At 67.7% G+C, this 54,939-nt stretch carries 56 protein-coding genes, 2 tRNA genes and 1 pseudogene (2 of these 59 cut by a window edge); 16 read left to right on the plus strand and 43 right to left on the minus strand.

All coding sequences use genetic code 11. The annotated features are described in order from the left end of the window. A protein-coding gene (locus ACPYIS_RS01135) for a DsbC family protein (protein ID WP_424858703.1) crosses the window boundary here: on the plus strand, positions 1 to 653 show its 3' portion. 106 nt of this gene lie to the left of the window's left edge; only the last 653 of its 759 coding nucleotides appear in the window; its start codon lies off the left edge, out of view; the stop codon is at positions 651 to 653. After that, the gene (locus ACPYIS_RS01140) at positions 650 to 2,557 is read left to right on the plus strand and encodes a M61 family metallopeptidase (RefSeq protein WP_424858702.1); all 1,908 of its coding nucleotides are present in this window, start codon (positions 650 to 652) and stop codon (positions 2,555 to 2,557) included. Before ACPYIS_RS01135 ends, ACPYIS_RS01140 begins: the two co-directional genes overlap by 4 nt. On the opposite strand, the gene ACPYIS_RS01145 is transcribed toward ACPYIS_RS01140, so the two are convergent. Continuing rightward, positions 2,511 to 3,329, minus strand: coding sequence for an enoyl-CoA hydratase-related protein (locus ACPYIS_RS01145; protein ID WP_424858701.1), 819 nt, complete (start codon positions 3,327 to 3,329; stop codon positions 2,511 to 2,513). The two genes, ACPYIS_RS01140 and ACPYIS_RS01145, sit on opposite strands and share 47 nt — an antisense overlap. A 117-nt stretch (positions 3,330 to 3,446) precedes the next feature. On the opposite strand from ACPYIS_RS01145, the gene ACPYIS_RS01150 reads away from it, so the two are divergent. From ACPYIS_RS01150 to groL, 4 genes are all read left to right on the plus strand, one after another. Further along, positions 3,447 to 4,238 (plus strand): enoyl-CoA hydratase, encoded by a 792-nt coding sequence (locus tag ACPYIS_RS01150; RefSeq protein WP_299019551.1) that lies wholly within the window; start codon positions 3,447 to 3,449, stop codon positions 4,236 to 4,238. A gap of 46 nt (positions 4,239 to 4,284) precedes the next feature. Further along, positions 4,285 to 4,361 (plus strand) — tRNA-Met (locus ACPYIS_RS01155). Between the two features lie 179 nt (positions 4,362 to 4,540). Next, a complete protein-coding gene (gene groES / locus ACPYIS_RS01160) occupies positions 4,541 to 4,831 on the plus strand; it encodes a co-chaperone GroES (RefSeq protein ID WP_043702757.1) in 291 nt (96 codons plus the stop codon). A 57-nt stretch (positions 4,832 to 4,888) separates the two neighbouring features. Beyond that, positions 4,889 to 6,523: a chaperonin GroEL gene (gene groL, locus ACPYIS_RS01165; protein ID WP_299019547.1), complete on the plus strand. Its 1,635-nt coding sequence runs from the start codon at positions 4,889 to 4,891 to the stop codon at positions 6,521 to 6,523. Positions 6,524 to 6,626: 103 nt separating this feature from the next. On the opposite strand, the gene ACPYIS_RS01170 is transcribed toward groL, so the two are convergent. The 3 genes and pseudogenes from ACPYIS_RS01170 to ACPYIS_RS01180 all read right to left on the minus strand — a co-directional run bounded on the left by ACPYIS_RS01170 (position 6,627) and on the right by ACPYIS_RS01180 (position 9,468). Then, positions 6,627 to 6,863, minus strand: coding sequence for a hypothetical protein (locus ACPYIS_RS01170; RefSeq protein ID WP_058615685.1), 237 nt, complete (start codon positions 6,861 to 6,863; stop codon positions 6,627 to 6,629). Between the two features lie 243 nt (positions 6,864 to 7,106). Continuing rightward, positions 7,107 to 8,259 (minus strand): annotated as a pseudogene (locus ACPYIS_RS01175) (acyl-CoA dehydrogenase family protein). 12 nt (positions 8,260 to 8,271) lie between these two features. Continuing rightward, positions 8,272 to 9,468 (minus strand): acyl-CoA dehydrogenase family protein, encoded by a 1,197-nt coding sequence (locus tag ACPYIS_RS01180; protein WP_424858699.1) that lies wholly within the window; start codon positions 9,466 to 9,468, stop codon positions 8,272 to 8,274. 167 nt (positions 9,469 to 9,635) lie between these two features. Here ACPYIS_RS01180 and ACPYIS_RS01185 point away from each other — a divergent pair. Continuing rightward, positions 9,636 to 9,711 (plus strand) — tRNA-Asn (locus ACPYIS_RS01185). 45 nt (positions 9,712 to 9,756) lie between these two features. After that, a complete protein-coding gene (locus ACPYIS_RS01190; protein WP_424858698.1) occupies positions 9,757 to 11,310 on the plus strand; it encodes an ATP-binding protein in 1,554 nt (517 codons plus the stop codon). A gap of 31 nt (positions 11,311 to 11,341) precedes the next feature. Here ACPYIS_RS01190 and ACPYIS_RS01195 read toward each other — a convergent pair whose 3' ends face one another. The 12 genes from ACPYIS_RS01195 to flgB are packed head-to-tail and all read right to left on the minus strand — an operon-like array spanning position 11,342 to position 22,503. Next, entirely contained in the window at positions 11,342 to 12,553 is a 1,212-nt protein-coding gene (locus ACPYIS_RS01195; protein WP_424895200.1) for an HDOD domain-containing protein, read from the minus strand. A 44-nt stretch (positions 12,554 to 12,597) separates the two neighbouring features. Further along, a complete protein-coding gene (gene flgL / locus ACPYIS_RS01200) occupies positions 12,598 to 13,575 on the minus strand; it encodes a flagellar hook-associated protein FlgL (RefSeq protein ID WP_299018850.1) in 978 nt (325 codons plus the stop codon). 16 nt (positions 13,576 to 13,591) lie between these two features. Then, the gene (gene flgK, locus ACPYIS_RS01205) at positions 13,592 to 15,274 is read right to left on the minus strand and encodes a flagellar hook-associated protein FlgK (RefSeq protein WP_299018851.1); all 1,683 of its coding nucleotides are present in this window, start codon (positions 15,272 to 15,274) and stop codon (positions 13,592 to 13,594) included. Positions 15,275 to 15,287: 13 nt separating this feature from the next. After that, on the minus strand, positions 15,288 to 16,199 hold the full coding sequence (gene flgJ / locus ACPYIS_RS01210) for a flagellar assembly peptidoglycan hydrolase FlgJ (RefSeq protein WP_058615678.1): 912 nt from the start codon (positions 16,197 to 16,199) through the stop codon (positions 15,288 to 15,290). A 1-nt stretch (position 16,200) separates the two neighbouring features. After that, a complete protein-coding gene (locus ACPYIS_RS01215) occupies positions 16,201 to 17,325 on the minus strand; it encodes a flagellar basal body P-ring protein FlgI (RefSeq protein WP_058615677.1) in 1,125 nt (374 codons plus the stop codon). A 35-nt stretch (positions 17,326 to 17,360) separates the two neighbouring features. After that, complete coding sequence (locus ACPYIS_RS01220; protein ID WP_201022714.1) at positions 17,361 to 18,056, minus strand: flagellar basal body L-ring protein FlgH; 696 nt, start codon at positions 18,054 to 18,056, stop codon at positions 17,361 to 17,363. Positions 18,057 to 18,084: 28 nt separating this feature from the next. Then, positions 18,085 to 18,867, minus strand: coding sequence for a flagellar basal-body rod protein FlgG (gene flgG, locus ACPYIS_RS01225; RefSeq protein WP_058615675.1), 783 nt, complete (start codon positions 18,865 to 18,867; stop codon positions 18,085 to 18,087). A gap of 12 nt (positions 18,868 to 18,879) precedes the next feature. Continuing rightward, entirely contained in the window at positions 18,880 to 19,623 is a 744-nt protein-coding gene (gene flgF, locus ACPYIS_RS01230) for a flagellar basal-body rod protein FlgF (protein ID WP_299018854.1), read from the minus strand. Positions 19,624 to 19,653: 30 nt separating this feature from the next. Then, positions 19,654 to 20,922 carry a flagellar hook protein FlgE gene (flgE, locus tag ACPYIS_RS01235; protein ID WP_299018856.1) on the minus strand — a complete coding sequence of 423 codons (1,269 nt, stop codon included), beginning with the start codon at positions 20,920 to 20,922 and terminating at the stop codon, positions 19,654 to 19,656. A gap of 39 nt (positions 20,923 to 20,961) precedes the next feature. After that, entirely contained in the window at positions 20,962 to 21,615 is a 654-nt protein-coding gene (locus ACPYIS_RS01240; protein ID WP_424858696.1) for a flagellar hook assembly protein FlgD, read from the minus strand. A 21-nt stretch (positions 21,616 to 21,636) separates the two neighbouring features. Further along, a complete protein-coding gene (gene flgC, locus ACPYIS_RS01245) occupies positions 21,637 to 22,041 on the minus strand; it encodes a flagellar basal body rod protein FlgC (RefSeq protein ID WP_058615672.1) in 405 nt (134 codons plus the stop codon). A 12-nt stretch (positions 22,042 to 22,053) separates the two neighbouring features. Next, a complete protein-coding gene (flgB, locus tag ACPYIS_RS01250) occupies positions 22,054 to 22,503 on the minus strand; it encodes a flagellar basal body rod protein FlgB (protein WP_058615671.1) in 450 nt (149 codons plus the stop codon). Positions 22,504 to 22,668: 165 nt separating this feature from the next. Here flgB and flgA point away from each other — a divergent pair, with 165 nt between their 5' ends. The 3 genes from flgA to ACPYIS_RS01265 all read left to right on the plus strand — a co-directional run bounded on the left by flgA (position 22,669) and on the right by ACPYIS_RS01265 (position 24,257). Beyond that, positions 22,669 to 23,436 (plus strand): flagellar basal body P-ring formation chaperone FlgA, encoded by a 768-nt coding sequence (gene flgA, locus ACPYIS_RS01255; RefSeq protein ID WP_424858695.1) that lies wholly within the window; start codon positions 22,669 to 22,671, stop codon positions 23,434 to 23,436. A 93-nt stretch (positions 23,437 to 23,529) separates the two neighbouring features. Then, the gene (flgM, locus tag ACPYIS_RS01260; protein WP_424895199.1) at positions 23,530 to 23,868 is read left to right on the plus strand and encodes a flagellar biosynthesis anti-sigma factor FlgM; all 339 of its coding nucleotides are present in this window, start codon (positions 23,530 to 23,532) and stop codon (positions 23,866 to 23,868) included. 5 nt (positions 23,869 to 23,873) lie between these two features. Further along, positions 23,874 to 24,257: a hypothetical protein gene (locus ACPYIS_RS01265; protein ID WP_424895198.1), complete on the plus strand. Its 384-nt coding sequence runs from the start codon at positions 23,874 to 23,876 to the stop codon at positions 24,255 to 24,257. A gap of 39 nt (positions 24,258 to 24,296) precedes the next feature. On the opposite strand, the gene ACPYIS_RS01270 is transcribed toward ACPYIS_RS01265, so the two are convergent. The 23 genes from ACPYIS_RS01270 to ACPYIS_RS01380 all read right to left on the minus strand — a co-directional run bounded on the left by ACPYIS_RS01270 (position 24,297) and on the right by ACPYIS_RS01380 (position 46,953). Then, the gene (locus tag ACPYIS_RS01270; RefSeq protein ID WP_058615667.1) at positions 24,297 to 25,016 is read right to left on the minus strand and encodes an RNA polymerase sigma factor FliA; all 720 of its coding nucleotides are present in this window, start codon (positions 25,014 to 25,016) and stop codon (positions 24,297 to 24,299) included. Positions 25,017 to 25,066: 50 nt separating this feature from the next. Then, positions 25,067 to 25,705 (minus strand): hypothetical protein, encoded by a 639-nt coding sequence (locus ACPYIS_RS01275; RefSeq protein ID WP_424858692.1) that lies wholly within the window; start codon positions 25,703 to 25,705, stop codon positions 25,067 to 25,069. Further along, complete coding sequence (gene flhF / locus ACPYIS_RS01280; protein ID WP_424858691.1) at positions 25,698 to 27,245, minus strand: flagellar biosynthesis protein FlhF; 1,548 nt, start codon at positions 27,243 to 27,245, stop codon at positions 25,698 to 25,700. Before flhF ends, ACPYIS_RS01275 begins: the two co-directional genes overlap by 8 nt. After that, on the minus strand, positions 27,242 to 29,332 hold the full coding sequence (gene flhA / locus ACPYIS_RS01285) for a flagellar biosynthesis protein FlhA (protein ID WP_424858690.1): 2,091 nt from the start codon (positions 29,330 to 29,332) through the stop codon (positions 27,242 to 27,244). Before flhA ends, flhF begins: the two co-directional genes overlap by 4 nt. A gap of 23 nt (positions 29,333 to 29,355) precedes the next feature. Then, entirely contained in the window at positions 29,356 to 30,495 is a 1,140-nt protein-coding gene (locus ACPYIS_RS01290; protein WP_424858689.1) for an EscU/YscU/HrcU family type III secretion system export apparatus switch protein, read from the minus strand. 119 nt (positions 30,496 to 30,614) lie between these two features. Next, positions 30,615 to 31,262: a protein phosphatase CheZ gene (locus ACPYIS_RS01295; protein ID WP_299022344.1), complete on the minus strand. Its 648-nt coding sequence runs from the start codon at positions 31,260 to 31,262 to the stop codon at positions 30,615 to 30,617. 23 nt (positions 31,263 to 31,285) lie between these two features. Continuing rightward, a complete protein-coding gene (gene cheY / locus ACPYIS_RS01300; protein WP_424895197.1) occupies positions 31,286 to 31,672 on the minus strand; it encodes a chemotaxis response regulator CheY in 387 nt (128 codons plus the stop codon). A gap of 24 nt (positions 31,673 to 31,696) precedes the next feature. Next, entirely contained in the window at positions 31,697 to 32,683 is a 987-nt protein-coding gene (gene motB, locus ACPYIS_RS01305; RefSeq protein ID WP_424895196.1) for a flagellar motor protein MotB, read from the minus strand. 44 nt (positions 32,684 to 32,727) lie between these two features. Further along, positions 32,728 to 33,585 (minus strand): flagellar motor stator protein MotA, encoded by an 858-nt coding sequence (motA, locus tag ACPYIS_RS01310; RefSeq protein WP_424895195.1) that lies wholly within the window; start codon positions 33,583 to 33,585, stop codon positions 32,728 to 32,730. Positions 33,586 to 33,656: 71 nt separating this feature from the next. Continuing rightward, complete coding sequence (locus tag ACPYIS_RS01315) at positions 33,657 to 34,013, minus strand: YqjK family protein (RefSeq protein WP_299022359.1); 357 nt, start codon at positions 34,011 to 34,013, stop codon at positions 33,657 to 33,659. After that, positions 34,000 to 34,425: a phage holin family protein gene (locus ACPYIS_RS01320; RefSeq protein WP_424858688.1), complete on the minus strand. Its 426-nt coding sequence runs from the start codon at positions 34,423 to 34,425 to the stop codon at positions 34,000 to 34,002. The genes ACPYIS_RS01315 and ACPYIS_RS01320 overlap by 14 nt, the downstream gene beginning before the upstream one ends. 19 nt (positions 34,426 to 34,444) lie before the next feature. Then, positions 34,445 to 34,756, minus strand: a complete 312-nt coding sequence (locus ACPYIS_RS01325; RefSeq protein ID WP_424858687.1) for a DUF883 family protein — start codon at positions 34,754 to 34,756, stop codon at positions 34,445 to 34,447. 42 nt (positions 34,757 to 34,798) lie between these two features. Then, positions 34,799 to 36,592, minus strand: coding sequence for an aspartate--tRNA ligase (aspS, locus tag ACPYIS_RS01330; RefSeq protein ID WP_424858686.1), 1,794 nt, complete (start codon positions 36,590 to 36,592; stop codon positions 34,799 to 34,801). 58 nt (positions 36,593 to 36,650) lie between these two features. Then, positions 36,651 to 37,328 (minus strand): DUF502 domain-containing protein, encoded by a 678-nt coding sequence (locus tag ACPYIS_RS01335; protein ID WP_299022369.1) that lies wholly within the window; start codon positions 37,326 to 37,328, stop codon positions 36,651 to 36,653. Continuing rightward, complete coding sequence (locus tag ACPYIS_RS01340; RefSeq protein WP_299022373.1) at positions 37,315 to 37,635, minus strand: FmdB family zinc ribbon protein; 321 nt, start codon at positions 37,633 to 37,635, stop codon at positions 37,315 to 37,317. Before ACPYIS_RS01340 ends, ACPYIS_RS01335 begins: the two co-directional genes overlap by 14 nt. A 94-nt stretch (positions 37,636 to 37,729) precedes the next feature. Continuing rightward, entirely contained in the window at positions 37,730 to 39,283 is a 1,554-nt protein-coding gene (gene ubiB / locus ACPYIS_RS01345; RefSeq protein WP_424895194.1) for a ubiquinone biosynthesis regulatory protein kinase UbiB, read from the minus strand. Beyond that, positions 39,280 to 39,867 (minus strand): ubiquinone biosynthesis accessory factor UbiJ, encoded by a 588-nt coding sequence (locus ACPYIS_RS01350; RefSeq protein WP_424858685.1) that lies wholly within the window; start codon positions 39,865 to 39,867, stop codon positions 39,280 to 39,282. Before ACPYIS_RS01350 ends, ubiB begins: the two co-directional genes overlap by 4 nt. A 33-nt stretch (positions 39,868 to 39,900) precedes the next feature. Continuing rightward, positions 39,901 to 40,890, minus strand: coding sequence for a Tim44 domain-containing protein (locus ACPYIS_RS01355; protein ID WP_299022444.1), 990 nt, complete (start codon positions 40,888 to 40,890; stop codon positions 39,901 to 39,903). Positions 40,891 to 40,933: 43 nt separating this feature from the next. Then, on the minus strand, positions 40,934 to 41,665 hold the full coding sequence (gene ubiE, locus ACPYIS_RS01360) for a bifunctional demethylmenaquinone methyltransferase/2-methoxy-6-polyprenyl-1,4-benzoquinol methylase UbiE (protein WP_299022380.1): 732 nt from the start codon (positions 41,663 to 41,665) through the stop codon (positions 40,934 to 40,936). Positions 41,666 to 41,702: 37 nt separating this feature from the next. Continuing rightward, positions 41,703 to 42,107, minus strand: a complete 405-nt coding sequence (locus tag ACPYIS_RS01365) for a DUF971 domain-containing protein (protein WP_299022385.1) — start codon at positions 42,105 to 42,107, stop codon at positions 41,703 to 41,705. Between the two features lie 37 nt (positions 42,108 to 42,144). Then, positions 42,145 to 42,603: an HIT family protein gene (locus ACPYIS_RS01370; RefSeq protein ID WP_299022388.1), complete on the minus strand. Its 459-nt coding sequence runs from the start codon at positions 42,601 to 42,603 to the stop codon at positions 42,145 to 42,147. After that, on the minus strand, positions 42,600 to 46,508 hold the full coding sequence (locus ACPYIS_RS01375) for a DUF3683 domain-containing protein (RefSeq protein ID WP_424858684.1): 3,909 nt from the start codon (positions 46,506 to 46,508) through the stop codon (positions 42,600 to 42,602). Before ACPYIS_RS01375 ends, ACPYIS_RS01370 begins: the two co-directional genes overlap by 4 nt. 136 nt (positions 46,509 to 46,644) lie before the next feature. Beyond that, positions 46,645 to 46,953 (minus strand): hypothetical protein, encoded by a 309-nt coding sequence (locus ACPYIS_RS01380; protein WP_425973781.1) that lies wholly within the window; start codon positions 46,951 to 46,953, stop codon positions 46,645 to 46,647. Between ACPYIS_RS01380 and hemA the strand changes: the two genes are divergently transcribed. From hemA to ACPYIS_RS01405, 5 genes are all read left to right on the plus strand, one after another. Then, positions 46,952 to 48,274, plus strand: a complete 1,323-nt coding sequence (gene hemA / locus ACPYIS_RS01385; RefSeq protein WP_424858682.1) for a glutamyl-tRNA reductase — start codon at positions 46,952 to 46,954, stop codon at positions 48,272 to 48,274. The two genes, ACPYIS_RS01380 and hemA, sit on opposite strands and share 2 nt — an antisense overlap. Further along, a complete protein-coding gene (gene prfA / locus ACPYIS_RS01390) occupies positions 48,271 to 49,377 on the plus strand; it encodes a peptide chain release factor 1 (RefSeq protein ID WP_424858681.1) in 1,107 nt (368 codons plus the stop codon). The genes hemA and prfA overlap by 4 nt, the downstream gene beginning before the upstream one ends. A 4-nt stretch (positions 49,378 to 49,381) precedes the next feature. Continuing rightward, positions 49,382 to 50,350 carry a peptide chain release factor N(5)-glutamine methyltransferase gene (gene prmC, locus ACPYIS_RS01395; protein WP_424858680.1) on the plus strand — a complete coding sequence of 323 codons (969 nt, stop codon included), beginning with the start codon at positions 49,382 to 49,384 and terminating at the stop codon, positions 50,348 to 50,350. 34 nt (positions 50,351 to 50,384) lie between these two features. Continuing rightward, positions 50,385 to 50,711 (plus strand): Grx4 family monothiol glutaredoxin, encoded by a 327-nt coding sequence (gene grxD / locus ACPYIS_RS01400; protein ID WP_299022404.1) that lies wholly within the window; start codon positions 50,385 to 50,387, stop codon positions 50,709 to 50,711. A gap of 107 nt (positions 50,712 to 50,818) precedes the next feature. Further along, complete coding sequence (locus ACPYIS_RS01405) at positions 50,819 to 51,826, plus strand: AAA family ATPase (RefSeq protein WP_299022406.1); 1,008 nt, start codon at positions 50,819 to 50,821, stop codon at positions 51,824 to 51,826. A gap of 15 nt (positions 51,827 to 51,841) precedes the next feature. On the opposite strand, the gene ACPYIS_RS01410 is transcribed toward ACPYIS_RS01405, so the two are convergent. From ACPYIS_RS01410 to ACPYIS_RS01425, 4 genes are all read right to left on the minus strand, one after another. Beyond that, a complete protein-coding gene (locus ACPYIS_RS01410) occupies positions 51,842 to 52,462 on the minus strand; it encodes an exopolysaccharide biosynthesis protein (protein ID WP_299022409.1) in 621 nt (206 codons plus the stop codon). Further along, a complete protein-coding gene (locus tag ACPYIS_RS01415) occupies positions 52,452 to 52,871 on the minus strand; it encodes a hypothetical protein (RefSeq protein WP_143968348.1) in 420 nt (139 codons plus the stop codon). Before ACPYIS_RS01415 ends, ACPYIS_RS01410 begins: the two co-directional genes overlap by 11 nt. Positions 52,872 to 52,972: 101 nt before the next feature. Continuing rightward, positions 52,973 to 53,653, minus strand: a complete 681-nt coding sequence (locus ACPYIS_RS01420) for a lytic transglycosylase domain-containing protein (RefSeq protein WP_143968349.1) — start codon at positions 53,651 to 53,653, stop codon at positions 52,973 to 52,975. A gap of 2 nt (positions 53,654 to 53,655) precedes the next feature. After that, on the minus strand, positions 53,656 to 54,939 hold the 3' portion of the coding sequence (locus ACPYIS_RS01425) for a proline--tRNA ligase (protein WP_424895193.1). The gene runs 462 nt beyond the window's last position; the window shows 1,284 of its 1,746 coding nt (coding positions 463-1,746); the start codon falls outside the window, past its right edge — the gene reads right to left on this strand; it ends in the stop codon at positions 53,656 to 53,658.

A 54,939-nucleotide genomic window follows, 5' to 3' on the forward strand; every position in this document is an offset into this window, starting at 1 on the left:
AAAACCTGAGCGAGCGTCTGCCCAACCTGCCCCGCATCGACGAAGTGCGCCCCACCCCGATGCGCGGTCTGTTCGAGGTCCGGCTCAACGGCACCGACCTGCTCTACACCGACGCCGAGGGCAACTACCTGATCCAGGGCGTGCTCATCGACACCCGCGCCCGCGTCAACCTGACCGAGGAGCGGCTGGACAAGCTCACCGCCATCGCCTTCGACGACCTGCCGCTCAAGGACGCGTTCACGGTCGTGCGCGGCAACGGCCAGCGCAAACTGGCCGTCTTTGCCGACCCCAACTGCGGCTTCTGCAAGCGCTTCGAGCGCGACCTGGCCAAGCTCGACAACGTCACCATCCACACCTTTCTGTACCCGGTGCTGGGCAAGGATTCCGAGCAAAAGTCGCGTGCCATCTGGTGCGCCAAAGACCGCGCCAAGGCTTGGGACGACTGGATGCAGCGCAGCGTGGTGCCCCCCGAGCCCAAGGCGGACGCCAAGTGTGACACGACGGCCCTGGAACGCAATCTCGCCTTTGGGCAAAAATACCGCATCACCGGCACGCCCACCACCATCCTGGCCAACGGCACGCGCGTGCCCGGCGCGGTGGGGCTGGACCGCCTGGAACCCCTGCTGGCGCAAGCCAGCGCTGCCGGCAAATGAGCCGCGACGCCGCGCGCACGGCAGCCGCCCTCCGCTACACGGTGGAAGTGGCCGACGCCCACGCCCACCTGTGGCGTGTGACGTTGGTAGTCGACCACCCCGCGCCGTGCCAGCGTGTGAGCCTGCCGGTGTGGATCCCGGGCAGCTATTTGGTGCGCGAATTCGCCCAACACCTGCTGTCCCTGCGCGCCACCGCGGACGGTCGGCCCGTTGCCCTGCGCGCTCTGGACAAAAACACCTGGCAGGCCGAGTTGGACGACGGCGCAGCGACGCTGGAGCTGACGGCCGAGGTCTATGCTTTCGACCCCTCGGTGCGCACCGCGTACCTGGACGCGCAGCGCGGCTTCTTCAACCCCACCAGCCTGTGCCTGCGCGTGCATGGCCGCGAAGACGAGCCGCACACGCTGACGCTGCGGCCCAACCGCTGGACACGCGGCTGGCGCGTGGCCACGGCGCTGCGGCCGCTGCCCAGCGGCCGCACCCGGCACGCGGCCTCCGCCCGCTGGCGCTGGGCCGAGGGCGATGGGTTCGGCCCCTACTGGGCCGCCGGCTACGACGAACTGGCCGACAGCCCGGTGGCGATGGGCGACTTCTGGTGCGGCGACTTCACGGTGCGCGGCGTACCGCACCGATTCGTGGTCAGCGGCGCACCCGCCGGGTTCGACGGCGAGCGGCTGCTGCGCGACACCGCCCATATCTGCGAGGCCGCCATGACTTTGTGGCATGGCCCGCGCGGCACTCCGCCCATCGACCGTTACGTTTTCCTGCTGCAGGCCACGCACGACGGCTACGGCGGCCTGGAACACCGCCACAGCACCGCGTTGGTGTGTGCACGCACCGACCTGCCCCTGCAGCCGCTGCCCGATCAGCCTGCCTCGACCGCGCTGCGCGCCAGCGACGGCTACACCACGCTACTGGGACTGATCAGCCACGAATACTTTCACACCTGGAACGTCAAGCGGCTGCGCCCGCGCGAGTTCACCCGCTACGACTACGACCGCGAAAACCACACCGAGCTGCTGTGGTTTTTCGAAGGCTTCACGAGCTACTACGACGACCTGTTGCTGCTGCGCGCGGGCCTCATCGACGCCCCGACCCACCTGCAGCTGCTGGCCAAGACGATCAACCAAGTGCTGCAAACCCCCGGCCGCCACGTGCAAAGCGTGGCGCAGGCCAGTTGGGACGCCTGGATCAAATACTACCGCGTGCAGGAAAACACACCCAACGCCACCGTCAGCTACTACACCAAGGGGGCCCTGGTGGCGCTGTGTCTGGACCTGACGCTGCGCGCCGAGGGCCGCGCCACGTTGGACGACGTGATGCGCGCGCTGTGGCAGCGTTGTGACGGCGGCCCCATGCGCGAAGCTGACCTGCGCACCGTGCTGCGCCAACTGGCCGCACGCCGCCTGGACGCCGAACTGGACGCCTGGGTCCACGGCACCGACGAGCTGCCGCTGCGGCCACTGCTGGAGCGTGGCGGCATACGCTGGCAGGAAGAACCCGCCCCACTCGCCCAGCAACTGGGCGTGCGTGTGGACGAGAGCCAGGGCGTGCGGCTGCGCAACGTGCTGCGTGGCAGTGCCGCCGAAGCGGCGGGCATGGCCGCCGGCGACGAGTGGCTGGCCGTCGAGCGCGCCCGGGAGGTCTGGCGCGTGCGCCGGCTCGACGACGTCGCGCTGCACGCCCGCGGATTGACCGCCGGTGAGCCGCTGACGGCCTGGGTGGTGCGCGATGGCCGCGTGCTGCGCTGCACGCTGAGTTGGCCACCACCGGCCGTGGCGGTGCAGCTGCTGCCCGGCGCCGATAGCCGCCACCCCCTCATGGGGCCGGGCACGCGACCGCCTGCCGCTGCGCGGCCTACTCGCCGCGGAACTGCGGCGCGCGCTTCTGCAAGAAAGCGGTGACACCCTCCACGTAATCGTGCGTGCGACCGAGCGCCGACTGAAGGTCGCGCTCGACCTCGAGCTGCTGCTCGAACGAGCGCTGCAGCGCGCCGCGCAGCAAATGGCGCGTGGCCACCAGCGCGCGCGTGGGCATGGCCGCCAGCCGCTCGGCCAGCGCCAGCGCCGCCGCCAGCGGGTCGTCGGCCACGTCCCAAATCAAACCCCAGTCTTTGGCTTGCTGGGCGGACAACTTGTCCCCCAGCAAGGCCAGACCCATGGCACGCGCCAAGCCCAGGCGCTCCACGGTCAGCCAACTGCCCCCCGCATCCGGAATCAGCCCGATTTTGCTGAACGCCTGTACGAAGCTGGCGTGCGGCGCGGCAATCGTGAGGTCGCAGGTCAGCGCCAGCGACACCCCCGCCCCTGCGGCCACGCCGTTGACCGCGGCCACCGTCGGCACGCGCAGGTTCATCAGCGCGCGCGCGCTGGGATTGAAACATTCGTCGATCACCGGCCCCGGGTTGGCGCGCTCCATCTGTTCGGGGCCAGGCGTGAAGTCCAGCTCCGATAAGTCCAGCCCGGCGCAAAAGCCACGCCCCGCGCCGGTGAGCACCAGCGCGCGCAGGCTGCGGTCGGCCTCGACCTCGGCCAGCGCCTGCTGAAACGCGCGGTGCATGGAACGGGTGAAGCTGTTGAGTGCCTGCGGGCGATTCAGCGTGAGCAGCGCGACCGCGCCGCGGCGCTCGAAGCGGATCTCGTCGGCCGGGGGCGTCTCGGCAAGCGTCGTGGTCATCCATCGTCTCCTCTGGTTAGGGGGCAAGCACGGCGGGCAGCTTGCGCTACAGTCGCTGCGTCACACCCCATCTCGATTTCGTTTTCCATTGTGCCACCCCGTCCCGAGGACTCCCACATGAGCGAGACCACCCCCACCTACGAAACCCTGCTGATCCACACCGAAGGCCCGGTCGGCGTCATCACGCTCAACCGGCCCAAGCAGCTCAACGCGCTCAACGACCAGCTCATGACCGAGTTGGGCCAGGCGCTCAAGGCGTTCGACGCCGACGACGCCATCGGCTGCATCGTGCTGACCGGCAGCGAAAAGGCCTTCGCCGCCGGCGCCGACATTGCCGCCATGGCGCGCTACACCTTCTCGGACGTCTACGGCAGCGAGTACATCACCCGCAACTGGGAGGCGCTGCGCCACGTGCGCAAGCCGGTCATCGCAGCCGTCGCCGGCTTCGCCCTGGGTGGCGGCTGTGAGGTCGCCATGATGTGCGACATCATCATCGCTGCCGACAACGCGCGCTTTGGCCAGCCCGAGGTCAAGATCGGCGTCATCCCGGGCGCCGGCGGCACGCAGCGGCTGCCGCGCGCGATCGGCAAGTCCAAGGCCATGGAGCTGGCGCTGACGGGCCGCATGATGGATGCCGCTGAAGCCGAGCGTGCCGGGCTGGTGAGCCGCGTCGTGCCGCTGGACAAGCTGATGGACGAGGCGATGGCGATGGCGCTGTCGATCGCGGCCATGCCCCGGCTGGCCGTGCTGGCGGCCAAGGAAGCCATCAACCGCGCCTTCGAGGGGTCGCTGGCCGACGGCTTGGCGTTCGAGCGCCGCATGTTCCACGCCATGTTCGCCACCGAAGACCAAAAAGAAGGCATGGCCGCCTTCCTGGAGAAGCGCACGCCGCAGTTCCGCCACCGCTGACGGCCACGGCAGCCGGTTGGTTTTTCGCTATAATGCGGCCCTCGTTGGCGCTTTAGCTCAGCCGGTTAGAGCGACGGAATCATAATCCGCAGGTCCGGGGTTCGAATCCCTGAAGCGCCACCAAGAATGCTCCCAAGCCCGCCCGAGTGCGGGCTTTTTTGTTGCCCCGCGCAGCCCCCCTTGAAAACACGTCGCCAAGGCCCTATCATTAGCACTCGTCAGCGGTGAGTGCTAACACACGGCATCCGCCGCTCGCTCTTCCTCTTCTACTTCCTCTCATCGTCCTTTCGACAGGAGATCGCATGAAACTTCGTCCTCTCGCCGATCGCGTGATCGTCAAGCGTCTAGAAAACGAGACCAAGACCGCCTCGGGCATCGTGATCCCGGACAACGCGGCCGAGAAGCCCGATCAAGGCGAAGTGCTGGCCGTCGGTCCCGGCAAGACCAACGACAAGGGCGAGACCAAGCCCCTGAGCGTCAAGGTCGGTGACCGCGTGCTGTTCGGCAAGTACAGCGGCCAAACCGTCAAGGTCGACGGCGAAGAGCTGCTGGTCATGAAGGAAGACGACCTGTTTGCCGTCATCGAGAAGTGATCCCGACCCCCGTGGTCTGACGTCCATCACTCACTCATTTGCAAAGGAATCTGAACTATGGCAGCCAAAGACGTGGTTTTCGGCGCTGATGCGCGCCATCGCATGGTCGAGGGTGTGAACATCCTGGCCAACGCCGTCAAAGTGACCCTGGGCCCCAAGGGCCGCAACGTGGTGCTCGAGCGCTCGTTCGGCGCCCCCACCGTGACCAAGGACGGTGTGTCGGTCGCCAAGGAAATCGAGCTCAAGGACAAGCTGCAGAACATGGGCGCCCAGATGGTCAAGGAAGTGGCGTCCAAGACCAGCGACAACGCTGGTGACGGCACCACCACCGCGACCGTGCTGGCCCAGGCCATCGTGCGTGAGGGCATGAAGTACGTCGCCGCTGGCATGAACCCGATGGACCTCAAGCGCGGCATCGACAAGGCCGTCGAGGCGCTGGTGGCCGAGCTCAAGAAGATCAGCAAGCCCACCACCACCAGCAAGGAAATCGCCCAGGTCGGCGCCATCTCGGCCAACAGCGACGAGTCGATCGGCCAGATCATCGCCGATGCGATGGACAAGGTCGGCAAGGAAGGCGTGATCACCGTCGAAGACGGCAAGAGCCTGCAAAACGAGCTGGATGTCGTCGAAGGCATGCAGTTCGACCGCGGCTATCTGTCGCCCTACTTCATCAACAACCCGGACAAGCAGGTCTGCGTGCTGGAGAACCCGTACGTCCTGCTGCACGACAAGAAGATCAGCAACATTCGCGACCTGCTGCCCGCGCTGGAGCAAGTGGCCAAGGCCGGCCGTCCGCTGCTGATCATTGCCGAGGACGTCGAAGGCGAGGCGCTGGCCACGCTGGTGGTCAACACCATCCGCGGCATCCTGAAGGTGTGCGCGGTCAAGGCCCCGGGCTTCGGCGATCGCCGCAAGGCCATGCTGGAGGACATCGCCATCCTGACCGGCGGCAAGGTCATCGCCGAAGAAGTTGGCCTCACGCTCGAGAAAGTCACGCTGGCTGACCTGGGTCAGGCCAAGCGCGTCGAAGTGGCCAAGGAAAACACCACCATCATCGACGGCGCGGGCAAGGCCGAGGACATCGAGGCGCGCGTCAAGCAGATCCGCGTGCAGATCGAAGAAGCCACCAGCGATTACGACCGCGAGAAGCTGCAAGAGCGCGTGGCCAAGCTGGCCGGCGGTGTGGCGGTGATCAAGGTGGGGGCGGCCACCGAGGTCGAAATGAAGGAGAAGAAGGCCCGTGTCGAAGACGCGCTGCACGCCACCCGTGCCGCAGTCGAAGAGGGCATCGTGCCCGGCGGTGGCGTGGCGCTGCTGCGCGCCCGTCAGGCCGTGGGTGAGCTCAAGGGCGCCAACCCCGATCAAGACGCGGGTATCAAACTGGTGATGAAGGCCGTCGAAGCGCCCCTGCGCGAGATCGTGGCCAACGCCGGTGGCGAGCCCTCGGTCGTGATCAACAAAGTGCTCGAAGGCAAGGGCAACTTCGGCTTCAACGCCGCCAACGACACCTATGGCGACATGATCGAGATGGGTATTCTGGACCCGACCAAGGTGACCCGCACCGCGCTGCAAAACGCGGCGTCGGTGGCTGGCCTGATGCTGACCACCGAGTGCATGGTTGCCGAAACGCCCAAGGCCGAAACCCCGGCGCCGGCTGGCGGCGGCATGGGCGGCATGGGTATGGACATGTGAGCAGCCGACCACGGCACATCACATCCTGACCACTCGCGGGGGCGATGCCCCCGGCGAGTCGGCAAAAAACCCGCTGGGGACGTTTCCGCCTCAGCGGGTTTTTTCATGGCCGGCTGGCGACACCGATCGCGCGGTCATCGATACCGCGGTCGTTCAACAGGGCCCGGACCTCGCGCTCATACGCCTGCAACCGGGACACGGCGCGGGCGCGTTGCTCGGGTGTGGCCTGCCGCTCGTGCCAATCGGCCAACCAGCGGCACCCTGCACGCCACAGTGCATCCTGGTAGGCGGCGAGTTCGGGATCGGGCGAGCGCCAGGTGCGCGCCCACAGCACGCGCACCAGCGGCGTTGCGCGGCATCCAGCCGGGCATGCCAGTGGCCAGTCCTTGCCATCGTTGCAGCAGTTCCACGATCGCGGGCAGTTGCTCCGCCCGATACCATGCATGCCAGCGACGCCGCCCCCCAAGGGCACAGGCCAACGCCAGCGCCCTCGCGAACGGGTTGACTTCGGGGTCGCGGCGATACGCATGGCAGGTGGATCGTCCCACGACAGCCGGGTTTCCGGCGCTTCGGACCGGTGCGCTCACCCCCGCGCCTCACGCTCGCGGCTGAGGGCCATGAAGCGCGCCAAGTGGTGATCTTCGTCGCCGTATTCGTGGTCGATCATGACCAGGCGTTTGGCGTAGTGCGCCAGCGGCAGCTCCCAGGTCATGCCCATGCCACCGTGGAGTTGGATGCTCTCCTCGGCCAACTGAATCCCGCTGCGCCCGATGGTGACCTTCGCGGCAGCGATGCGTCGGTCGCGTTCATGCGTATCGCCATCATCGAGCGCGGCTGCCGCGTTGATGACGGCCGAGCGCGCTTGCTGCACCGCCATCCACAGATCCACCGCCCGGTGCTGCAGGGCTTGAAAGCTGCCGATGGGGCGCCCGAATTGACGGCGCGTTTGCAAATACTCGCGCGTCATGGCAAAGGCCGCCTCCATGGCACCCAGCCCCTCGGCGCACAAAGCCAGGGTGCCACACGCCAGCCCGTGGGCCAGCACGGGCGCGGCGTGCGCGGGCCCCACCACCCGCGCATCGATGGGCAGCGGCACGGCCGACAGCACCAGATCAGCGGCGGCTCCACCATCGACGCGCCGATAGGCTCGCACCGTCACGCCGGGCGCGCTGCGGGGCACCCAAAACAGTGCCAGCCCCTCGGCGTCCCGCGCCCCACCACCGAGTCGCGCCGAGACCAGCCAACCGCTGGCCTGCCCGCCATGGGGCACCACGGCTTTGTGGCCATCGAGCACCCAGCCGCCGGCATCGCGCTGCGCCGTGGTGGCGATGGCGGTCGGCTCGACGGGCCCATCGGGCTCGTGGTGCGCCAGCGCCACCACCGCGCCCTGGGCGATATCCACCAGCAGCGGGTCTCTGAGCGCTGACGCATCGGCGTGGGCCAGCATCTGCCCCACCACCAGCGAACCCAGCAACGGCTCGACCACCAAGGCTCGCCCGACGCACTCAAAGACCGTCATGATGTCGAAGCCCCCGCCGCCCAGCCCGTCCACCTCAGGTGGCAACAGCGCCGCCACCGCGCCCAGCTCCACCAAGTCGCGCCACACCTGCGCGTCGTACCCCAGCGGCGATGCGGACGCGGCGTGCCGACGTGCCAAAGGATAGATAGCGCTGCGCGAGGTAGCGTTGCAGCGAATCGGCCAGCATACGCTGGTCATCGGTCAGCGAAAAATCCATGTCGCACCCCCGTCAAAGCCCCAGCACCGCCTTGGCGATGATGTTTTTTTGAATCTCGTTGGAGCCGCCGAAGATCGACAGCTTGCGCAGGTTGAAATATTGCGTCGCGGCACTGGCCGCCCCGGGCGGCCCGACCGCCTGATCGGCCCCCTCCAGCGTCAGCGCCTCGTCGATCCAGGGCAGGGCATACACCCCGACGGCGCGGCGCATGAGGCTCTGGATCTCCTGCCGGATCTGCGTACCCAAAATCTTGAGCAACGAACTCTCCGGCCCCGGCGCCCCACCGCCAGCCACTGCGGCCAGCACCCGCAATTGGGTGGTCTGGAGGTTATCCAAGTCGATCTCGACCCGCGCCAGGCGCGCCGCGAACAGCGGGTCTTCGATCAGGGGCCTGCCCCCCTTGTGCACCGCCCGCGCGATGACCTTGAGCCGCTGCAGCGCGGCCAGCGACAACCCCACACCAGCGATGTTGGTGCGCTCGTAGGTCAGCAAGTATTTGGCGATCGTCCAGCCCTGGTTTTCGGCGCCGACCAGCCGATCCAGCGGCACGCGCACGTTGCTCAGAAATACCTCGTTGACCTCGTGCTCGCCGTCCAGCGTCAGGATGGGCCGCACCTCTACGCCCGGGCTGTCCAGATCCAGCAGCAAGAAGCTGATGCCCTCCTGCGGCTTGGCCTGGCGGTCGGTGCGCACCAGACAGAACATGCGGTTCGCGTAGTGCCCGAGCGTGGTCCACGTTTTTTGCCCGTTGACGATGTAATGGTCGCCCTCGCGCGCCGCGGTCGTCTGCAGCGATGCCAAATCCGACCCCGCCCCCGGCTCGGAATAGCCCTGGCACCACCAGTCACTGCCGTCCAGAATGCGCGGCAGCCAGTGGCGCTTCTGGGCCTCGGTCCCGTAGCGGATCAGCACCGGCCCCAGCATGTTGACGCCAAACGGCACGATGCGCGGCGCACCCGCGAGCGCGCATTCGTTTTCGAAGATGAAACGCTGCACCGGACCCCAGCCCGGCCCACCCCACTCGCGCGGCCAGTGGCTGGCCAACCAGCCCCGCGCGTGCAAAATCGCATGCCAGCGCGCCATGTCGTCGCGCGTCAAGCGCAGCCCCTGGCGCACCTTGGTGGCCAGCTCGGGCGGTAAGTTGGCACGCAAAAACGCGCGCACCTCATCGCGAAACGCGACCTCTTCGGGGGTGAATCGCAGATCCATACCTACTCCAGATACGCCGGCGTCCATCGGTGGGACCACTCGCGGCAGGCGATGCGCCATTGTGCGAGGCCACGCACGTCTGTGCCATGCCTGGCTGTCGTGCCGGTGACGTGCGCGGCACGCGTCAGAGCCACGCGAATTTCTCGATATAATCCCGGCTTTGCCGATCCCCGATAGCTCAGTCGGTAGAGCGCCGGACTGTTAATCCGTAGGTCCCTGGTTCGAGCCCAGGTCGGGGAGCCAGCCATGCCACCTGCCCCTGCCGCTCAGGCCAGCATAATTGGGGCCATGAAGCGCAAGAAGCTGCCCATCGGCATCCAGACCTTCGCCAAGATTCGCGGCGACGATTACTACTACGTCGACAAAACACCGCTGGCGCTGCGGCTGATCGAATCCGGCTCGCATTACTTCCTCTCCCGCCCGCGGCGCTTTGGCAAGTCGTTGTTTTTGGACACGCTGGCTGAACTCTTCGCGGGCAACGAGCCCCTCTTTCGGGGGCTGTACTGCCACGACAAGTGGGATTGGGGGAAGAAACATCCCGTCATTCGGATCAGCTTCGGTGGGGGGCGGCTCGCCAGCCGCGAAGGGTTGGAAGCCCACATCGCCGACGAGCTCGACGCCAACGCCCAACGCTTGGGGCTAGACATACTCGCAGCCGCTGACAACCACCTGCGCTTTCGCCACCTGATTCAACAGGCCGTCAAGCGCCACGGCCAGCGCGCCGTCGTCTTGGTCGATGAATACGACAAACCGATCCTGGACAACCTGACCGAGCCCGACGTCGCCCGCGCCATGCGCGAGGGCTTGCGCAACCTGTACTCCGTCATCAAGGATCAGGACGCCCACATCCAGTTCGCGTTCCTGACCGGGGTTTCCAAGTTCAGCAAGGTCTCGATCTTCTCGGGCCTGAACAACCTCAACGACATCACGGTCGATGCGGCCTACTCGGCCATCTGTGGCTACACGGAAGCGGACGTCGATACCGTCTTCGCCCCGGAGCTCGAGGGGCTCGATCGCGACGATATCCGCCGCTGGTACAACGGCTACAACTGGCTGGGTGAGTCGGTCTACAACCCTTTCGATTTGTTGCTGCTGTTTGACAAGCGCGACTTTCGTCCCTACTGGTTCGAGACGGGCACACCGACGTTTCTGATCCACGTGTTGACGCGGCGGGGTTACTTTTCCCCCGCACTGTCGCGCCAGCACACGAGCCTGGAGCTGCTCTCGGCTTTCGATGTCGATGTCATGGAGCCGACGGCCCTGTTGTTTCAGACGGGCTACCTGACGATTCATGGCGTGCAGGAATACCTGCCGGGCCAGCACCTGTACGAGCTGGGCTACCCCAACCGCGAGGTGATGACCAGCCTCAACAGCGCGTTGCTGCCCGGCTTGGGGCTCGACGCGCAGCGCGCGTTTACCCACCGCTTGAACCTGCTGGCCCTGTTGCGCGCGGCCGATGTATCGGCCCTCAAGGCCCATGTCGAGGCGCTCTTTGCCGCCATCCCGCACGACTGGTACCGCAACAACCCCATCGCGCAGTACGAGGGCTACTGGGCCAGCGTCTTCTACAGCCACATCGCAGCGCTCGGGCTGGATTTGATCGCCGAAGACGTCACGAGCCAGGGCCGCATCGATCTGACGGTGAAGCTCCCGGAGCGCATCTACCTGTTCGAGTTCAAAGTGGTCGAGCTCGAACCGGAAGGCAAGGCGCTCGCGCAACTGAAAGCCAAAGACTACGCCGCCAAATACCGCGCCGCGGGCGTGCCCATCCACTTGGTGGGCATCGAGTTCAGCCGGGACAGCCGCCGCGTGGTGGGGTTCGAGGCCGAGACCTTGGGTTGAGCGCCCCCTCGGCCTTTGGTGCTCCACCCACTCACCCCCACGATCGCGCCTGCGCCAGCGTACGCAGCAGCGCGGTGTTGACGGTTTCGAGCGCAAAGCCCACCTCTTGGCACAGCAGCGGCAGTGCCTGGGACTGTGCCGGGTCGGCCAGGCGCTGCGCCAGCGACAGGTAGGGTGCGTAGGGGCCGGCGCCCTCGACCAAGGCGTCGCGCACGGCATCGGACAGCGGCACGCGCTCGGCCAGCTGCGCCATCGGCACGCGCAACCACTGGTCCAACGTGGCAAACAGCCCGGTGAGCAGCACGTCGTTGGCCAGGGTTTGTTGTGCGCCGGCGTCCATCAGTTGCCCCATGAGGCGCGCCCGCAGCGCCAGCGTGTGGCGGGCCGGCAGCAGCTCGGTGTCGGCGACGGCCAGCCCCAGCAAGCGCGTCAAGGCATCACGCAAGCGGCGCTCGCCCAACAGCCCGATGGCCTGGCGCACGGACGGCAACACACGGCCACGGCCGAACGCGTCGCTGTTGAGCAGTTGCAGCAAGCGATAGGTCAGCACCGCGTCGCTGTGGATGAGGACCAGCACGCGCTCGGTGGAGGCGTCGCGCAGCAGCGCCTGCTGCACGCGCAGCAGGGTGCCTTTGTCGATGCCGATGGAGCCCCGCGGGTGGCGCGCCAGCGCGTCGGCGATGGGCCAATCCACCACACCCCAAGCGTGCGCGGCATCCAGACAGTGCGCGGCCAGCGCGACTTGACCGATGCCCTCGTAGATCTGCCCCGGCAGCAGGCCGGCCTCGATAGTCGGGGCCGGAACCACAGCCAGCGCCTGCGACGCCTGCTCGGGCCACAGGTGTAGCACGTAGCGCAGGCTGTCGTCCTCGCCCAGCGGCGTGGGGCGTGGGGCGCGCGCCAGCGGCAGGCGCTGCACCAGCCGGTGGCCCAGGCGCCGCGCCTGGCTTTCCAGGTGCCGCCAGTCGGCAGGGGCGCGCTGGGCGGCATCCGGCAGCTCGATCCACAGGTGCTCGGGCGCCGACGCCACCAGCGCCTGTCGCACCGCGCGCGGCTCGGCCAACGCCACCAGCAGCCGCGGCGACCCCGCCGACCACCAGTCGTCGATCGCGTGCAGCAGGTGCGGGACGTTGACCTCGTCATCCAGCAGCCGCACGTGCAGGCGCACGCCGACCAGCTGGCGGCTGCGGCCCCAGATGGGTTGGTAGGTAAAAACGGCTCGGTCGAGCAGACTCAGGCGCATCACCCCGCCACTGTAGCCGAAGGCGCGCCAGCCCCGTCAGCCCATTAGGCCAGGTACTGGAACAGGGACAGTCGCTGCACCTGTGCGTAGGAGGACAGCCCAGCCTGGTAGCCCAGCTGCTGCGTCTGGAAGCGCGAGATGGCTTCCACCATGTCCAAGTCCGTCAGTTCGGACGCCTGTTCGATGTGGTAGTCCTCACGGCTGCGCATGGCGGCTTTCATGGAGTCCGCACGGTTGAGCCAGTCGCCCAGCTGCGCCCGGGCGGTCATCACGGCGTCGAGCCGTGTGGCCAAGTTGCTATTGGCCTGTCCCAGCTCGGTGCTCAGTTGGCCCGGGGTCAGCGTATTGTTGCGCAGCGCGTAGATGGCGCGGTCCAGCGTTTCCCAAATACTGTCGTTACCTTGGGTATAGGTGGTGCCGTCGTAGGAAAAGCCAAAGATGACCCGCCCATCCAGCCCGGTGGGCAGCGACGTCTCGGTGGGTGGCTCTTGCCCCGCTACGCCATAAGCCCGTACGGCCCGGTCGTCGGCGCCATAGAGTGGCAGCGGCGCGCCGGTGACTGCCTCGAACGGGCGCGTCTGGGGGTCCTCGACGCCCAACCCCATAAACAGGGGCCGCCCAAGCGTGTCTTTGGTATTGGCCAGCGCCAAGATACGCTCGCGGATGCCGTCGAGCTCCTCGGCGATCACCTGCCGGTCCGAGGCATTGAGCGCGCCGTTGCCGCCCTGCACGATAAGCTCTTTGGCACGGTGGTACAGGTCGGTGACCGTGGCCAAGGTGCTCTCCGCCAGCTCGAGGCTGCGGCGCGACGCCTCCAGTGCGCGCTGGTCGGCCTGCACACGCTGCATGCGCGCCTGCTCGCGCTCGGCCAGCGCCGCAGCCGCTGGGTCGTCGCTGATGGTGCGCACCCGCTTGCCCGACGAGAGCTTGTCCTGCTGCTCGGCCAGTTCCGCCTGGCGCCGTTGCAGGCGCGCGATGGTGTTGTCGTAGCTATAGGCGGTGGCAACACGAAACGTGCTCATGATGGGACCCCGGTTTTTAGCGGAAGGTGCTCAGCAGCGTGTCGAAGATAGACTGCACCGTCTGCAAGTATTTGGCGCTGGCCTGATAGGCCTGCTGGAATTGCAGCAGCCGAGCGGCCTCCTCGTCCAGGTTGACGCCGGCCTCGTTGGCGCGGCGCTGCTCGGCGTCGCGCGCCTGCGCCTGCGAAAATTCACTCGACGTCTTGGCCTGGTTGACCCGCGAGGCCACCCGAGAAAACGCCGCGACATAGCCGTCGGACAAGGGCGTAACACCGTCGAACAACAGTTTATCGCGCAGCTTCATGATGGCCCGGGCGTTGCTGCCGTCGAATTGGACATTGCCCACGGGCGGGTTGGACGCCGCGGCGAGTTTGACCGGATCGTCGATGGCAAGCGCAATGGTGCCCAGCGCCGTGGCTGCTGGCCGCAGCGCGTAGCGGTCGCCCACCGTACCGCCCGAAAGGGTCAGCGTCAAGCCTTCGAACACGCCGGGGCCGACCGGGACAGCACTCGCTGCACTGGGCACCCAACCCGTGCCGTCCCAGTAGTGGCCGTCGCTGGAGCGCTGGATGGTCACGGTGGTGGCGCTGACGAACGTCAACCAGTAGTCGTCTGGCCGTAACGCCCCCGCATCGTTGACGTTGGCCACGGTGGCGGTGACGGTCGCGCTGCCGCTGTTGGTGACCGCGCCCACGCCGCTGAACGGCCCCGATCCCAACAGCAGTGGCGTGCCCAAGTTGCCTTGCAGATCCCGCCCGTTTTGGTGCTGCTCGTTGAGCGCGACCGCCATCGCCAGTGCCACCCGGCCCAGCTCGGCCTGGGTGCGCGTGATGTCGTCGTTGATGAAGTCCACCAACCCCTTGAGCGAGCCACCCCCGATGAACGCCTGTGGGATGTCGGCCACGCTGTTGCCTTGCTTGAACTGCAACTGCACGCGCCGGTCGCCGTCGAGATCCGCACGCACCACCTGCAGCTGCGCGGCCTGGTTGCCCAGCACCAGGGGCTGGCTGCCCGCCACGAACACCGACACCGTGCCGTCGTCGGCTTCGAGCGTGGTGACCTGGATTTTTTCGCCCAGCTGGGCGATCAGGCGGTCGCGCTGGTCCAGCAGATCGTTGGGCTGGCCGGTGCCCGTGCCGCGCACCCGTGCGATCGAGGCGTTGATATCGGCGATCGCCTGCGCCAAGCGGTTGACGGTATTGGCCTCCTCGACCGCCTGCAGGCGCGCGCCCTGGCTGATGTCGTCGAGCCGCGCCGAGGTATCACGCAGCCGTGCGGTCAGCGCATCGAAGCGGTCCAGCACCACCTGGCGGGCTGCGGTGTCATTGGGCGCGCTGGCGACGTCGCCCCAGGCGTTGAGCGCATCGTTGAGCAGTTTGCCCAACCCGCCTTCGCCCAGCGGAAAAAGGCTTTCGACCGACTGCAGGTAGCGGTAGCGTACCGCGTCTGCGGCCGCCATGCTGCTGGTGCTGGTGGCCTCGCGCGTCAAAAAGGCGTTGTAGCCCTCGCGCACCACGTTGTCGATCTGCACGCCCTTGCCAAAATAGGCCCCCCCGAGAAACTGCCCGGCCACCGCCTGCAGCTCGACGCGCTGGCGTGTGTAGCCCTCGGTGTTGGCATTGGCAATGTTGTGGCCAATGACCTGTAGCACCGCCTGGTTGGTGGTGAGCGCGCGGGTGGCGATGTTGAGGCTGCTCATGGCGTCTTACCCATCAGGCCAGGGCGCGCTGCAGGTGCAGCGTGGTGTTGATGACGCGGCTGAGCTTGGCCGCGTACTGCGGGTCGGTGGCGTAGCCGGCCTGCTGCAAATGCTGCGCAAACGCTTGCGCCGAATGCAGGTTGCGCATGACCGCCTGATAGCGCGGACTTTGGCTGATCAGGCGCGCGTAGTCACGGAACGCCTCGGCGTAGCTGTCGTAGGCGCGAAAGCGCTGCACCAACTTACGCGGCTGGCCGTCGATGTATTCGGTGGTGGTGACCTCCGCCACCTTGCCCTGCCAGCCGGGGCCAGCCTTGATGCCAAACAGGTTGTGCGCGTTGCGTCCGTCGGCCATGCGGATTTCGCTGCGCCCCCAACCTGTTTCGTGCGCCGCCTGCCCGATCATGAACGCCGCCGGGATGCCCGTTTCGCGCGCCACTTGCAGGGCCGCCTCGCGGTGGCGGGCAACGAACGCGGCCTGAGTCGGCGTGGGGCGCGGCACCGCCCCTGCGACCCCGTCAACGTCGGCCGCTGCGGAGGAGGAAACGGCAGGTGCCTGCGCCGCGGCGCCGCGCGGGCTGGAATCGCGCCCCGCACTCATCTGCTGACGCAGCTGGCGCTCGATCATCTCGCTCAAGCCCCCGGGCAGGCCCGTCATTTTCAGCGCCAACTGCTCGTCGAGCAGCTCGGTACCCATTTCCGTGCCCTCGTTGTCCACCAGACCGCTTTTCATCGTCGCTTCGCGCATGGACTTGAGCAGCTCGCGCATGAACAGCGCCTCGAACTGACGAGCGGTCTCTTTGAGCGCCGCCTGCGGATCGCGGCCCGCCGCGTGGCGCAGACCGTCGAGTGCCTGCGCATCGACCGCCAGCCCGCGCGCCGCGCTCGCGGGCACAGCCGTCGGGGACAAGGGTTGCAGCGCCATATCAGAGCACCTCCAACTCAGCCTGTAAGGCGCCGGCGGCCTTGAGCGCTTGCAGGATAGCCAGCAAGTCCTGCGGGTTGGCGCCCAGTTTGTTGAGCGCGCGCACCACGTCCGCCAGTTGCGCCGAGGCCTCTACTTCTAGCAACTTGCCGCCTTCTTGCTGGACTTGGATGTCGGCCTTCTCGGTCACCACCGTCTGCGCGCCCGGCGGGGCAAACGGCGGCGGCTGGCTGACCTGCGGCGTGGACGTGATGGTGATGGACAGATTGCCGTGCGCAATGGCGGCTGGCGACAGTTTGACCGCTTGATTGAGGACCACCGAACCGGTGCGCGGGTTGAACACCACGCGCGCGCGCGGCGCACTGGTCTCGATGGGCAAGTCCTCCAGGCTGGCCAAAAACGCCACGCGCTCGTTGGGGTCACGCGGGGCGCGCACCTGTACCGTGCGCCCGTCCAGCGCTTGCGCCGTGCCGTCGCCGATGGCGCGGTTGATGGCCGCTGCCACCCGTGTAGCAGTCTGAAAATCGTCGGAGCGGATGCTCAGCGTCACCGCGTCGCCTAGCAACAGCGGCGTGGGCACGGTGCGCTCCACCAGCGCGCCATTGGGGATGCGTCCGGCGTTGAGGTGGTTGACGGTGACGCTGCTGCCGCCAGCCGAGGCACCCGCCCCGGCGATCACCAGATTGCCCTGCGCCAGGGCATAGACTTGGCCGTCGGCGCCGCGCAGCGGGGTCTGGATCAGCGTGCCGCCGCGCAGCGATTTGGCGCTGCCCACCGACGACACGGTGACATCGATCGTCTGCCCTGGCCGGGCAAACGCGGGCAATTCAGCCGTCACCAGCACCGCGGCCACGTTTTTCGGCTGCACCGTGGTGCCCGGCGGCAGGCTGATGCCCATTTGCTGCATGAAGTTGGACAGGCTGCGCGCGGTATAGACGTTGTTGCCGTCGCCCGTGCCGTCCAGCCCCACGACCAGGCCATAGCCCACGAGCTGATTGCTGCGCACGCCCTGCACGCTGGCCACGTCCTTGATGCGGCCGCTGGCCTGGGCACTGACCGTGAGCGCCGCCACCGCCAGGCCTGTCGCCACGGCGGCGGTGCGCAAGAGTCGGGTCCATCGGTTCATCGCTCGTCACCTCGTGAACCGATTGTCGAAAAACTTTAGAACGGCAAAAGCGTCAAAAAGAAGCGCGCCAACCAGCCAAATGTCTGCGCATCGGCCGGCGCGCCCCGCCCGCGCGAGAGCACGCGCACGTTGGCCACCTGGGTCGAAGGCACCACGTTGCCGGGCTGGATGGCGCGCGGGTCCACCGTCCCGCTGAACTGCAGCACGTCCACCGCCTGGTTGACGCCGATCTGCTTCTCGCCGATAACGACCAGGTGTCCGTTGGGTAGTACCTCGGTGACGACGGCGGTGATGGTGCCGCGGAAGGTATTGACCGCCTCCGTCTTGCCGTCGCCCTTGAAGGTGTTGCTGGACTTCGCACCGGCGTTCAAGTCTGCCAGTGTGGATGCCCCCAGAAATGGAAACGCGCTCACGCCCGCGCTCAGGCCGCTGTCGCGCTTGACGTCGGTCTTGGCACTCTGGCTGGCCGAGAGCGACTCGGTGATCTGGATCGTCACAACGTCGCCAGGCAGGCGCGCGCGGTGGTCTTCGAATCCGGGGCGATAGGCCTGCGTGGCGTACAGCGACCCGCTGGGCGGCTGCGCCGGATCGGCGGCCACGCGTGGGTAGCGAATGCCATCCTCGGGCGGTTTGGCCAAGTCGACATCTGGGATTTGCGACAGGGCGGCACAGCCGCCCAGCGTCCAGGCCGCCAGTACCGATACGAAGCTCGATCCGTAGCGCGCGATCATGATCATGCTCCTGCACAGAGGCCCGACATCACAGCTGCGTGAGCCGCTGCAACATTTGGTCGGAGGTAGTCACGGCCTTGGAGTTAAGCTCGTAGGCGCGCTGCGTCTGGATCATGTTGACTAGCTCCTGCACCACGTTGACGTTGGAGCTCTCCAAAAACCCCTGCATCACCTGCCCGAAGCCCTCGGCACCCGGCGTGCCCTCGTTGGGAGCCCCCGACGCCTGGGATTCCATGAACAGGTTTTGCCCCATGGGCTCCAGCCCGGCGGGATTGATGAAGTTGGCCAGCGTGATCTGCCCGATGACCTGCGGCTGGGCCTGCCCCGGCACCAACACGGTAATTTGGCCATCCTTGCCGATGGTCAGCGAGCGAGCGTTTTCGGGCACGGTGGGCGAGTCCACCAGCAGGTAGCCCTGGTTGGTGACGATTTGCCCCTGGTTGTTGAGCTTGAAGCTGCCATCGCGCGTGTAGGCCACGCTGCCGTCGGGCAACTGAATCCGGAAAAAACCGTTGCCGTTGATGGCGACGTCCAGGTTGTTGTCGGTCTGCTGCAGGTTGCCCTGGCTGTAGGTACGGGCGGTGGCGACGGTGCGCACGCCCAGACCGATGTGCAGGCCGGTGGGCAGCTGGGCGTTGTCGGCGGTATTGCCGCCTACCTGACGCAGGTTTTGGTAGATCAGGTCCTCGAACAGCGCGGTGCCGCGCTTGAAGCCGGCGGTGGCGACGTTGGCCAGGTTGTGCGAGATGACGTCGAGCTGGGTCTGCTGGGCCGTCATGCCGGTCTTGGCGATCTGCAGCGAATTGATCATGTCGGTTCTCCGTTAGCCGCCCTGCAACCCCAGCAACTGGGCGGCGGTCTGGTCATTCTTCTCGGCGTTTTGCAGCATGCGCATCTGCAGCTCGTACTGGCGGGTGGCGGCGATCATGTCCACCATCGCCGCGATCGGGTCCACGTTGGAGCCCTCCAACATGCCGTCGGCGAGCTGGGCCGCGTCGTCGGCCGGCAGCGGCTGCCCATCAGGGGCGCGAAACAGCCCGTCATTGCCCCGCACCAAGCGCTGCCCCTCGGGCGGCGTCACCAGCTTGAGGCGGCCGATCACCTGCGGGGCTTCGTTGCCCACCTTGGCGCTGACCGTGCCGTCGCGCCCGATGCCGACCTGGGCACCCGGTGGCACCTGGATCGGCGCACCGCCCGCGTCCAGCATGGGTAAGCCGTTGAAGCCAACCAGCGTGCCTTGGGCATTGACTTGCAGCGCGCCGGCGCGGGTGTAGGCTTCAGTGCCATCCAGCGCCTGGATGGCAAAGAAGGCGTTGCCTTCCGCCGCCACGTCCAACGGCCGCCCGGTGTGCTGCATCGCGCCCGGCTTGTCCAAATACCCGGCGGTAGCCTCCAGCGCGTGCACGCGCGTCGTGGCGCCCTCGCCGCGCAGCGGCACGGCACGAAAGGTGGACAGCTCGGCCCGAAACCCGGTCGTGGTGACGTTGGCCAGGTTGTGCGCGATGACCTGGTGCCGGTGCATGGCGGCCTTGGCCCCGGACGCGGCAGTGTAGAGAATGCGGTCCATGATTCACGCTCCGCGGGTTTCGGGCACTGATCAACGCAAGTTGACCAGCGTTTGCTGCACCTGGTCCTGTGTTTTGATGGTCTGCGCGTTGGCCTGGTAGTGGCGCTGCGCGACGATCATATTCACGAGCTCCTGCGTCAGGTCGACGTTGGATTCTTCGAGCGCGCCGGAACGGATCAGGCCAAATCGGCCCGACAACGGCTGGCCAATGATGGGGTCTCCGGACGCCTGCGTTTTTTGCCAGTAGCCGCCATTGATCGGCTGCAACCCCTGCACATTGCGAAACCGGGTCAGCATGACTTGCCCGTTGGCCTGACTGACCCCGTTGGAGTAGCGGGCCGTGATCACGCCGTCCTCTCCGACGGCGATCGACGTCAGCTCACCCGAAGGGTAGCCGTCCTGGGACACCTCATAGACGGCGAATTTGGAGCCAAACTGGGTGACGGTGGCCAGCGCGGGGTTGGCCGGATCGCCGAAATTCAACGCGACATCGATATCGTCCGCCGGCAAGCCGGGGGCGATGGCATCGGTAGCCACCTGGATATTCGTCAGCGAAAGCGGTAGGTTGGGACGCCCAGTCGTCGGATTGAAGTTGATCGTTCCGAGATTGGTTTCGACGGCCGGACCAGGCGGATCGACCGGCTGGTAGACCGACACGGCGTCCCATGCATTGGCCGCCGTCTTGATGAAGTAGATCTGCACCGGAACCGCATTACCCAGTGTGTCGTACAGATTGAGGGAAGTGCCGTACTGCTTGTTCTCGGGCGTCAGCGGCGCGCCGACCGTATCGACCTCGGCCCGCGCGTCCAGGTTCATGGTGAGCTTGAGCTCGGTCGATTCCTTGGGGTCGATATTCTTCCCGGTGGGCAGATTGAGCGGCACGGGTTCGACGGAAGTGGGCCGACCGGTCGTGTCGGTGGCATAACCCAGCAACTTGGCGCCGTTGTTGGTGATGATGTTGCCGTCGCGGTCGAGCTTGAACTCGCCATTGCGGGTGTAGGCGATCGAGCCATCGGTCAGCTCGACCGAGAAAAACCCCTCGCCATTGATCGCCATGTCCAGGTTGTTGCCGGTGATCTTGATATTGCCCTGCGTGAACATCTGGGCGACGGTGGCCACGCTCACGCCGATCCCGCCGTTGCTGCCGCCCGCCGCACCCAGCGAGGCGGCGTACATCTCGGCGAACTCGGCGCGCCCGGCCTTCATGCCCGTGGTATTGGCGTTGGCGATGTTGTGGCCGATGACGTCGAGGTTTTTGCTGGCAGCGTTCAGGCCTGAGAGTCCGGTGCCAAAGCTCATGGTGTGCTCCTGCGGGTAATCGAAAGAAAAAACGGCGATTCAAAGGAAGGCAAGGATTTGGTCGTAGCCCAGCGTCCCGCCATCGGTACGCAGGCGCAGGTTGCCCTCGACCAGACCGACCGACTGCACGCGGTGCAGCGCCAGCGGGGTGGCCGACACCGCCTGGCCACCTTGGGTGGCGACCACGCGCAGGCTGCGCACCCGGTCGGCCTCCACGTCGCCCAGGGGCCACTCGAAGGTCTGCAGCCCCGCGCCGCGCCCCCCGAGGGCGGTGGTGCCCAGCACCTCGCCCGCCGCGCCCAGGATCTCGACGGTGACGTTGTCGGCCGGGCCGGACAGCGTGAAGGCGCCGCGCGCCACCCCGTCGCTGACGACCAGGCCGTTGCCCTCGCTGGCCACCTGACGGCCCACCAGTTGCGCGCCCTGGATGGAGCCGACCATGTTGAACTGCGCCGCCAGCCCTTTGAGGGTTTCGTTGACCTGCTGCAGACCGACCACCTGGTTGATCTGCGCCATTTGGGTGGTCATCTGCGCGTTGTCCAGCGGGTTGAGCGGGTCTTGGTTGTTGAGCTGCGCGACGAACAACTTGAGGAAGCGCTCCTGCGCGGCCTTCGGGTCCATCGAGTCGGCCTGCGCGCCGCCGCGCGCGTTGTAGGCGTCGATCGCGCTCGAGCTCAAGGGGGTCATGAACATGGCGGTCACCTCACGCGGGCATCACTGGCCCATCTGCAGGGTCTTGAGCAGCAGCGTCTTGGCCGTGTTCATGACCTCGACGTTATTCTGATACGAGCGCGCCGTGGCGATCATGTGCACCATTTCCTCCACCGGGTTGACGTTGGAGTAGGTGACATAGCCTTGCGCGTCGGCGCTGGGGTGGTGTGGGTTGAAGACGCGCCGGTTGGGCGCATCGCTCTCGACGATGGTGCGCACCTTGACGCCGGCAGACGCCGGTTCGCCCATCGGCACCGTTTGAAACACGACTTGCCGCGCCTTGTACGCCTGGCCGTCCGGGCCCGCGACCGCATCCGCATTGGCCAGGTTGGACGCCACCGTATTGAGGCGCTGCGCCTGCGCGCTGATGGCGCTGCCCGAGACGTCGAAAATGCGAAACATCGACATGGCGATCTCCCGTCATTGCCCTTGGATGGCCGCCAGCATCGTCTTGACGTGGCCGTTGATGAACCGCAGCGTCGTCTCGTACTGCACGGCGTTGTCCACGAAGTTGGCGCGCTGCTGGTCCAGATCGACCGTGTTTTGGTCCAGCGACGGCTGGGTGCGCACGGTGTAGGCGGGGCGCGCGGCGTCAGTGACGCCGGCCGCGGCAGCGGTGCGCAAGTGACGCGGATCGCTGCCCGCCAGCCCCTGCAACGCCGACGGCACCGCTGCACTGGCCGTCGATAGGGTGGCACCGCGCTCGCGTGCCTGGGCCTGCAGCAGCGCAGTGCGAAAGTCGAAGTCGCGCGCCACGTAGCCGGGGGTCTCGGCATTGGCGATGTTGCTGGCGATGACCTGCTGCCGGTACGCGCGCAGCTGCAGGGCTTGCCCCAGCAAGTCCATGCGCTCGGTCCATCGGTTGAACATATCGGCCTCTACCCGTCGTCGGATGGTGGTGCGCGGTCCGCAGACCGCCTCGTTGCCTGCATTGTCAAAAACTTGAGGGCACGCAAAGCGCCGATAAGGCGAGGGCGCGGCTGGCATTTCCGGGTTTTGCCCGCCACGCGCTGCGCCTACAGTGCAGGGGTGAATATGGCAACCCCACTCCCCCTTGGCTGGCGACACGCCGTGCGGGCGTGGCTGTGCGCGGCAGCCGCGGCCGCCCTGTGGCTGGCCACCGCCCCAGGTTGGGCGGGCGAGGCGTCGGCGCCGGTTGGATCGAGCCCTTGGCGTGAACAGATGGGGCGCTGGCTCGACGGCGAAGTCGCACAGCAGCTCCAGGGCGCGACGGCGGATTTGCCCCTGCGCGCCGAGATCGAAGTGGGCACGCTCGACCCGCGCCTGCAACTGGCCCCGTGCCGGCGCGTGGAGCCCTACTTGCCTGCTGGTACCCGCCTGTGGGGGCGCAGCCGCATCGGGCTGCGCTGCGCCGAAGGCCCCACGCCGTGGAACGTCTTTTTACCGATTTATGTGCGCGTTTGGGGTCCCGGCTGGGTGCTGCGGCGCCCGGTGGCGCCCGGCGAGACGCTGGGCCCTGAACACGCCGAAGCTGCCGAGGTTGACTGGACCGCGTATCGCGAGGCCGTCTTGGTGCGCCCGCAGGATTGGCAGGGCTTGCAGGCCGTGCGTGGACTGGGAGCAGGGCAAGTGTTGCGCACCGGTGTGGTGCGTGCACCGCAGGTTTTCGAGCCCGGCAGCACCGTGCGTCTGCGCCTGGAGGGGCCCGGCTTCGTCGTGATGGCCACCGGCGAGGCGCTGGGCCACGGCCGTATCGGCGAGCCCGTGCGGGTGCGCCTGCCCAACCGCCGCATCCTGGTGGGCACAGTGCTCGATGCCCAAACGGTGGTACTGACCCTCTAATCCACACAAAATCTCAAAAAAGGGGTAAAGTCCGGGCTCATCCCGCCGATAAAGCTCTCGAGCGCCCCCTCTACCCGGGGAGCGGAGAGTGCCATGAAAGTCAACAACTCGCCTGAATCGAAGTTCGGTTTGCCGACTCCGGTGACGCAGCGCATCGCGGAGGGGGTGAGTTCGTCCGCACGCGGCGCGCCTGCTTCCTCCGCCGAAGCGGTCAGCGCCACGGTCAAGTTTTCGCCCGTCACGCAGGCCATGACGAATGGCATCGCGCGCTCGGGAACGGACAGCTTCGATGCCGCCAAGGTCGAGGCCATGCGGACGGCCATCCAGAATGGCAGTTTCTCGGTCAACGCCGAGGTCATCGCCGACAAACTGCTGGGCAGCGCGCGCGAGCTGCTGGGCGTGGCGGCAGCGGGCCCGCGCCGCTCCGCTTGACGCGCATGACCACCCGCTGCGGTGACCCCCTGACCCTGTTGCGCGAGGCGCACGAACAACTCGGCCATGTGCTGCAGTTGGCGCCGCGCCATGCGGCGGGCGAAGTAGATGCAGACCAGTGGGTGGCCGCGTGCGCGGCGCTGGCGCAAGCGTTCGTGGCTGTGCGCGACGCGTGGGGCCGCAGCGGCCCGGGCCAAGCGGCCGCGCCCGAGGCCGCCCGGCTGCTGGAGGACATCGGCAGCCGGCTGCAGCAATTGCAGGAGTTGCAAGCGCGCCTGTCGGGTAGCACCCGCATGGCACTGGCGCAGTTGCTGCCGCAGGATGCGCTGCAGGCGTACTCCCAGCTCGGGCGCTCACGCCCGACCATGGGGCGCGGCGGCTACGGCTGAATACTGGGTGTCTGCGCTTGCCCTGTCGGTGGGACGGGTTCAGTGCTCGCGCAGGCGCGCTCGCAAGCGCGCGATCGCCTGTGAATGCAGCTGGCTCACGCGAGACTCGGTGACGCCTAGCACGGCCGCGATCTCCTTGAGATTCATGTCGTGCTCGTAGTACATGCTCATAACGTACTGCTCGCGCTCGGGCAGCTTGCCGATCGCCTCGACCAAGGCGGCGCGCATGCGCTGGTCCGCCAAAATGGCCTCGGGGCTGCGGTCGGCATCGTCGGGCAAGTGGCGATCCAAAAACCCGTCGTCGTCTTCGCTGCGCGAACCCAGATCTTCCAGATAGACCAGCTGCGTGCCCCGCATGCGCGACAGGGTTTCGTGGTACTCCGCGAGCGACATGCCCAGCTCTTGCGCGATCTCGGACTCGCGTGGGGCGCGCTGCAGGCGCTGCTCCAGCCGGTGGATCGCGCCCTCGATGTCCTTTTGCAGTTTGCGTGAGCCGCGCGACATCCAATCGGCATCGCGCAGCTCGTCGAGCATGGCCCCGCGGATGCGCTGGCTGGCGAAGGTTTCGAACTGCACCCCCATCGACGGCTCATAGCGCGCCAGCGCCTCGGTCAGCCCGATCATGCCGACCTGGATCAAATCGTCGAGCTCGACGCTGGCGGGCAGACGTGCAATCATCAGGTGCGCCAGCCGGTGCACCAGCGGCGCATACTGGCGCAACTGCGCGTCTCGGTCGAGCGTGCCCTTGGGCGTGTACATCGAAAACTCCGGCGGTCGGATCGGCCGCGGTATCGGCACCGGACTGGACGTCAGCATGGCCGCCGTTGCTCCCCCGCAAAAGCCGGTGCTTCCAACACCCAAGCCGCATCCAGGATTCTGCCCAACACGGCCTGGGTTTCGGGTGTGACCGATCCCCGCGCATCATACCCCAGCGCCCAGACCATCGGAGCGACGCCCAGGTGGCTGTCGCAGGTGCGGCGCAGCGCCGACAGGGCTGCCTGCAGCGGCCCTGGCGCGGGCGCCTCGCCACCCCTCGCGACGTCGGGTACCGGATGGTCGCTGGGCTCAGGTAAGGCGATCACCACAGGTCGCAGGCCCATGCCGTGCAGGCGCTTGAGATCCTGGTAGGCCGCCACGAGCGCCGCCGGCTCGGCCGTCAACGCCACCAATGGCCGCCCACCATCGGTGGGCCACCAGCGCAACACCTCGTTGGCTGGCGCGTGCCACAGCCACGCGCCGCCGCTCGGCAGGTCCTCCGGCCAGTGGCCGGGTTCGCCCTCGACCACGGCGCACGGCATGCCCAACGCCTGACACCCCTGGTGCAGCCGCCACAACAACTCCAACGACGCCGAGCCGCGGGCGGCCGCGATCACGGCCAGCACGCGCGTCGGTGGCTGCAGGTGCCACGCCAGCAAGCCTGCCGCTTGGTCGCGGATCGGCTCAAGCATGGGCGGCCCCCTCGGGCTGCCAGCCCGACTGCACCGGATCGGTGAAGAAAAACGGCAATTCGGCGCTGGTGGGGTCGAACGCCGACTTGCCCCGCCCCCCCATCGACAGACGCACCAGCGCGGCGGCGTCGGGACGCTGCCAGTCCTCGGGCACACGCTGGCCGGTGGTCAGCCCGCGCAGCACGGCTTGGTGCCGGATGAGCGCGTCCACCGCCGGCCCCAGTTTGGCGGCCTCGTCGACCTTGGACAGGATCACGCCATGCAAGGGCGTGTCACGGTAGGCCTGAAAGACTTCGTCGAGCGTGTCACCGTGGCTGCCGGCGTTGACCACCAGCAGCTTGCGAATCTGTGGTGCTTGCAACAGCGCCATCATGTCCTGGATGCGCGGGTCTTTTTGCCCCAGGCCTGCGGTGTCGATGATGACCATGCGTTTGTTGGCCAACAGCTCCAGCAAGTCTTGCAGCGCGGCCCGGTCGTGGGCCTGGTGGGCCACCACGCCCAGCATGCGTCCGTAGGCGCGCAGCTGCTCGTAGCCGGCCACGCGGTAGGTGTCAAGCGAGATCAGGCCCACGCTGTTGGCGCCATAGGCCTTGACGCATTGCGCGGCCAGTTTGGCGGCCGTGGTGGTCTTGCCCACCCCAGTCGAGCCAATGAGCGCAAAGACGCCACCCTCGTCGCACAAGTGCCCTGGCTCGCGCGCGACGCGCAGATTGCGCGCCAACACTTCCAGCGTCCAACGCCAGGCATCCGCCGCGCCCAAGTGGGCCGGCAGGCGCTCGAGAACGGCACGTGCCACCGTGGGCGAATATCCGGCCCGGATGAACTTGAGCATCAATGGCGACTGGATCGGATTGAGGCGCGACTGCCCCAGCCATGCCAGGGTCTGGAAGCGCTCCTCCATCATGGCCTGCATGGCGGCCAGCTGTGCCTCGAGCCGGCTGGCGCGGGCCGCGTCATCGGCGGGCACGCGGCGCGGCGTGGCCGCCGCCTGTGGCGCGGACGCAGCGGGCGCACTGCGGCCAAAGGGCAGCACCATCGCGTCGTCGTCGCGCGGCGCCGGCGCTGCGGGCGCGCGCGCCGCGGTGGGGGCGGGCGCCGCCCGCGGAGGCACGGCGGGCCGCGCGGCGCCCGCCGACTCGGGCGCACGGCCCTGCAACGCCTCGCGCCGTTTGCGCAACATGCGCTCGCGCACATATTCCTGGAACGACAGCGTGCTCATGGCCAGCGTCTCGCTGTCTTGGGCCACCGTGCTGTCAGGCGACACCGGGGGCAGCTGCGCTGCCGCCCGCTGTTGCAGGCCGAGTGTGGCGCGTGCCGAGCGTGGCGTCGGTGTCTCCGGTAACGTGGCACGGCTCGCCTGCGCCGCCGGCGTAGCCACCTGCGCGGCGATGGCGGAGAGCTGCTCCTCCGAGGTTGCCACGACCTCGAAACCAGCGTCGGTGGATCGGCTCGACAGGATCACGGCGTGATCGCCAAAAGCGGCGCGCGCCAGCGCCATGGCCTCGCGCGAGTTGGGGGCGACGAATCGTTGCGCGTTCATGCGGGCTCTCCAATGATCGGGCCGATGCGAATGGTGTGGGTATCAGGGATTTCGCTGTGGGCCAACACCTGCAGCCGGGGGGCGGCGCGCTTGAGCAGCCGGGCGATGGCCTGCCGGATGGCGTCGGGCACCAGCAGCACGGCGGGCACGCCGCTTTCCTCTTGCCGCGCCGCCACCTTGGCGGCCGACTGCGTGAGCATGTCGGCGATGCCAGGGTCGAGCGCGCTCATGCCTTGCCCACCGAGCGCCTGGGTCAACAGGCGCTCCAGGCCCGGCTCGATGGCAATGACTTCCAGCTCCTGCACCGGGCCATAGATCTGCTGCACGATGGCCGGCGACAGCGCCTGGCGCACCCGCCGCGTGAGCTCGATCGGGTCTTGCGTCTGGCCGGCGTGCTCGGCCAGCGTCTCGACGATGGTACGGATATCGCGGATGTGCACGCCTTCCTCCAGCAGTAACTGCAGCACTTTCTGGAACACGCCGATGGGCACCATGGCCGGAATCACTTCTTCGATCAGTTTGGGCGCCAGCTTGCGCACGTGCTCGACCAGTTCCTGTACCTCGGTGCGGCTGAGCAGCTTGGCGGCGTGGACCTGCATCAAGTGTGACAAATGCGTGGCCAACACGGTCTCGGCATCAACCACGGTGTAGCCCGCCATTTGCGCGCTTTCACGCTGACGCTCGTCGATCCAGGTGGCCGGCAGGCCAAATGCGGGGTCGCTGGTGGCCTGGCCGATGAGCGGCGTGCGGATGTGCCCTGGATTGATCGCCAGATACTGGCCCGGAAACACCTCGCCTTCACCCACCACCACGCCGCGCAGCGTGATGCGGTAGCCGCTGGGCTTGAGCTCCAGGTTGTCGCGCACGTGCACCGGTGGAGGCAAAAAGCCCACCTCTTGCGCGAATTTTTTGCGTACCCCCTTGATACGGGTCAGCAAGTCGCCCCGCCGGTTGCGGTCCACCAGGGCGATCAGCCGGTAGCCCAGCTCCAGCCCCAACAGATCCACGGGCTGCAAGTCGTCCCAGGTGGCCTCGGTCTCGGCAGGCGCTTGCGCGGCCTGCTGGGCCGCCAGCTCCTGCGGCGAGGGCTGGCGGCGTTGGCGTGCCAACCAGTAAGCCACCGAACCGATCACCGTGGCAAAGAAGAGGAACACACCATTGGGCATCCCCGGCACGATGCCCAGCAACCCCAGAACCCCGGCCGTCACGCCCAGCACCTTGGGCGAGTCGAAGAGCTGGGTCACGATCTGCTCGCCCAGATCCTCTTCCTTGCCCACGCGCGAGACCACCATGGCTGCTGCCACGGAAATGAGCAGACCCGGCACCTGTGCCACCAGCGCGTCGCCGACCGACAGCGTGATGTAGGTGTGCGCCGCCTGCTGCAGCGACAGGTCGTGCTGCAGCATGCCGATGGCAAAGCCACCGACGATGTTGATGAGCAGGATCAAGATCCCGGCGATCGCATCGCCGCGCACGAACTTGGACGCACCGTCCATATTGCCGAAGAAGTCCGCCTCCTCGGCGACCTCGGCACGCCGGCGCTTGGCTTCGGCCTGATCGATCAGCCCGGCGTTGAGGTCGGCGTCGATGGCCATCTGCTTGCCGGGCATCGCATCCAACGTGAAGCGCGCGCCCACTTCGGCGATGCGCTCGGCACCCTTGGTGATGACGATGAAGTTGATCACCACCAAAATCAGAAAGACGATCAGACCGACCGCGAAGTTGCTGCCGATCAAAAAGGTCCCGAAGGCCTCGATCACCGCCCCCGCGGCCCCGGGCCCGGTGTGCCCCTCCATCAGCACGACACGGGTGGACGCCACGTTGAGCGACAGCCGCAACAGCGTCGTGATCAGCAACACGGTCGGGAACACCGCAAAGTCCAGCGCGCGCCGCATGTAGGCCGCCACCATCATCACGGTCAGCGCAATCGCGATATTGAGCGTGAAAAACGTATCCAACAGCCACGGTGGCAGCGGCAACACCAGCATGGCCAGCACCAGCATCACCAGCACCGGCGCGGCCAGCGCCTGACCGTGCCCGCGCAGCGGGCCCAGCGACTGTTGCAGCGATTGCAAAACGGCGTTCATGGTGGGATGGGTTCAGACCAGGATCAGGGGGTGGCGCGGCCGTGCAGCGGGTCCAGTTCGACCGGCACCTGCGGCTGCGGCGGCTTGGGCATGGGGCCCTGACCGCGCAACGCGGCGCGCAACCGATAGACGTAGGCCAGCACCTGGGCCACCGCGGTGTAGAGCGCCGCGGGCACGGGTTGATCCAGCTCGGTGTGGGCGTAGAGGGCGCGCGCCAGCATGGGCGACTCCAGCACCGGCACCTTGGCGTCACGGGCGACGTCGCGGATGCGCAGCGCCAACAGATCGGCCCCTTTGGCGATCACGTGCGGCGCCCCCATGGTGCGCTCGTCGTAACGCAGTGCCACTGCGTAGTGGGTCGGGTTCATGACCACCACGTCGGCCTCGGGCACGCGCCGGATGCTCTGGCCATACGCGATCTCGCGCGCGCGCTCACGGCGCTTGCTCTTGACTTGCGGGTTGCCCTCGGTCTCCTTGTGCTCGTCCTTGACCTCTTGCAGCGACATGCGCAGACGGTGGCGGTAGAGGTATTGCTGCAACGGGACGTCCACCAACGCCACCAGCAACACCACCGTCAACAGCCAGGCGACCCCGACCATGAACCATTCGCCGGTCTGTACCAGCGCCGACTCCAGCGGACGCAACAGCAGGGTGGCGAACGCCTGCAGGTGCGATTCGACGTACAGCGCCCCGATCAGACCGATGAGCGCCGTGATCGCCAGCAGCTTGATCACCTCCACCATCTGCTGGCGCGAAAACAGGCGCTGCAGACCGCTGATCAGACCGATCTTGGACCACTGGGGCAGCAGCGGCTTGGCGCTCAGGGCGTAGGAGCCCGCCGCGACCAGCGCCAGCACGACCAGCGCCACCAGCGCCAGCCCCAGCGGCAGGTAGTAGCCCAGCGCCAATTGCAGACCGTCGGCCAGGCGCTCCAACATCAGGCGCGGCTCGCGCACGCTGGCCCCGTCGAAGCGCAGCCCCTCGCGCATCGCGCCACGCAGCCGCTCGTAAGCCCACGGCAGCGTCACCCACAGCAACACCAAGCCACCGCCCAACACCACCAGGTGCGTCAGATCCCGCGAACGCGGCACCTGCCCCTCCTCGCGCGCCTTTTGCAAGCGACGCGGGGTGGCGGGTTGGTTTTTGTCTTGGGTCGATTCCATGGCGGCCGAGCGGTGGCTGTCGGCCGCATTGTCCGGGGCGGGATCGGATTTCTAAAGCGCCAAAAGGCGCGAGAAACCCGCCACTTCCCGGCTTGTCCGCCGTGCGGGGCGGGCAGACGTCAAAAACCGAGGCTGGCCAGCAGGTCGTCCACCTGCGCCTGGCTGGTCACGACGTCCGAGCGCCCTTCCGGGTTGACGACCGGACCCGATAGCTCGGGGTGGCGCGCCGACTCGGGCGCGGCGGGCGTGTTGGCGGATTCGCTGCCCGCCGAGGGTGCCGTCTCGATCAACAATTGCAGCAGCTGCTGCTCCAGCGTTCCGGCCAGCGCCACCACTTTTTTGATCACCTGGCCCGTCAGGTCGTGGAAGTCCTGCGCCATCATGATCTCGGTCAGGTGGTGGTCGGTGCGCTCGGCCGCTGCTTGAATCTCGCTCGACCACTGCAGCAACTCGGGCATGGCCCACTTCAGCCCCGGCACCGCGCCGATGGTCTCGACCAACTGACGGCTGCTGTCGATGACCTTTTGCTGCTCGGCCTTGGCTTCGTCCACCCGGTTGAGCACCTTTTCTGCCGCCTCGCCCGTCAGGCGCGCGATGTACTCCAGGCGGCTGCGCGCGTCCGGCAATTCGCCGACCGCGTCTTTGAGCGCGGGCATGTAGCCGAGTGCCTTGAGCGCCTCGTGCAGCTCGCGGGTGATCTCGCCCAGACGCTGATAAATGTCACCCTTGCCGTCGGCCTTGGGCGCATGGGATGCGGTGTCGGTCATGCCCTCCCCTCCGGATACCGTGTTCACGCCCAGCCCATCTTGCGGAAGATGTTGGTGAGCTTTTCTTCGAGTGTCGCTTTGGTAAAGGGCTTGACGATGTAGCCCGCCGCCCCGCCCTGTGCCGCTGCGATGATGTCTTCCTTGCGCGCCTCGGCGGTCACCATCAGCACGGGGATGTGCTTGAGCTTGTCATCACTCTTGATCTGGGTGAGCAGCTCGAAGCCGTTCATGTTCGGCATGTTGATGTCGGTGATCACCATGTCGAACTTGCCGTTGCGCAGCTTGTGGAGGGCAACCGAGCCGTCTTCGGCCTCGTCGGTGTCGGCGTGGCCCAGCTCCTTGAGCAGGTTGCGCACGATACGCCGCATCGTGGAAAAGTCGTCGACAATCAAAAAACGCACATCGGCCATGAAAGACTCCGTCCCGGACAGGCCTTAGTTTAAGGGCATGGGCCGCCCACCGGCAGCCGGTGTTTTCGCGGGGGTCGCGCTCGCTGCCCCCTGCACCGCGGCGCGGGCAGCGTCTTCGTCCTCGACCGCCGGGGCCGCCTCCAGTGACTTGGACATACGCTCCTCCGCCTCGCGCGTCAGCACCAAGATGCTGATGCGGCGGTTGCGCGGATCATACGGGTTGTCGGGGAACAGCAGCTGCTTGTCGGCCATGCCGACCACACGCGCGAGCTTGCCCTCTGGCAGGCCGGCGGCCACCAGCTCGCGCCGGCTGGCATTCGCCCGATCGGCCGATAGCTCCCAGTTGCTATACGCCCGCTCCCCGCTGCCATACGGCGTGGCGTCCGTGTGCCCCGAGAGCGAAATGCGGTTGTCGACTTCCATCAGCGCCTGCGCAATGGCACGCAAGATGTCGCGCATGTAGGGCTTGACCAGGGCACTGCCGGTGTCGAACATGGCGCGCTTCTGGTCGTCGACGATCTGGATGTTGAGCCCGTCTTGCACCATCTCCAGCCGGATTTGATTTTTGAACTCGGCCAGCTGCGGGTTGACGTTGATGATGTTCTCGAGTTTTTCGCGCAGCGTCGCGATGCGCTGCTTGTCCTGGCGAATCGCCTCGGCGCGCGCGAGCTGCGCCCCGATTTCGCGCACCTTGTCCTGGACGTTACCACTGGCGTCCTCACCCACGCTTTTGGTGAGGTCGTCGCCGCCGCCTTCCAGAATGCTGGTGGCGCCGCCGGAGCCAGGGCCACCGAACAACATCACCTTCAGCGGCTGGTTGAAATAATCGGCGATGCCCTTGCGGTCGCCTTCGGTGGTCGAGCCGAGCAGCCACATCAGCAGGAAAAAAGCCATCATCGCCGTCACGAAGTCGGCGTAAGCGATCTTCCAGGCACCGCCGTGTGCGCCATGCCCGCCTTTCTTGACGCGCTTGACGATGATGGGTTGCAGCGGCTTGCCGGACGAGGCCATGATGGACGCGATGCGAGGTCAGGGCGATGGGCGGAATCTCACCGTCATTTTTTCTTGACGTGCGCCTCTAGCTCACTAAAAGTCGGGCGTTGGTCGGAAAACAGCACCTTGCGGCCAAACTCGATCGCCGTCATGGGAGCGTAGCCCTGCATGCTGGCCAACAGGGTGGTTTTGATGCACTGGAATTCCTTGCTGGATTCCTCCACCTTTTGTTCCAACAGGCTGGCCAGCGGCTCGGCGAACGCATACGCCAGCAAGATGCCGAGGAACGTACCCACCAGCGCCGAGCCGATCATCCCTCCCAGCACGGCCGGGGGCTGCCCGACCGAGCCCATCGTATTGACCACGCCCAACACCGCAGCCACGATACCGAACGCAGGCAACGCGCCGGCGAGCCGCTGCAGCGCCGCCACCGCCGCGTGCTCTTCGGCGTGGTGGGTGTCGAGTTCCGCATCCATGATGGACTCGATCTCATGCGCGTTGAGGTTGCCTGAAACCATCAAACGCAGGTAGTCGGTGATGAACTCGACCGTGTGATGGTCGCTGGCAATCGTCGGGTATTTCTGGAACAGCGGCGAGGCATCCGGATTTTCCACATCGCCCTCGATGGCCATCAACCCTTCTTTGCGCGCTTTTTGCAGGATGTCGAACAGCAAGCCCAACAGGTCCATGAAGCGCGCCTTGGTGTACTTGGACCCTTTGAAGCACGCCCCCAGCCCGCGCCCGACGCCCTTGAGCACCTTCATCAGGTTACCGGCGATGAACACGCCGATCGCTGCCCCGAAAATGGTGGCCATCTCGAACGGCAGCGCTTTCAGGATGACCCCGATGTTGCCACCGTGGATGATGAAGACACCGAAGATGCAGATCAGGACGATCAGCCAGCCGACGATGACGAACATAGGCGCTATCCTGCCTCAGGAAAGTGACGGACGATTCTAGCGTGAGACCGGGTGGGGTATCTCCACCGCGCTCAGGAAGAGCGCGCCCCGGTGGGCTGGCGTGGCCCCCGTTCCGCCCCCCGCCATAGCGGCGACAGGCGCTCGCGCAACGGAGCCCAGCGCTGCCACAAGCGCCAACCGCGCCACACCAGCCACGCCCCGCGCCATACCGCCCTGGGACGGCGCCACACCAGCACCGCCGCAGCCACCAGCGCCACCCACGGGTGCGCCTGCAGCCAGCGCCAGCCCTCGCGTGCCTGATCGGCCCAGCCGAAGGCCGGCTGCAGCGCCCGGCCCTGCAGCGCCAAGCGTTCGCGCAGCTCACCCGAGCGCTGCAGCAGCGCCTGGCGGCGCGCAGCCAACCGAGTGCGGCGGTCAGTTCCGGCCACGCAAGCGCTCCACGTCACGGTCCAGCTCGGACATGCTCGCCGCAAACCAGCGTATCCCCAGCAGACGCCGACGGGCCCAAAGCAGCGCGACAACGCCCAAGGTCAGAAATACCGCGCTAAACAAAGCCAGCGCCAGCAGCCGGTGCGACTCCCACAGTAACACCGTCAGTAGCACCGCCAGAAAGCCCAAGCCGAGTACCAGCAACAGGGCTGCGGCGACGGTTGCCGCCAGCCCCTCGGCCACATCGAGCGCATGCTCGCGCGCCTCGACGCCCAGCAGCGCAAGGCGCACCCCCAGCAGCTCGCCAGCGTCGTGGAACCATCCGCGCGTGGCGCTCCACAGCGACTGCGGCGCCGCAGCGGACGGGGGTCGATCCTCCTGGCCCATGGGAATCGGTGAGGGGGAGGGCATGCGCCCTCCCCCGTCGGCTTTAGCGACGGCCGATCAGCAGACCCACCAGCAGGCCGAAGCCCGCTGCCACCCCGATCGCTTTCCAGGGGTGCTCGTGCACATAATGGTCGGTGGCACGGGCCACTTCTCGCGTGCGCTCGCGCAGCGCCGCTTCGGCGTCGGCCAACCGATAGCGGGCGGTGCGCAGGTTTTCACCCAAACGCTCGCGCAGCTCGGCCACTTTTTCGCCCGTCGATTGGGCGGTGGCCGCCAGCAAGTCTTCGGCATCGGCGACCACGGTCTTGAGGTCGGCCACCAGTTTGTCCTTCGGTTGCAGGGTGTTGTCGGTCATGGCACGCTCCTTGTGTGATGGAAAAATTGATGATCCACTGTATCACGCAGGCTGCTGGTTGCGCAGGCGGATGTGCAGTTCGCGCAACTGTTTTTCGTCCACCGGGCTGGGCGCGTGGGTCAGCAGGCACTGGGCGCGCTGCGTCTTGGGGAAGGCGATCACGTCACGGATCGACTCGGCACCGGTCATGAGCGTGACCAACCGATCCAGCCCAAACGCCAGCCCGCCATGCGGCGGCGCGCCGTATTGCAGCGCGTCGAGCAGGAAGCCGAACTTGGCGCGCGCCTCCTCCGGCCCGATCTTGAGCGCGGCAAACACCTTGTTTTGCACGTCGGCGCGGTGGATGCGCACCGATCCGCCCCCTAGCTCCCAGCCGTTGAGCACCATGTCGTAGGCCTTGGCCAGACAGGCGCCGGGGTTGGTGTCCATCAGGTCCTCGTGGCCGTCCTTGGGCGCGGTGAACGGGTGGTGCACCGCCACCCAGCGCTGCTCTTCGTCGTCGTACTCGAACATCGGGAAGTCCACCACCCACAGCGGCGCCCAACGGTCCTCGAACAGCCCGTTGGCCTTGCCGAAGGCGCTGTGCCCGATCTTGACGCGCAGCGCACCGATCGCGTCGTTGACGACCTTGGCCTTGTCGGCACCGAAAAACAGCAAGTCGCCATTTTGCGCCCCGGTGCGCTGCAGGATCGCCTGCAGGGCCGCGTCGTGCAGGTTTTTGACGATGGGCGACTGCAGTCCGTCGCGCCCCGCGGCGACGTCGTTGACCTTGATCCAGGCCAGCCCCTTGGCCCCATAGATCTTGACGAACTCGGTGTATCCGTCGATGTCGCTGCGCGACAGCGCCGCGCCACCGGGCACGCGCAGCGCCACGACGCGGCCGCCGGTCATGTTGGCCGGCCCCGAAAAGACCTTGAACTCCACGTCCTTCATGACGTCGGTCAGCTCGGTAAACTCGAGCCGCACGCGCAGGTCGGGCTTGTCCGACCCGAAGCGCGCCATCGCCTCGGCATACGGCATGACGGGGAAGTCGCCCAGATCGACCCCAATGGTCTGGGCAAAGACCTGGCGGATCATCTCTTGGAACAGGTCGCGAATTTCCTGCTCCGTCATGAACGAGGTCTCGATATCGATCTGCGTGAACTCAGGCTGGCGGTCGGCGCGCAGATCCTCGTCACGGAAGCACTTGGTGATCTGGTAGTAGCGGTCGAACCCCGACACCATGAGCAGCTGCTTGAACAACTGCGGCGACTGCGGCAGCGCGTAGAACATACCGTCGTGCACGCGGCTGGGCACCAGGTAGTCGCGCGCCCCTTCGGGCGTGCTCTTGGTCAGCATCGGGGTTTCGATGTCGATGAAGCCGTGCGCGTCCAGAAAACGGCGCACCGCCATCGCCACGCGGTAGCGCAGCATGAGGTTGCGCTGCATCACGGGGCGACGCAGGTCCAGCACGCGGTGCGTCAGGCGCGTGGTTTCGGACAGGTTGTCGTCGTCGAGCTGAAACGGCGGCGTGACGCTGGGGTTGAGCACCACGATCTCGTGGCACAAGACCTCGACGCGGCCACTGCGGATGGCCTCGTTGACCGTGCCCTCGGGGCGCGCGCGCACCACACCCTTGACCTGCACGCAGTATTCGTTGCGCAGCCCTTCGGCGGTGGCAAACATCTCGGGCCGGTCGGGGTCGCACACCACCTGCACCGTGCCCTCCCGGTCGCGCAGGTCGACGAAGATGACGCCGCCGTGGTCGCGCCGCCGGTTGACCCAGCCACACAGGGTGACGGTCTGGCCCATCAGGGCCTCGGTGACCTGCCCGCAGTAGGTGGTGCGCATGTGCATGAAAACCTCTCGACTCATCGTGCGTGTGAAGGTAAAACGGTCAGCGATCGTGCAAACGTCAAGCCGGGCCCGAGGGCGCCGCCACCCCGGGCGGCAGCGCGCTCTTGCGACCGCCGGGCACGATCACCCCCATGGAAATGACGTAGGTCAGCGCCTCGTCCACCGTCATGGCCAACGGCACCACGTCGCGCCGGTGCACCATGACGAAATAGCCCCCCGTCGGGTTGGGCGTGGTGGGCACATAGACACTCAAATAATCTTGCGGCGGCAGGTGCCGGGCCACGTCGCCGCCGGGTGCGCCAGTCAGAAAGGCGATCGTCCACATGCCCTCGCGCGGCCACTGGACCAACAGCGCCTGCCGGAAGGCGTTGCCTTTTTCGGACAGCAGCGTGTCGGACACCTGCTTGACGCCCGAATAGATCGAGCGCACCACGGGGATGCGCTGCAGCAGCGCGTGCCACCACGCGATGAGCTGGTTGCCAACGTAGTTGGACGCCAGCGCCCCGATGCCCAGCACGATGGACAGCGCCAGCAGCACCCCCAGACCCGGGATGCGCGTGCCGATCCAGCGCTCCGGCTGCCAGGCGTCGGGCAGGATGTTCAGGGTCTGATCCAGCGTCGAAATCACCCAATCGAGCACCCACAGGGTGACGATGAGCGGCACCAGGACCAGCAAGCCCGCTAGCAACCAGCGGCGCAGCGCGCCGACGATGCGCCCTCGGTCAATGACAGGCACAGGACGCCCCGCACGGCGTGGAAGACGCACCCCCCTCGGACGCCGCCGCCGCACCGGAGGCGGCCGCTCCGGCCGCCGCTGCGCCCGCCTTGTCGCCCGCGCTGGCCGCCGACGCGCCACTGCCGTTGTTGCGGAAATCGGTCACGTACCAGCCGGTGCCCTTGAGCTGAAAACCGGCGGCGGTGAGCTGCTTGCGAAACGTGGGCGCCCCGCACGCCGGGCACGTGGTCAGCGGCTCGTCGGACACTTTTTGCAACACGTCCTTGGCGTGGCCACAGGACTCGCATTTGTACGCGTAGATGGGCATGGCTGCACCTGCAAGGAAGTCTCGTTGAAACCCAAAATCTGGGAAAACCCTTCATTATAGGTGAGGCGGCGCGCCCGGGATTTCAAGCCCGCCGTCACCACAGCCGCAGGCGCAGCCACCACTGCATGGCCATGAGGCCGGCCACAAAGCCAAACAGCACGTAGATCACCATCATCAGCAGCCGCTGCGTGCGGCGCTGCTCCTGCACCAAGCGGTCGATCTCGTGCCGCAAGTCGGTGGGGCGCTGGCGCAAATAATCGTGCAGCAGACGCGGCAGCTCGGGGATCAGCTTCGCGTAGTGCCGGGCCTCGGCCTTGAGCTGGTTCCAGAACTTCTTCGGCCCCACCTGCTCCAGCATCCAGCGCTCCAGGAAGGGCTTGGCCGTGCTCCAGAGGTCCAGATCGGGATCGAGCTCGCGCCCCAGCCCCTCGATGTTGAGCAGCGTCTTTTGCAGCAACACCAGCTGCGGCTGGATCTCGACGTTGAAGCGGCGCGAGGTCTGAAACAGGCGCATGAGCACCAGGCCGAGGGAGATCTCTTTGAGCGGGCGATCGAAATACGGCTCGCACACGGCGCGGATGGCGGCCTCGAGTTCGTCCACGCGCGTGTCCGCCGGCACCCAGCCCGACTCGATGTGCAGCTCGGCCACGCGCTTGTAGTCGCGCCGAAAAAACGCGGTGAAGTTTTGCGCCAGATATTCCTTATCGAACTGGGTGAGGGTGCCAACGATGCCGAAGTCGAGCGAGATGTAGCGCCCAAACGTCTCCGGGGCGATGGAGACCTGGATGTTGCCCGGGTGCATGTCGGCATGAAAAAACCCGTCGCGAAACACCTGGGTGAAGAAGATGGTCACGCCGTCGCGCGCGAGCTGCCGGATGTCCACGCCCGCCTCGCGCAAACGCTGCACCTGGCTGATGGGCACACCGTGCATGCGCTCCATCACCAGCACCTCGGGGCGACAGTAGTCCCAGTACATCTCGGGGATGAGCACCAGGTTCAGCCCCGCCATGTTGCGCCGCAGCTGGGCCGCGTTGGACGCCTCGCGCATCAGGTCGAGCTCGTCGTGCAGGTATTTGTCGAACTCGGCCACCACCTCGCGCGGCTTGAGGCGGCGCCCGTCGCGCGATAGCCGCTCCACCCAGCGCGCTATGGTGCGCATGAGGGCGAGGTCATTTTCGATCACGGGCAGCATGTTGGGCCGCAGCACCTTGACCGCGACCTCGCGCCCGTCGTGCAGCCGGGCGAAGTGCACCTGGGCGATGGAGGCGCTGGCCACCGGCTCGCGCTCGAAGTGCGCGAACACCGCGTGCAAGGGCTGCCCGAAGGCGCGCTCGATGGTGGCAATGGCCACCTCCGCCGGAAACGGGGGCACGCGGTCCTGCAGCCGGGCCAGCTCGTCGGCGATGTCCGGCGGCAGCAGATCGCGCCGGGTGGACAGCACCTGCCCAAATTTCACGAAGATTGGCCCCAGCCGCTCCAATGCCTCGCGCAGGCGCTGGCCGCGCGGCGCACTCAGATTGCGGCCGACCGAAATCAGCCGCCGCAGCCGCACCAACAGCGGGTGCCGAAAGCCAGAGAGCACCAGCTCGTCGAGGCCATAGCGAAAAACGACCCAGGCGATCACCCAGCTGCGCAGCCATTGCCTCATGGCGCGCCTCCGCCGCCATCGGTCTGCGCGGCACCCGCCATCCGCGCGCGCAGCGTCTGTGCACGCTCGCGCGCCGCTTGCACCGCAGGCGCCAAGCCCGTGCGCAGCAGGGCCACCGCTTGGCGGCCCACCTGCACCAGCGTATGCGCTGCCGCGTCGCCCAGCAGGCGCGAGAGATCTTCCTCCAGGTCCCAGCGCACGTTGTCCACCAGCCACGCCACCTCGGCCGCGAGCTGCACGTCGCCCTCGATGCCCACCGTCGGCTTGTCGCCACTGGCCAGCTTGCCCGCCAGCGTGAACGCGGAGGGCTCGTCCAGGGTCAGCACCAGGTCGGCCGGGGCGTCAGCGCGGGCCTGCGCCAACAAGCCGGCGGGGGTGATGTGCAGCGCCAGCGCCCCCGGTAGCACGCGCGCCAGCGCCGCGTGCGGCCAACGCAACTGGATCGTCTTGCCTGCCTGCCGACGCAGGCGCTGCATCGCCTCGGGCTCTTGCTGCAGCACGTGGTTGAGCAGCAGCACGACGCGGTTGCGCGCCTCGTCGAGCAGCCACGGTGGCGGGGAAAAAGAAATCGGGGGCATGGTCATGCCCCCGATTCTGCCGGATTGGCGATCGGGCCGTCACTGCAGGGCTTGGACCCCGGCGACCAGCCAGCCGCCGCGCCCGTTCTTGGGGCGCGTGATGTTCCACACTTCGCGGAATGGGGCGGGTCCTTCGGCCGGATTTTCCCGGATCAGGCCCGAGAACTCGACGCTGGCCATGTATTCGTCGTCGCGCTCCTCGATACCCAACAACTGGGCGTCCAGCGTCACGACCTCCGTCTGGTTGGGCACGCCGCCCGAGTGCCGCTCGCGCTCGGCGAGCTGGGCCTGGATCTGCTCGACCATCTCGTCGGTCATCATCGCGCGCAGGGCGGGGATGTCACCGCGATCCCAGGCGTCTTGCAGCTGGATGAAGTTGGCCTTGGACGCGCGGAGAAACCCTTCCGTGTCAAAGCCCGCGGGAATACCCCAAGCCTGGGGACCGTTCAGGGCCGCACCGATTCGGCTGCCCGGTTGACCGGCAGGTTCGGCCGTGCCAAAGGTGCTGTGACTGCGCTCCCACGGCCGGGCCGACGCGTCGTTGCCGACATGGGCTGGCTGGTAGCCGCGCAGCGTGACGGGTGCCACCCCCCCTGCCCCGGCGCCTTGGTGCGCCAGGGCGGAGCGGCCCGCCGCCCGACTGCGCATGACCCATGCGATCACCGCCGCCACGACCATGGCGAGCAGCAGGATGAGCAGGAACTGCGCAAACGCTTCGCCGAAGCCGAGCGCGCTGGCCAGCCAGGCCAGCCCCAGCCCCGCGGCCAGGCCACCCAGCATCGCCCCCCAGGGACGCTGCGGCTTGGCGGCAGCCCCAGCGGCCGCGCCGGCGGGGGCCGTGGGCGCCGCGGCTTGGTTCGGCGTCTGCGCCGGCGCCGGTTGGGCGGGCGCCTGCGGTGCGGCTTGGCGTTGCGTCACGTTGCTGGACTGCTTGCCCATCGATCCACCACCGCCCAAGCGCTTGGCCCAGACGTCGGCCGACGACAAGGCCATCGCCGCCACCAGCATCCACGTTCCCAGTTTCGTCACCACGGTCTCTCTCCTAGCAAGGGCCACGATCACAGGCCCGGATTCATGTCTTGATGCCCACGTGCAAGGCGACGACGCCGGCGGTCAGGTTGTGCACATCGACGTGGCCGAAGCCCGCCTCCTGCACCATCCCGCGCAACGTCTGCTGATCAGGGTGCATGCGGATCGACTCGGCCAGATAGCGATAACTGGCCTCGTCCCCCGCCACCCAACGCCCCAGCCGCGGCAGCACATGAAAGCTGTACCAGTCGTAGGCTTTTTGCAGCGGGGGCGCGACCTTCGAAAACTCGAGCACCAGCAGCTTGCCGCCGACCCTGAGTACTCGATTCATTTCGCGCAGCGCAAGTTCCTTGTGCGTCATGTTGCGCAGACCAAACGCCACCGTGACGAGGTCGAAGTGGCCATCGGGAAACGGCAGTTGCTCGGCGTCGCACACCACGGTAGGCAGCGCCAGCCCATGGTCGAGCAGCCGGTCGCGCCCCTCCCGCAGCATGGATTCGTTGATGTCGGTGTGCACCACCATGCCGCCCGGTTGTACCTTGGGCGCAATGGCCAGCGCCATGTCGCCGGTGCCCCCGGCGATGTCGAGCACGCGCTGGCCAGGCTGGGGGTTGGCGACCATGACGGTGTACGCCTTCCAGCAGCGGTGCAGGCCGGCGGACATGAGGTCATTCATGAGGTCGTAGCGCGGCGCGACCGAGTCGAAGACGGCACGCACGCGCCGGGCCTTTTCGCGTTCGTCGACGGTCTGGAAACCGAAATGGGTAGAGCTCATGGCCGTATCGTAGCCGCTGCAGGGCGTGGGCGGGGCATCAATGGTGCCCGCAACCGGGCGCGGCCGCACTCGGCATGGGCGCGTCCCGGTCGAGGCCGGCTTCGGCCAGCCGGCGCTCGTAGTCGGCCCACAGCGCGTCCTGCTGCGAGCCGAGGAAGTACAGATACTCCCAGGTGAAGATGCCGCTGTCGTGCCCGTCGGAGAAGGTGGGCTGCACCGCGTAGTGGCCCACGGGCTCCAGCGCCACGATGTCGACGTGGCGCTTGCCGGTCTGCAGCACCGCCTGCCCCGGCCCGTGGCCCTGCACCTCGGCCGACGGGGAGTAAACGCGCATCAGCTCGAACGGGATGCGAAAGTGCGCGCCATCGGCAAAGCGAATTTCGAAGATGCGCGATGCGTTGTGCACGGTAATCGATTCGGGTGCGGGGGTGGTAGCGGACATGGGCGACCTCCGGTGAAGTGGGTTGGGATCGAGGCGATCACGCGAGGGGCGACGGCGCCAGCGCCGCCACGATGGCTGCATCGCAGTCGGGCAGCGCTGCCCGCACGGCGGCCAGTTGCTGCGCATCGCCCGTGCGCCGCTCGGCATCCCAGATCGGGGCGGGGAACCGACTGTCCCACTCGAAGCGGGCGATGACGTGCCAGTGCAGGTGCGGCACGACGTTGCCCAGCGATGCCAGGTTGACCTTGGTCGGCTGCAGACAGGCGCGCAACACGCGCTCGACCGCCGTCACGAGGCGCATCCCTGCCGCCTGCTGGAACGCATCGAGATCCGACCATTCGGCCACGTGGTCCGTGGCGATGACGCGGTACCACGCTGGCGCCGATGACACCTCGGCGCCGACCGCACGCACCACGCGCCAGCCTTGCCCGCGCCAGAGCAGCACGCCGCCGTCTTCGCGGCACAAAGGGCAGGCGGCGGCAGGCGGAGCGCTCACACCAGCACCCGTTCGATGCCGCCGGCATTGGCGCGCGCCACATAGTCCGGCAGCCAGTTCTCACCCAAGATCTGGCGCGCGATTTCGACCACGATGTAGTCGGCCTCCAGCAGTCCGTTGCTGAGATCCTCGCCGTAGCGGCTCAGGCCCTGCAGGCAGCTCGGGCACGAGGTCAGGATCTTGGTGCGCCCGGGCGTCAGCGACGCACCGTTGCGCTCGGCCAAGGCCGCCAACTGCTGCTCGTTCTTGCGCAACTCTTGCTCTTTGCGGAAGCGCACCTGCGTCGAAATATCGGGCCGCGTGACGCCGAGCGTGCCCGACTCGCCGCAGCAGCGGTCGCTGGCCACGACGGTGTCGCCCACCAGCGCCTTGACGGTCTTCATCGGGTCTTGCTGCTTCATCGGGCTGTGGCACGGATCGTGGTAGAGGTACGCGCCCTTGCCCTCCAGTTTGACGCCCTTTTCCAGCAGGTATTCGTGGATGTCGACGATGCGGCAGCCGGGGAAGATCTTGTCGAACTGATAGCCCTGCAGCTGGTCGTAGCAGGTACCGCAGCTCACCACCACCGTCTTGATGTCCAGGTAGTTGAGCGTGTTGGCCACGCGGTGGAACAGCACCCGATTGTCGGTGATGATTTTTTCCGCCTTGTCGAACTGACCCGAGCCGCGCTGCGGATAGCCGCAGCACAGATAGCCAGGCGGCAACACCGTCTGCACGCCAACGTGCCACAGCATGGCCTGCGTGGCCAGCCCCACTTGACTGAACAGCCGCTCCGAGCCGCAGCCGGGGAAGTAGAAGACCGCCTCCGCGTCGGCGCTGGTGCGCTGCGGGTCGCGGATGATGGGCACGTAGTTTTTGTCCTCGATGTCGAGCAAGGCGCGCGCCGTCTTCTTGGGCAGGTTGCCCGGCATCTTCTTGTTGATGAAGTGGATGACCTGCTCTTTGACCGGCGCGGGCCCCACCGTGGCGGGCGGCGCCGCCGTCTGCTTGCGCGCCAGGCCCTTGAGCAGATCGTGCGCCCAGCGCTGCGCGCGAAAGCCGACGTCGACCATGGCGGTGCGCATGAGCTTGATCGTCTCCGGCTGGGTGGCATTGAGGAAGGTCATCGCCAGCGCGTTACCCGGGCGGAAGGACTTGCGACCCATCTTGCGCAGCAGGTTGCGCATGTTCATCGACACGTCGCCGAAGTCGATCTTCACCGGGCAGGGCGACAAGCACTTGTGGCACACCGTGCAGTGGTCGGCCACGTCCTCGAACTCCTCCCAGTGCTGGATGGAGACGCCACGGCGCGTCTGCTCCTCGTACAGGAAAGCCTCGATCAGCAAGCTGGTGGCCAGGATCTTGTTGCGCGGGCTGTACAGCAGGTTGGCGCGCGGCACGTGGGTCGAGCACACGGGCTTGCACTTGCCGCAGCGCAGGCAGTCCTTGATGCTGTCGGCAATGGCGCCGATGTCGCTTTGCTGCATGATGAGCGACTCGTACCCCATGAGGCCAAAGCTCGGCGTGTACGCCTGGCTCAGATCGGCCGGGTGCACGTCGGGGCCCAACGCACTCGCCGTGCGCAACAGCTTGCCGCGGTTGAAACGCCCGTGCGGATCGATGCGGCGCTTGTACTCGGCAAACGGGGCCAGCTCGTCGTCGCTGAGGTACTCCAGCTTGGTGATGCCGATGCCGTGCTCACCCGAGATCACGCCGTCGAGGCGGCGCGCCAGCGCCATGATGCGATCGACCGCCTCGTGCGCGGTCTGCAGCATCTCGTAGTCGTCGCTGTTGACCGGGATGTTGGTGTGCACGTTGCCGTCGCCCGCGTGCATGTGCAGCGCCACCCAGACGCGCCCTTTGAGCACGCGCCGGTGGATGGCATCGCACTCGGCCAGCACGGGCGCAAACACCGCGCCCGTGAAGAGCTCGCGCAGCGGCGCGCGCAGCTGGGTTTTCCAGCTCGCGCGCAGGGTGTGGTCCTGCAGCTGCTCGAACAGCGTGCGCTCGCCCGGCGCGGCCGGCGCGTCCAGTCCGTCGTGCCAAGCCTGCCACTGCGCGCGCACGCGGCGGATGAGCGCGCGCGCCTGCTCGGTGCGCTCGGCCAGCAACTCGGCACTGGGCATGTCATGGGGGTCTTCGGCCTTGCCCAGCGGCAACGCCCCGCGCCCGAAAAACGCCTCCAGCTCGTCGCACAGGCGGATCTTGTTGCGCAGGCTGAGTTCGATGTTGATGCGCTCGATGCCCAGCGTGTACTCACCCATACGCTCCAGCGGGATCACCACGTCCTCGTTGATCTTGAAGGCGTTGGTGTGACGGCTGATCGCGGCGGTGCGTTTGCGGTCGGCCCAGAATTTTTTGCGTGCCTCGGGGCTGACGGCGACGAACCCCTCGCCGGCGCGGGCGTTGGCCAGCCGCACCACCTCGCTGGCGGCGCGCGCCACGGCGTCCGGGTCGTCACCCACGATGTCGCCGATGAGCACCATCTTGGGCAGGGTGCCGCGCTTGCTCTTGGTGGTGTAGCCCACCGCCTTCAGGTAGCGGTCATCCAAATGTTCCAGACCCGCGAGCAGCGTGCCGGACAGCCTTTGCTCGGCGAACAGATAGTCCTTGATCTCGACGATCGAGGGCACCGCGTCCTTGGGGTTGCCGAAAAACTCCAGGCATACGGTGCGCGTGTGCGCGGGCATGCGGTGCACCACCCAGCGCGCGCTGGTGATGATGCCGTCGCAGCCCTCTTTTTGCACGCCAGGCAGGCCACTCAGAAACTTGTCCGTGACGTCCTTGCCCAGCCCCGCCTTGCGAAACGCCGCGCCAGGGATGTCGAGCCGCTCGGTGCGGCGCAGTGTCTTGCCGTCGGGGCCAAAGTAGCGCAGCTCGAAGGACGCCACCTCGGCGTCGTGGATCTTGCCCCGGTTGTGGCCGATGCGGTGCACCTCGAGCCACTCGGCGTCGGGCGTGACCATGCGCCACGACGCCAGGTTGTCCAGCGCCGTGCCCCACAGCACCGCCTTCTTACCACCGGCGTTCATGGCGATGTTGCCGCCGATGCACGACGCCTCGGCCGAAGTGGGATCGACCGCGAACACGAAGCCCGCGCGCTCGGCGGCATCCGCCACGCGCTGGGTGACGACGCCCGCCTCGGTCCAGATCGTGGGCACGGGCGCGTCCAGCCCGGGCAAGGTCACCATCTCGACCTCGGTCATCGCCTCCAGCTTTTCGGTGTTGATGACCGCGCTCTTCCATGTCAGCGGCACCGCACCACCCGTGTAGCCCGTTCCGCCGCCGCGCGGGATGATGGTCAACCCCAGCTCGACGCAGCCCTGCACCAGCCCCACGATTTCGGCCTCGGTGTCGGGGGTGAGCACGACGAACGGATACTCGACGCGCCAGTCGGTGGCGTCCGTGACGTGGCTGACGCGGCTCAGGCCATCGAATTTGATGTTGTCGCGCGCCGTGTGCCGACGCAACACCTTGACCGCGCGCTGGCGCAGCGCAGCCATGTCCTCGAACGCCTGGGCGAATGCCTGCACGGCACGGCGCGCATGGTCCAGCAGCTCGCCCACCAACACGTCGCGCTGCGGGTCGTCTTGCGGGCGGCGGCGTTTTTCGATTTCGCCCAAGCGGTGGTGCAAGGCCTCGATGAGCGCGGCGCGACGCTTGGGGTTGGCCAGCAGATCGTCCTGCAAGTACGGGTTGCGCTGCACCACCCAGATGTCGCCCAGCACCTCGTAGAGCATGCGCGCCGAGCGGCCGGTGGCGCGCTCGCGGCGCAGTTGCTCGATGATGTCCCACGCGCGTGCGCCCAACAGGCGCAGCACGATCTCGCGATCCGAAAACGACGTGTAGTTGTACGGAATCTCGCGCAATCGCGGCGTGTCGGACTCGGCCGTGAGCAGTGCGTTCAGGGGCGTCGGTGCGTTCATGGGCAAGGAGCGGCGAGCAAGCCACGCGGCAGCGCGGCCCGCAGGATCGGCACGGCAGCCGGGGCAGGACCGACGATGTTACCGCAGCGCAGCACGGCACCACTGACAGCAGGGTTGCGCCGGACGGACCCTGCCTTCAGGCGCGCCGCGCATCGCGCCAGGCGGCCACCCCCCCAAGGACCACCACCAGCAGGGCATAGATCACCATGCGGCCATCACGCCCCAGCCACGGTAATGCCGCCGCCAGCACCGCCGACCCCGCCAGACCCAGCCACACGCAGTGGCCCCACCACCGCCGCCAAAACGGCTGCCGCGCCCGCGCGCGCCACGCCAGCGCGACGGCGAGCAGCGCCCCGACGCCCCAGGCCGGTGCCACGAGGTTGAGCAGGTGGTTGAGCAGGGGCAGGACGTCCACGAAGGACAAAATTTTATAATCCGCAATCATGGCAGTCTGGGCGCTCGGCATCAACCACCACACCGCTCCGCTCGATGTGCGCGGGCGGTTTGCATTCGCGCTCGACCAGGTGCCGGACGCCTTGCGGCGCTTTCGCGCCGCGTTGGTCAGGCAGCCCGAGGCCACGCTGTTGTCCACCTGCAACCGCACCGAGCTGTACTGCGCCAGCGACGAACCCTTGATCGAGCCGACGGCGCGCTGGCTGGCCGACACCGCCGGGGTGGCGCCCGAGTTGCTGCTGCAGCACGCCTACGTGCTGCGCGACGATGCCGCGGCACGCCACGCATTTCGCGTCGCCAGCGGGCTGGACAGCATGGTGCTGGGTGAGGCGCAGATCCTGGGCCAGCTCAAAGACGCGGTGCGCGTGGCCGACGAGGTGGGCACACTGGGCACCACGCTGCATCAGCTGTTCCAACGCTCGTTCGCGGTGGCCAAGCAAGTGCGCAGCAGCACCGCCATCGGTGCGCATTCCATCAGCATGGCGGCGGCCGCGGTGCGGCTGGCCAGCCAGCTGTTCGAAGACCTGCGCGACATCCGCGTGCTGTTCGTGGGCGCGGGCGAGATGATCGAACTGACCGCCACGCACTTCGCCGCACGCCAGCCGCGCGCGATGGCGGTCGCCAACCGCACCCTGGAGCGCGGCGAAAAGCTCGCCGCCCGCTTTGGGGCCGAGGCGATGCGGCTGTCGGACCTGCCCGCCCGGCTGCACGAGTTCGACGCCGTGATCAGCTGCACCGCCAGCACGCTGCCGCTGATCGGCCTGGGCATGGTCGAGAGCGCCTTGCGCCGCCGCCGCCACCGACCGATGTTCATGGTCGATCTGGCCGTGCCGCGCGACATCGAGGCCGAGGTGCGCGAGCTCGACGACGTCTATCTGTACACGGTGGATGATCTCGCCTCCGTGGTGCAGGCGGGCAAGGACAGCCGACAGGCCGCGGTGGCGCAGGCCGAAGCCATCATCGACGCCGGTGTGCAGAGCTTCATGCACTGGCTGCGCCAGCGTGACCCCAACGCGGGGGTGGTGGCGTTGATCCGTGACCTGCAGACGCAGGCCGACGCGTGGCGGGCGGCCGAGATCGCACGCGCCAAACGGCTGCTGGCGCGGGGGGAATCGGTCGATGCGGCGCTCGAAGCGCTGGCGCGCGGCCTGACGCAAAAAATGCTGCACGGCGCGCTGGCCGAGCTGCACAGCGGCGACGAGGCGGCCCGGCAGCACACGGCCGAGGTGGTATCACGGCTATTTCTGCGCGGCCGGCCCGATGCGGCGGCGCCCCGCCGTGCCAGCGACGACGGACGGCCACCACGCCCATGAAGCCCTTCATCCGCGAGACGCTCGAGCGCTTGCGCCTACGGCTGCACGAGCTCGATGCCCAACTGTCCGCGCCCGATGCGACGGCAGACTTGGAGCGCTTTCGCGCGTTGACGCGCGAGCACGCCGAAACCGACACCATCGTCCAGCCCTACCTGCGCTACCTGCAGTGCGAGGCGCAACGACACGAGGCCGAGCAGCTCGCCACTGAAGCCGCCGCCAGCGGCGACGAGGCGCTGGCGGCCATGGTGGCGGATGAGGTGGCCGCCGCACAAGCCGAGCTCGAACGGCTCGAGGCCGAGCTGCACGCCCTGCTGCTGCCGCGCGACCCCGACGACGAGCGCAACGCCTTCGTCGAGATCCGCGCCGGCACGGGCGGCGAGGAAGCCGCTCTGTTTGCCGCGGAGCTGGCGCGCATGTACATCCGTGATGCCGAGCGGCAAGGCTGGCGCGCCGAGGTCATCAGCGAATCCCCCAGCGAGCTGGGTGGCGCCAAGGAAGTGGTGCTGCGCATCGTCGGCCCGGGTGCGTACGGGCGACTGCGCTTCGAATCAGGCGGCCACCGGGTGCAGCGGGTACCGGTGACGGAGTCGCAGGGGCGCATTCACACCAGCGCCTGCACCGTGGCGGTGCTGCCCGAGCCCGACGAGGCGCAGGCGGTGCAGATCAACCCGGCGGAGCTGCGCATCGACACCTTCCGTGCCAGCGGCGCGGGCGGCCAGCACATCAACAAAACCGACTCGGCGGTGCGCATCACGCACCTGCCCACGGGCATCGTGGCCGAATGCCAAGACGACCGCAGCCAGCACCGCAACCGGGCCAAGGCGCTGCAAGTGCTGCTGGCGCGCCTGCAAGAGCGCGAGCGGCGCGAGCGCGAAGCGCGCGAGGCGGCAGCCCGCAAGGGCCTCATCGGCAGCGGCGACCGCAGCGACCGCATCCGCACCTACAACTTTCCGCAGGGCCGCGTCACCGACCACCGCATCAACCTGACCCTGTACAAGCTGCCGGCGGTGCTCGAAGGCGACTTGGACGACCTCATCCGTCCGTTGCAGCTGGCACGCGGTGCAGAGCTGATGGCCGAGCTCGAAGCGCGTGCTGGCAGCTGAGCCCATGTCCTGCCCTCCCACGCCGACACCACCGCCGCTGCATACACGGCGCGCTGCCTTGCAGTGGGCGCGAGCGATGGGGCTGGACTGGCTCGATGCGCAATGGCTGCTGCTGCACGCCCTGGGGCGCTCGGCAAGCGAGCGAGCGTGGCTGCTGGCCCACGACGACGAGCCGCTGCCGCCCGCGGCGGCGACGCGCTATGCCGACCTGTGCCAACGACGGCTCGACCGCGTCCCGCTGGCCTACCTCACGGGCGAACGCGGTTTTCACGGTTTGATACTGAAGGTCGACGCGCGTGTGCTGGACCCACGCCCCGATACCGAGACGCTGGTGGAGTGGGCGCTGGCGCTGCTGCCACCCGACGGCAGCGCCCACGTCCTCGACCTGGGCACGGGCAGCGGCGCGATCGCGCTGGCCATCCAGCACGCACGGCCACGGGCCGCCGTCTGGGGGCTGGATGCGAGCGCCGACGCCCTGGCCGTGGCGGCTGCCAACGGTCAAACCCTGCGCCTGCCGGTGCGCTGGCTGCGGGGCCATTGGTGGGACGGCTGGCGCCCCTGGCCGACCGACGCCCACACCAGCGACACGGCATCCCCACCGTGGCCGGCGCGCTTCGACCTTGTCGTGGCCAACCCCCCGTACTTGCGCGCCGATGACCCCCATCTGCCGACGCTGCGCCACGAACCGCGCGACGCCCTGGTCGCGGGCGCCGACGGACTGCGCGACCTGCGGGCCATCGTGGCGGGCGCCCCGGCCCACCTGACACCCGGCGGCTGGCTGCTGCTCGAGCACGGCTGGGACCAGGCCGACGCGGTGGCCGACCTGCTGCGCGCGCGCGGCTTCTTCGACATCGACCACCGGCGCGACCTGGGCGGACACCGGCGCTGCACCGGCGGGCGCTGGGGTGGTGAACCCAGCGGCGCTGCGGCCATCGACGGCACTGGCGCCACGCCGCGCGCCGACGGGCGATAATCGGCGCATCGAGGCTTTCATCGACAGACCACCCATGAGCGACGTCCAGCAACGCATCGACCAATTGGTCAAAAACCACGACATCGTGCTGTTCATGAAGGGCACGGCCAGCTTCCCGATGTGTGGCTTCTCCGGCCGCGCGGTGCAGATCCTCAAGGCCTGCGGCGTGGACCCGAAAGACGTGGTCACCGTCAACGTGCTGGAAGATCCCGAGATTCGCCAGGGCATCAAGGAGTACAGCAACTGGCCGACCATCCCGCAGCTGTACGTGCGGGGTGAGTTCATCGGCGGCTCCGACATCATGATGGAGATGTACGAATCCGGAGAACTGCAGCGGCTGCTGGCGACTCCAACCGCATAAGACCGGGCCTGCGGGGCCGACGCGCCATCCGGATTCTCCCGGGTTGTTCGCGTGGCACGAAACATGCTTCAATGACCGCAGGACTGGTCGTCGAAGGAGAGCGTGCCATGGAAACCACCCATCCCCTCCCCGCCACGGTAGCGCCGCGCAGCCTGCCCATCGCGCGCGTGCGCGACGTCTTCAGCCCCGAGGACGTCGAGCAGCGGCTGCGCCGCCTCAAAGCGCAGGGCAACGAGCGCGAGCAAGCCACGCTGTGCCAGACCTATGAGCGCATGCTCGAACGCGGACCGCAGCGCTTTGCGGTCAAACCCTCGGGCGTGCCGGATGTGGAGCCGCTGTACGAGCAGCTGCCCAACTTCCGCGAGGTGCTCGACGACGTGCGGCGCCACATCGCGCTGGCGCAGGAAAGCAGCGACAGCCTCGAGATCACGCCCTTGCTGTTGCTCGGCCCGCCAGGCGTGGGCAAGACGCATTTTGCGCACCAACTGGCCGAGCTGCTGGCCACCACCATGACGCTGGTGCCGATGAGCTCGATGACCGCGGGCTGGCTGCTGTCGGGCTCGTCGTCGCAATGGAAAGGCGCCAAGCCGGGCAAAGTGTTCGAGGCGTTGGTGGAGGGCAACTATGCCAACCCGGTCATCGTGGTCGACGAAATCGACAAGGCCAGCGACGCGCAGTACGACCCGCTGGGGGCGTTGTACAGCCTGCTGGAGCCCCAGACCGCGCAGCGCTTCGTCGACGAATTTGCCGAGGTGCCGATCGACGCCAGCCAAGTGATCTGGATCACCACCGCCAACGACGAGCGCGCGATTCCCGACCCGATCCTCAACCGCATGAACGTGTTCGAGATCGCGCCCCCCACGCGGGACGAGGCGCGGCGCATCGCGCGCCAGCTCTACCAGCGCTTGCGCGCCGCGCACGACTGGGGACGGCTGTTCGACGAGGAGCCCGGTGACGACGTGCTCGATCAATTGGCGGGCATGGCGCCGCGCGAGATGCGCCGGGCGCTCATGACCGGCTTTGGCAACGCACGGCTGGACCGGCGCGACCGCATCGAGACGCGGGACCTGCCCGCGGCTGCCGGCGGACGCGCGCGCATCGGCTTCCTGCAGTGAGGGCCGGGGACGAGGTCAGAACCACCAGCGAAACAGGTGCTCCACCCCCTGCCACAGCGTGACCAGGTAGGCGATCGCCCCCGCCCCGATGGCCCCGGACACCAGCAAGGCCAGCCCGTCGCGGAACATCCAGCCCAGGCTCAGCGCGATCAGGCTGAGGCTGGGCAGTACGTTGCCGAACGGCAGCGGCAGGAAGATGATGCCTGCCATCAGCGCGATCCACAGGCCCCACCACAGACGCAGGCGTGGGTGGACGAGGGCGGGCCAGCGCGGACGCATCCAGCGCGCGGCGGTTTCGTAGGTCATGGCCAGCAGCTCCAGGCCGCGCGTCGCCCAGGTGCCGCGCAGCGTCACGGCGCCGACGCGGCGCGGCAGCACGATGGCGTCACGTCCCGCCATCCAGGCCAGCGCCAGCGCCCACAGGCCGAAGCTCAGGACCGTGCCGGCACCGGCCACCGGCAGCACGGTCAGCAGCGCCATCACCATCAGCAGCACGGCCCCCGAGCCGTGGCCATGCAGATCGACGACCTCGCCCAGACTCAGCGCGACCGGGGCACCGCCCGGCGGCGGGGAATCGGCCATCTCGCCCAGCCGGGCCGCCGCCTCGCGCAGCGCGCGCGCCAACTCAACGGCCATGGGGTCCCCGCACCGACGCCGCCAGGCTGCCCCACTGGCGCCCCAGGCGACCACTGACCACGTGCAGCACCACGGCCAGCGCCAGCAGACCGAAGGCGACCACCGCCCACGCCACCCAGGCCAGCGGCACCAGCCAGCCGGCGATCGTGGCGAAGGCCGGCAGCACCGCCGTCAGCCAGGCCCACGACTGCGTCAGCGCGGCGGCGAGCTGCTGCAGCCAGGCCGGATCCACCCACAGCACCAGCCATGCCGGCCAGGGAAAGTGCTGGACCGCCTGCGTCACCGCGGCGGCGTCCTGTCCGGACGACAGCAGCCCCGCCGCCCAGCCCAGGAGCTGGGTGCCGACGAACACCACGGCCGTCCACAGCACCATCGCAAGCGCAAACACCACCCAGATCAGCCAACGCATGGACATCTCCTCACCGACCGGACGCCCGCCGCCGGGCCTCACGTGATCACGCATCAGAGGCCGGATTCGGCCGGAAGTTCGGTCGCCGTGCGGATCGGCCCTCACGCCAGCCGCCAGCGGCGCTCGGCCGCGAACACCGCGTTCGGGTAGGGGGCGCGTCCGCGGCTGCCGTTGTAGCGCCCCAGGGCCAGGAACAGGTCGCCGCGCTCGCGCTGCAGGTAGTGGCGCAGGATGACGCAGCCATAGCGCAGATTGGTTTGCAGATGGAACAGCTTGTCCGGATCCCCATCGCCGATGACCCGCGTCCAGAACGGCATCACCTGCATGTAGCCGCGCGCGCCGGCCCGCGAGATCGCGTACTTGCGAAAGGCGCTCTCGACCTCGATCAGGCCCAGCACCAGCGCCGTGTCCAGTCCGGCGCGCCGGCTTTCGTACCAGACCGTTTGCAGAAAATCGACGCGCGCCTGGGGTTCGGGCTTGCGGCGCCGCAACTGCCAGCTCGCCCGGCTCAGCCAGCGCAGGTAGGCCAGCCGCTCCTCGGCCGTCAGAAACTCGGGCTCCGGCGGATCGAGCTGCTCGACGGCCGCCTGCAGCGCGTGGCGGACCGCGTCGGACAGCGGCTCCTCGATCTGGGCACCGGCCTGCGCCGGGGCGGCGGCCGCCCACGCCCAGGCCCCCGCGATGGGCACGAGGCTCCGCCCCGCCAGCACCGGTGCGGCCAACCCCGCCAGCCGCCCCAGACAGCGGCGCCGGTCGAGGCCTGGCCCGGGGGCCGTATCCATGGTCACACCGCGATGCGGCCGCGCAGCCAGTCCACGATGTCGGCCAGCGGCACCGGCGTGGCCGCGGTGTCGCGCCGGTGCTGGTACTCGACCAGGCCGTCCTTGAGGCCGCGGTCGCCGACGGTGACGCGGTGGGGCACGCCGATCAGCTCCCAGTCGGCGAACATGGCGCCCGGCCGCTCGCCGCGGTCGTCCAGGATGACGTCCACCCCGTGCGCTGCCAGTTCGTCGTGCAGGCGCTCGGCGGCCTCGCGCACGGCGGGGCTGCGGTCCATCCCGATCGGGCAGACGACCACCGTGAAGGGGGCGATCGCGTCGGGCCAGATGATGCCGCGCTCGTCGTGGTTCTGCTCGATGGCTGCCGCCGGCAGGCGGGTGATGCCGATGCCGTAGCAGCCCATCTCGAACAGCTTGGGCTTGCCGTCCTCGTCCAGGAAAGTGGCGTTCATGGCCCGGCTGTACTTGGTGCCCAGGTAGAACACGTGGCCGACCTCGATGCCGCGCTCGATCGCCAACACTCCCTTGCCGTCCGGCGACGGGTCGCCCGCGACGACGTTGCGGATGTCGGCGACCAGGTCCGGCTCGGGCAGGTCGCGCCCCCAGTTGACGCCGGTGAGGTGGTGGTCGACTTCGTTGGCGCCGCAGATCCAGTCGGCCATCACCGCCACCTCGCGGTCGGCCACCACGGTGACCGGGCGCTTCAGGCCCACCGGGCCCAGATAGCCGGGTCGGCAGCCAAAGTGCGCGACGATCTCGGCCTCGGTCGCAAACCGGAAGCCCCGCTGCAGACCGGGCAGCTTGCCGACCTTGACCTCGTTCATCTCGTGGTCGCCGCGCAGCAGCAGCAGCCACAGGCGCGTGGCCACGACCTCGTCGCGCTCGTTGATCTCGTCGGTGGCCAGCACAATCGACTTGACCGTGGTCGCCAGCGGCACGCCCAGCAGCGCGGCCACGTCGGCACAGGTGCTGCGCCCCGGCGTCGGGGTTTTGACCATGGGCTGGCGGGGTACCGGGCGCGGCCCCTGTGGTGCCAGGGCCTCGGCCTTTTCGATGTTGGCCGCGTAATCGCTGGTGGGGCAGTAGACGATGGCATCCTCGCCCGTGGCGGCAATCACCTGGAACTCCTCGCTCAGGTCGCCGCCAATGGCGCCGCTGTCGGCGGCCACGGCGCGGTACGTCAGCCCGAAGCGGTCGAAAATGCGGCGATACGCCTGCGCCATGATGGCGTAGCTGCGCTGGGCGCCTTCGGCGTCGCGGTCGAAGCTGTAGGCGTCCTTCATGATGAA

Origin of the sequence: Tepidimonas sp. HKU78, from assembly GCF_049860815.1 — a bacterium.
Lineage (GTDB): Bacteria > Pseudomonadota > Gammaproteobacteria > Burkholderiales > Burkholderiaceae_C > Tepidimonas.

Bases quoted from the DNA above. Each gene is read 5' to 3' on its own strand.
- ACPYIS_RS01140 (WP_424858702.1), top strand. From the start codon at position 650: ATGAGCCGCGACGCCGCGCGCACGGCAGCCGCCCTCCGCTACACGGTG.
- ACPYIS_RS01145 (WP_424858701.1), bottom strand. From the start codon at position 3,329: ATGACCACGACGCTTGCCGAGACGCCCCCGGCCGACGAGATCCGCTTC.
- ACPYIS_RS01150 (WP_299019551.1), top strand. From the start codon at position 3,447: ATGAGCGAGACCACCCCCACCTACGAAACCCTGCTGATCCACACCGAA.
- groES (WP_043702757.1), top strand. From the start codon at position 4,541: ATGAAACTTCGTCCTCTCGCCGATCGCGTGATCGTCAAGCGTCTAGAA.
- groL (WP_299019547.1), top strand. From the start codon at position 4,889: ATGGCAGCCAAAGACGTGGTTTTCGGCGCTGATGCGCGCCATCGCATG.
- ACPYIS_RS01180 (WP_424858699.1), bottom strand. From the start codon at position 9,468: ATGGATCTGCGATTCACCCCCGAAGAGGTCGCGTTTCGCGATGAGGTG.
- ACPYIS_RS01190 (WP_424858698.1), top strand. From the start codon at position 9,757: ATGAAGCGCAAGAAGCTGCCCATCGGCATCCAGACCTTCGCCAAGATT.
- ACPYIS_RS01195 (WP_424895200.1), bottom strand. From the start codon at position 12,553: ATGCGCCTGAGTCTGCTCGACCGAGCCGTTTTTACCTACCAACCCATC.
- flgL (WP_299018850.1), bottom strand. From the start codon at position 13,575: ATGAGCACGTTTCGTGTTGCCACCGCCTATAGCTACGACAACACCATC.
- flgK (WP_299018851.1), bottom strand. From the start codon at position 15,274: ATGAGCAGCCTCAACATCGCCACCCGCGCGCTCACCACCAACCAGGCG.
- flgJ (WP_058615678.1), bottom strand. From the start codon at position 16,199: ATGGCGCTGCAACCCTTGTCCCCGACGGCTGTGCCCGCGAGCGCGGCG.
- ACPYIS_RS01215 (WP_058615677.1), bottom strand. From the start codon at position 17,325: ATGAACCGATGGACCCGACTCTTGCGCACCGCCGCCGTGGCGACAGGC.
- ACPYIS_RS01220 (WP_201022714.1), bottom strand. From the start codon at position 18,056: ATGATCGCGCGCTACGGATCGAGCTTCGTATCGGTACTGGCGGCCTGG.
- flgG (WP_058615675.1), bottom strand. From the start codon at position 18,867: ATGATCAATTCGCTGCAGATCGCCAAGACCGGCATGACGGCCCAGCAG.
- flgF (WP_299018854.1), bottom strand. From the start codon at position 19,623: ATGGACCGCATTCTCTACACTGCCGCGTCCGGGGCCAAGGCCGCCATG.
- flgE (WP_299018856.1), bottom strand. From the start codon at position 20,922: ATGAGCTTTGGCACCGGACTCTCAGGCCTGAACGCTGCCAGCAAAAAC.
- ACPYIS_RS01240 (WP_424858696.1), bottom strand. From the start codon at position 21,615: ATGTTCATGACCCCCTTGAGCTCGAGCGCGATCGACGCCTACAACGCG.
- flgC (WP_058615672.1), bottom strand. From the start codon at position 22,041: ATGTCGATGTTTCGCATTTTCGACGTCTCGGGCAGCGCCATCAGCGCG.
- flgB (WP_058615671.1), bottom strand. From the start codon at position 22,503: ATGTTCAACCGATGGACCGAGCGCATGGACTTGCTGGGGCAAGCCCTG.
- flgA (WP_424858695.1), top strand. From the start codon at position 22,669: ATGGCAACCCCACTCCCCCTTGGCTGGCGACACGCCGTGCGGGCGTGG.
- flgM (WP_424895199.1), top strand. From the start codon at position 23,530: ATGAAAGTCAACAACTCGCCTGAATCGAAGTTCGGTTTGCCGACTCCG.
- ACPYIS_RS01265 (WP_424895198.1), top strand. From the start codon at position 23,874: ATGACCACCCGCTGCGGTGACCCCCTGACCCTGTTGCGCGAGGCGCAC.
- ACPYIS_RS01270 (WP_058615667.1), bottom strand. From the start codon at position 25,016: ATGTACACGCCCAAGGGCACGCTCGACCGAGACGCGCAGTTGCGCCAG.
- ACPYIS_RS01275 (WP_424858692.1), bottom strand. From the start codon at position 25,705: ATGCTTGAGCCGATCCGCGACCAAGCGGCAGGCTTGCTGGCGTGGCAC.
- flhF (WP_424858691.1), bottom strand. From the start codon at position 27,245: ATGAACGCGCAACGATTCGTCGCCCCCAACTCGCGCGAGGCCATGGCG.
- flhA (WP_424858690.1), bottom strand. From the start codon at position 29,332: ATGAACGCCGTTTTGCAATCGCTGCAACAGTCGCTGGGCCCGCTGCGC.
- ACPYIS_RS01290 (WP_424858689.1), bottom strand. From the start codon at position 30,495: ATGGAATCGACCCAAGACAAAAACCAACCCGCCACCCCGCGTCGCTTG.
- ACPYIS_RS01295 (WP_299022344.1), bottom strand. From the start codon at position 31,262: ATGACCGACACCGCATCCCATGCGCCCAAGGCCGACGGCAAGGGTGAC.
- cheY (WP_424895197.1), bottom strand. From the start codon at position 31,672: ATGGCCGATGTGCGTTTTTTGATTGTCGACGACTTTTCCACGATGCGG.
- motB (WP_424895196.1), bottom strand. From the start codon at position 32,683: ATGGCCTCGTCCGGCAAGCCGCTGCAACCCATCATCGTCAAGCGCGTC.
- motA (WP_424895195.1), bottom strand. From the start codon at position 33,585: ATGTTCGTCATCGTCGGCTGGCTGATCGTCCTGATCTGCATCTTCGGT.
- ACPYIS_RS01320 (WP_424858688.1), bottom strand. From the start codon at position 34,425: ATGCCCTCCCCCTCACCGATTCCCATGGGCCAGGAGGATCGACCCCCG.
- ACPYIS_RS01325 (WP_424858687.1), bottom strand. From the start codon at position 34,756: ATGACCGACAACACCCTGCAACCGAAGGACAAACTGGTGGCCGACCTC.
- aspS (WP_424858686.1), bottom strand. From the start codon at position 36,592: ATGCACATGCGCACCACCTACTGCGGGCAGGTCACCGAGGCCCTGATG.
- ACPYIS_RS01340 (WP_299022373.1), bottom strand. From the start codon at position 37,635: ATGCCCATCTACGCGTACAAATGCGAGTCCTGTGGCCACGCCAAGGAC.
- ubiB (WP_424895194.1), bottom strand. From the start codon at position 39,283: ATGAGGCAATGGCTGCGCAGCTGGGTGATCGCCTGGGTCGTTTTTCGC.
- ACPYIS_RS01350 (WP_424858685.1), bottom strand. From the start codon at position 39,867: ATGACCATGCCCCCGATTTCTTTTTCCCCGCCACCGTGGCTGCTCGAC.
- ubiE (WP_299022380.1), bottom strand. From the start codon at position 41,665: ATGAGCTCTACCCATTTCGGTTTCCAGACCGTCGACGAACGCGAAAAG.
- ACPYIS_RS01365 (WP_299022385.1), bottom strand. From the start codon at position 42,107: ATGTCCGCTACCACCCCCGCACCCGAATCGATTACCGTGCACAACGCA.
- ACPYIS_RS01375 (WP_424858684.1), bottom strand. From the start codon at position 46,508: ATGAACGCACCGACGCCCCTGAACGCACTGCTCACGGCCGAGTCCGAC.
- hemA (WP_424858682.1), top strand. From the start codon at position 46,952: ATGGCAGTCTGGGCGCTCGGCATCAACCACCACACCGCTCCGCTCGAT.
- ACPYIS_RS01380 (WP_425973781.1), bottom strand. From the start codon at position 46,953: ATGATTGCGGATTATAAAATTTTGTCCTTCGTGGACGTCCTGCCCCTG.
- prfA (WP_424858681.1), top strand. From the start codon at position 48,271: ATGAAGCCCTTCATCCGCGAGACGCTCGAGCGCTTGCGCCTACGGCTG.
- prmC (WP_424858680.1), top strand. From the start codon at position 49,382: ATGTCCTGCCCTCCCACGCCGACACCACCGCCGCTGCATACACGGCGC.
- grxD (WP_299022404.1), top strand. From the start codon at position 50,385: ATGAGCGACGTCCAGCAACGCATCGACCAATTGGTCAAAAACCACGAC.
- ACPYIS_RS01405 (WP_299022406.1), top strand. From the start codon at position 50,819: ATGGAAACCACCCATCCCCTCCCCGCCACGGTAGCGCCGCGCAGCCTG.
- ACPYIS_RS01410 (WP_299022409.1), bottom strand. From the start codon at position 52,462: ATGGCCGTTGAGTTGGCGCGCGCGCTGCGCGAGGCGGCGGCCCGGCTG.
- ACPYIS_RS01415 (WP_143968348.1), bottom strand. From the start codon at position 52,871: ATGCGTTGGCTGATCTGGGTGGTGTTTGCGCTTGCGATGGTGCTGTGG.
- ACPYIS_RS01420 (WP_143968349.1), bottom strand. From the start codon at position 53,653: ATGGATACGGCCCCCGGGCCAGGCCTCGACCGGCGCCGCTGTCTGGGG.